This window comes from Lysinibacillus sp. FSL L8-0312 (assembly GCF_038003285.1).
In the GTDB taxonomy this organism is placed as follows: Bacteria; Bacillota; Bacilli; order Bacillales_A; family Planococcaceae; genus Lysinibacillus; species Lysinibacillus fusiformis_D.
Genome location: NZ_JBBOOV010000001.1, coordinates 631402 through 689072 on the forward strand (window position 1 = coordinate 631402; position 57671 = coordinate 689072).

60 protein-coding genes, 2 pseudogenes and 2 riboswitches are annotated in these 57671 nt (G+C 39.1%); of the genes and pseudogenes, 44 read left to right on the forward strand and 18 right to left on the reverse strand.

From position 1 onward, the window contains the following. The first annotated feature begins 180 nt into the window (after window positions 1-180). The 3 genes from MHI22_RS03340 to MHI22_RS03350 are packed head-to-tail and all read left to right on the forward strand — an operon-like array spanning window position 181 to window position 3621. Entirely contained in the window at window positions 181-1497 is a 1317-nt protein-coding gene (locus MHI22_RS03340) for a spore germination protein (RefSeq protein WP_080717066.1), read from the forward strand. Next, a complete protein-coding gene (locus MHI22_RS03345) occupies window positions 1494-2585 on the forward strand; it encodes a GerAB/ArcD/ProY family transporter (RefSeq protein ID WP_058843117.1) in 1092 nt (363 codons plus the stop codon). The genes MHI22_RS03340 and MHI22_RS03345 overlap by 4 nt, the downstream gene beginning before the upstream one ends. Further along, window positions 2563-3621 (forward strand): Ger(x)C family spore germination protein, encoded by a 1059-nt coding sequence (locus tag MHI22_RS03350; protein ID WP_340811043.1) that lies wholly within the window; start codon window positions 2563-2565, stop codon window positions 3619-3621. The genes MHI22_RS03345 and MHI22_RS03350 overlap by 23 nt, the downstream gene beginning before the upstream one ends. A 65-nt stretch (window positions 3622-3686) precedes the next feature. Here MHI22_RS03350 and MHI22_RS03355 read toward each other — a convergent pair whose 3' ends face one another. After that, on the reverse strand, window positions 3687-4340 hold the full coding sequence (locus MHI22_RS03355; RefSeq protein ID WP_036122498.1) for a FusB/FusC family EF-G-binding protein: 654 nt from the start codon (window positions 4338-4340) through the stop codon (window positions 3687-3689). 311 nt (window positions 4341-4651) lie between these two features. Here MHI22_RS03355 and MHI22_RS03360 point away from each other — a divergent pair, with 311 nt between their 5' ends. Next, window positions 4652-5338 carry a class I SAM-dependent methyltransferase gene (locus MHI22_RS03360; protein WP_340811045.1) on the forward strand — a complete coding sequence of 229 codons (687 nt, stop codon included), beginning with the start codon at window positions 4652-4654 and terminating at the stop codon, window positions 5336-5338. On the opposite strand, the gene MHI22_RS03365 is transcribed toward MHI22_RS03360, so the two are convergent. Beyond that, window positions 5328-5573: a hypothetical protein gene (locus tag MHI22_RS03365; protein ID WP_340811047.1), complete on the reverse strand. Its 246-nt coding sequence runs from the start codon at window positions 5571-5573 to the stop codon at window positions 5328-5330. The genes MHI22_RS03360 and MHI22_RS03365 overlap by 11 nt on opposite strands. 390 nt (window positions 5574-5963) lie before the next feature. Between MHI22_RS03365 and MHI22_RS03370 the strand changes: the two genes are divergently transcribed. The 8 genes from MHI22_RS03370 to thrS all read left to right on the forward strand — a co-directional run bounded on the left by MHI22_RS03370 (window position 5964) and on the right by thrS (window position 12141). After that, complete coding sequence (locus MHI22_RS03370; RefSeq protein WP_271913280.1) at window positions 5964-6362, forward strand: MarR family winged helix-turn-helix transcriptional regulator; 399 nt, start codon at window positions 5964-5966, stop codon at window positions 6360-6362. Then, window positions 6362-6709, forward strand: coding sequence for a DUF3147 family protein (locus tag MHI22_RS03375; protein ID WP_036122492.1), 348 nt, complete (start codon window positions 6362-6364; stop codon window positions 6707-6709). Before MHI22_RS03370 ends, MHI22_RS03375 begins: the two co-directional genes overlap by 1 nt. 16 nt (window positions 6710-6725) lie before the next feature. Further along, window positions 6726-7211, forward strand: a complete 486-nt coding sequence (locus MHI22_RS03380; protein ID WP_036122490.1) for a GNAT family N-acetyltransferase — start codon at window positions 6726-6728, stop codon at window positions 7209-7211. Between the two features lie 48 nt (window positions 7212-7259). Beyond that, complete coding sequence (locus tag MHI22_RS03385) at window positions 7260-7724, forward strand: hypothetical protein (protein ID WP_058843179.1); 465 nt, start codon at window positions 7260-7262, stop codon at window positions 7722-7724. Between the two features lie 134 nt (window positions 7725-7858). Further along, window positions 7859-8365: a hypothetical protein gene (locus MHI22_RS03390; protein WP_271913282.1), complete on the forward strand. Its 507-nt coding sequence runs from the start codon at window positions 7859-7861 to the stop codon at window positions 8363-8365. Between the two features lie 121 nt (window positions 8366-8486). Then, window positions 8487-9083 carry a hypothetical protein gene (locus MHI22_RS03395; protein ID WP_340811050.1) on the forward strand — a complete coding sequence of 199 codons (597 nt, stop codon included), beginning with the start codon at window positions 8487-8489 and terminating at the stop codon, window positions 9081-9083. A gap of 12 nt (window positions 9084-9095) precedes the next feature. After that, window positions 9096-9455, forward strand: a complete 360-nt coding sequence (locus MHI22_RS03400) for a hypothetical protein (RefSeq protein ID WP_058843181.1) — start codon at window positions 9096-9098, stop codon at window positions 9453-9455. A gap of 769 nt (window positions 9456-10224) precedes the next feature. Continuing rightward, window positions 10225-12141 carry a threonine--tRNA ligase gene (gene thrS / locus MHI22_RS03405; protein WP_340811051.1) on the forward strand — a complete coding sequence of 639 codons (1917 nt, stop codon included), beginning with the start codon at window positions 10225-10227 and terminating at the stop codon, window positions 12139-12141. A gap of 129 nt (window positions 12142-12270) precedes the next feature. Here thrS and MHI22_RS03410 read toward each other — a convergent pair whose 3' ends face one another. Next, window positions 12271-12741 carry a hypothetical protein gene (locus tag MHI22_RS03410; RefSeq protein ID WP_340811052.1) on the reverse strand — a complete coding sequence of 157 codons (471 nt, stop codon included), beginning with the start codon at window positions 12739-12741 and terminating at the stop codon, window positions 12271-12273. A gap of 174 nt (window positions 12742-12915) precedes the next feature. Next, window positions 12916-13086 (reverse strand): aspartyl-phosphate phosphatase Spo0E family protein, encoded by a 171-nt coding sequence (locus MHI22_RS03415; RefSeq protein ID WP_036122469.1) that lies wholly within the window; start codon window positions 13084-13086, stop codon window positions 12916-12918. Window positions 13087-13988: 902 nt separating this feature from the next. Here MHI22_RS03415 and MHI22_RS03420 point away from each other — a divergent pair. The 3 genes and pseudogenes from MHI22_RS03420 to MHI22_RS03430 all read left to right on the forward strand — a co-directional run bounded on the left by MHI22_RS03420 (window position 13989) and on the right by MHI22_RS03430 (window position 15490). Beyond that, window positions 13989-14576 (forward strand): SMI1/KNR4 family protein, encoded by a 588-nt coding sequence (locus tag MHI22_RS03420; protein WP_089932204.1) that lies wholly within the window; start codon window positions 13989-13991, stop codon window positions 14574-14576. Further along, a pseudogene (locus MHI22_RS03425) lies at window positions 14573-15062 on the forward strand (GNAT family N-acetyltransferase). Before MHI22_RS03420 ends, MHI22_RS03425 begins: the two are co-directional and overlap by 4 nt. Beyond that, a pseudogene (locus MHI22_RS03430) lies at window positions 15059-15490 on the forward strand (GNAT family N-acetyltransferase). The pseudogenes MHI22_RS03425 and MHI22_RS03430 overlap by 4 nt, the downstream one beginning before the upstream one ends. A gap of 14 nt (window positions 15491-15504) precedes the next feature. Here the strand turns inward: MHI22_RS03430 and MHI22_RS03435 are convergent. Then, window positions 15505-15648 carry a hypothetical protein gene (locus MHI22_RS03435; protein ID WP_340811053.1) on the reverse strand — a complete coding sequence of 48 codons (144 nt, stop codon included), beginning with the start codon at window positions 15646-15648 and terminating at the stop codon, window positions 15505-15507. 5 nt (window positions 15649-15653) lie between these two features. Further along, window positions 15654-16241, reverse strand: a complete 588-nt coding sequence (locus MHI22_RS03440; RefSeq protein ID WP_340811054.1) for a class I SAM-dependent methyltransferase — start codon at window positions 16239-16241, stop codon at window positions 15654-15656. Between the two features lie 530 nt (window positions 16242-16771). Here MHI22_RS03440 and ccsB point away from each other — a divergent pair. After that, a complete protein-coding gene (ccsB, locus tag MHI22_RS03445) occupies window positions 16772-17941 on the forward strand; it encodes a c-type cytochrome biogenesis protein CcsB (RefSeq protein ID WP_340811055.1) in 1170 nt (389 codons plus the stop codon). A gap of 382 nt (window positions 17942-18323) precedes the next feature. On the opposite strand, the gene MHI22_RS03450 is transcribed toward ccsB, so the two are convergent. From MHI22_RS03450 to MHI22_RS03460, 3 genes are all read right to left on the reverse strand, one after another. Continuing rightward, window positions 18324-18524 carry a cold-shock protein gene (locus tag MHI22_RS03450; protein WP_036122451.1) on the reverse strand — a complete coding sequence of 67 codons (201 nt, stop codon included), beginning with the start codon at window positions 18522-18524 and terminating at the stop codon, window positions 18324-18326. A 228-nt stretch (window positions 18525-18752) separates the two neighbouring features. Next, complete coding sequence (locus MHI22_RS03455; RefSeq protein WP_036122449.1) at window positions 18753-19379, reverse strand: response regulator transcription factor; 627 nt, start codon at window positions 19377-19379, stop codon at window positions 18753-18755. Next, window positions 19354-21552, reverse strand: coding sequence for an ATP-binding protein (locus MHI22_RS03460; protein ID WP_340811056.1), 2199 nt, complete (start codon window positions 21550-21552; stop codon window positions 19354-19356). The genes MHI22_RS03455 and MHI22_RS03460 overlap by 26 nt, the downstream gene beginning before the upstream one ends. Before the next feature lie 189 nt (window positions 21553-21741). Here MHI22_RS03460 and MHI22_RS03465 point away from each other — a divergent pair, with 189 nt between their 5' ends. The 12 genes from MHI22_RS03465 to MHI22_RS03520 all read left to right on the forward strand — a co-directional run bounded on the left by MHI22_RS03465 (window position 21742) and on the right by MHI22_RS03520 (window position 32368). Then, window positions 21742-22659: a hypothetical protein gene (locus MHI22_RS03465; RefSeq protein ID WP_340811057.1), complete on the forward strand. Its 918-nt coding sequence runs from the start codon at window positions 21742-21744 to the stop codon at window positions 22657-22659. 89 nt (window positions 22660-22748) lie between these two features. Next, window positions 22749-23726, forward strand: a complete 978-nt coding sequence (locus MHI22_RS03470) for a thymidylate synthase (RefSeq protein WP_338654141.1) — start codon at window positions 22749-22751, stop codon at window positions 23724-23726. A gap of 87 nt (window positions 23727-23813) precedes the next feature. Then, complete coding sequence (locus MHI22_RS03475; RefSeq protein ID WP_340811059.1) at window positions 23814-24092, forward strand: hypothetical protein; 279 nt, start codon at window positions 23814-23816, stop codon at window positions 24090-24092. 45 nt (window positions 24093-24137) lie between these two features. Beyond that, window positions 24138-24344, forward strand: coding sequence for a hypothetical protein (locus MHI22_RS03480; protein WP_036122432.1), 207 nt, complete (start codon window positions 24138-24140; stop codon window positions 24342-24344). 107 nt (window positions 24345-24451) lie between these two features. Further along, window positions 24452-24865 carry an Rrf2 family transcriptional regulator gene (locus MHI22_RS03485; RefSeq protein ID WP_340811061.1) on the forward strand — a complete coding sequence of 138 codons (414 nt, stop codon included), beginning with the start codon at window positions 24452-24454 and terminating at the stop codon, window positions 24863-24865. Between the two features lie 70 nt (window positions 24866-24935). Beyond that, on the forward strand, window positions 24936-25565 hold the full coding sequence (locus tag MHI22_RS03490) for an NAD(P)-dependent oxidoreductase (RefSeq protein ID WP_340811062.1): 630 nt from the start codon (window positions 24936-24938) through the stop codon (window positions 25563-25565). Between the two features lie 151 nt (window positions 25566-25716). Continuing rightward, complete coding sequence (gene aspA / locus MHI22_RS03495; protein WP_369802710.1) at window positions 25717-27138, forward strand: aspartate ammonia-lyase; 1422 nt, start codon at window positions 25717-25719, stop codon at window positions 27136-27138. A 174-nt stretch (window positions 27139-27312) separates the two neighbouring features. After that, window positions 27313-28557 (forward strand): methyl-accepting chemotaxis protein, encoded by a 1245-nt coding sequence (locus MHI22_RS03500; RefSeq protein WP_338654151.1) that lies wholly within the window; start codon window positions 27313-27315, stop codon window positions 28555-28557. A gap of 602 nt (window positions 28558-29159) precedes the next feature. Next, the gene (locus tag MHI22_RS03505; protein WP_036122398.1) at window positions 29160-29540 is read left to right on the forward strand and encodes a PH domain-containing protein; all 381 of its coding nucleotides are present in this window, start codon (window positions 29160-29162) and stop codon (window positions 29538-29540) included. A gap of 218 nt (window positions 29541-29758) precedes the next feature. Beyond that, a complete protein-coding gene (locus MHI22_RS03510) occupies window positions 29759-30232 on the forward strand; it encodes an 8-oxo-dGTP diphosphatase (RefSeq protein ID WP_051891649.1) in 474 nt (157 codons plus the stop codon). Between the two features lie 326 nt (window positions 30233-30558). Next, complete coding sequence (locus MHI22_RS03515) at window positions 30559-30912, forward strand: GNAT family N-acetyltransferase (protein ID WP_230593807.1); 354 nt, start codon at window positions 30559-30561, stop codon at window positions 30910-30912. 321 nt (window positions 30913-31233) lie between these two features. Continuing rightward, a riboswitch (cobalamin riboswitch) is annotated at window positions 31234-31417 on the forward strand. 228 nt (window positions 31418-31645) lie between these two features. Then, window positions 31646-32368, forward strand: coding sequence for a hypothetical protein (locus tag MHI22_RS03520; protein ID WP_141904467.1), 723 nt, complete (start codon window positions 31646-31648; stop codon window positions 32366-32368). Between the two features lie 37 nt (window positions 32369-32405). Here the strand turns inward: MHI22_RS03520 and MHI22_RS03525 are convergent, their stop codons facing one another. Further along, window positions 32406-32669 carry a hypothetical protein gene (locus MHI22_RS03525; RefSeq protein ID WP_340811063.1) on the reverse strand — a complete coding sequence of 88 codons (264 nt, stop codon included), beginning with the start codon at window positions 32667-32669 and terminating at the stop codon, window positions 32406-32408. A gap of 76 nt (window positions 32670-32745) precedes the next feature. Continuing rightward, on the reverse strand, window positions 32746-34683 hold the full coding sequence (locus MHI22_RS03530) for a translation factor GTPase family protein (RefSeq protein ID WP_340811064.1): 1938 nt from the start codon (window positions 34681-34683) through the stop codon (window positions 32746-32748). 182 nt (window positions 34684-34865) lie between these two features. Then, a riboswitch (cobalamin riboswitch) is annotated at window positions 34866-35052 on the forward strand. 163 nt (window positions 35053-35215) lie between these two features. On the opposite strand from MHI22_RS03530, the gene MHI22_RS03535 reads away from it, so the two are divergent. From MHI22_RS03535 to MHI22_RS03545, 3 genes are all read left to right on the forward strand, one after another. Further along, window positions 35216-36208, forward strand: a complete 993-nt coding sequence (locus tag MHI22_RS03535; RefSeq protein WP_340811065.1) for an ABC transporter substrate-binding protein — start codon at window positions 35216-35218, stop codon at window positions 36206-36208. 50 nt (window positions 36209-36258) lie between these two features. After that, window positions 36259-36936: a precorrin-3B methylase gene (locus MHI22_RS03540; protein ID WP_340811066.1), complete on the forward strand. Its 678-nt coding sequence runs from the start codon at window positions 36259-36261 to the stop codon at window positions 36934-36936. A gap of 71 nt (window positions 36937-37007) precedes the next feature. After that, window positions 37008-38996, forward strand: a complete 1989-nt coding sequence (locus MHI22_RS03545) for a S9 family peptidase (protein WP_340811067.1) — start codon at window positions 37008-37010, stop codon at window positions 38994-38996. Window positions 38997-39093: 97 nt separating this feature from the next. Here MHI22_RS03545 and MHI22_RS03550 read toward each other — a convergent pair whose 3' ends face one another. Together MHI22_RS03550 and MHI22_RS03555 are read right to left on the reverse strand one after the other, a co-directional pair. Then, on the reverse strand, window positions 39094-40290 hold the full coding sequence (locus MHI22_RS03550; RefSeq protein ID WP_340812694.1) for a class I SAM-dependent rRNA methyltransferase: 1197 nt from the start codon (window positions 40288-40290) through the stop codon (window positions 39094-39096). A 62-nt stretch (window positions 40291-40352) separates the two neighbouring features. Next, on the reverse strand, window positions 40353-41270 hold the full coding sequence (locus tag MHI22_RS03555; RefSeq protein ID WP_340811069.1) for an alpha/beta hydrolase: 918 nt from the start codon (window positions 41268-41270) through the stop codon (window positions 40353-40355). 161 nt (window positions 41271-41431) lie between these two features. On the opposite strand from MHI22_RS03555, the gene MHI22_RS03560 reads away from it, so the two are divergent. Together MHI22_RS03560 and MHI22_RS03565 are read left to right on the forward strand one after the other, a co-directional pair. Continuing rightward, window positions 41432-41908 carry a dihydrofolate reductase gene (locus MHI22_RS03560; RefSeq protein ID WP_036126163.1) on the forward strand — a complete coding sequence of 159 codons (477 nt, stop codon included), beginning with the start codon at window positions 41432-41434 and terminating at the stop codon, window positions 41906-41908. 58 nt (window positions 41909-41966) lie between these two features. After that, the gene (locus MHI22_RS03565; RefSeq protein WP_058843199.1) at window positions 41967-42461 is read left to right on the forward strand and encodes an HIT family protein; all 495 of its coding nucleotides are present in this window, start codon (window positions 41967-41969) and stop codon (window positions 42459-42461) included. Between the two features lie 13 nt (window positions 42462-42474). Here MHI22_RS03565 and trhA read toward each other — a convergent pair whose 3' ends face one another. After that, window positions 42475-43110 (reverse strand): PAQR family membrane homeostasis protein TrhA, encoded by a 636-nt coding sequence (trhA, locus tag MHI22_RS03570; RefSeq protein WP_036126159.1) that lies wholly within the window; start codon window positions 43108-43110, stop codon window positions 42475-42477. Between the two features lie 275 nt (window positions 43111-43385). On the opposite strand from trhA, the gene MHI22_RS03575 reads away from it, so the two are divergent. The 5 genes from MHI22_RS03575 (at window position 43386) to msrB (ending at window position 47146) form a co-directional block, all read left to right on the forward strand. Then, window positions 43386-44228, forward strand: coding sequence for a DegV family protein (locus MHI22_RS03575; RefSeq protein WP_036126157.1), 843 nt, complete (start codon window positions 43386-43388; stop codon window positions 44226-44228). Window positions 44229-44663: 435 nt separating this feature from the next. After that, complete coding sequence (locus tag MHI22_RS03580) at window positions 44664-45593, forward strand: GDSL-type esterase/lipase family protein (protein ID WP_230593921.1); 930 nt, start codon at window positions 44664-44666, stop codon at window positions 45591-45593. Between the two features lie 4 nt (window positions 45594-45597). Beyond that, the gene (locus tag MHI22_RS03585) at window positions 45598-46179 is read left to right on the forward strand and encodes a YpmS family protein (RefSeq protein WP_036126152.1); all 582 of its coding nucleotides are present in this window, start codon (window positions 45598-45600) and stop codon (window positions 46177-46179) included. A gap of 12 nt (window positions 46180-46191) precedes the next feature. Continuing rightward, the gene (msrA, locus tag MHI22_RS03590) at window positions 46192-46725 is read left to right on the forward strand and encodes a peptide-methionine (S)-S-oxide reductase MsrA (protein WP_340811071.1); all 534 of its coding nucleotides are present in this window, start codon (window positions 46192-46194) and stop codon (window positions 46723-46725) included. After that, window positions 46718-47146, forward strand: a complete 429-nt coding sequence (gene msrB / locus MHI22_RS03595) for a peptide-methionine (R)-S-oxide reductase MsrB (protein ID WP_036126147.1) — start codon at window positions 46718-46720, stop codon at window positions 47144-47146. Before msrA ends, msrB begins: the two co-directional genes overlap by 8 nt. A gap of 544 nt (window positions 47147-47690) precedes the next feature. Here the strand turns inward: msrB and MHI22_RS03600 are convergent. Then, the gene (locus tag MHI22_RS03600) at window positions 47691-49532 is read right to left on the reverse strand and encodes a methyl-accepting chemotaxis protein (RefSeq protein ID WP_340811073.1); all 1842 of its coding nucleotides are present in this window, start codon (window positions 49530-49532) and stop codon (window positions 47691-47693) included. 251 nt (window positions 49533-49783) lie between these two features. Here MHI22_RS03600 and MHI22_RS03605 point away from each other — a divergent pair, with 251 nt between their 5' ends. Beyond that, window positions 49784-49996 (forward strand): YozE family protein, encoded by a 213-nt coding sequence (locus tag MHI22_RS03605; RefSeq protein ID WP_036126142.1) that lies wholly within the window; start codon window positions 49784-49786, stop codon window positions 49994-49996. A gap of 213 nt (window positions 49997-50209) precedes the next feature. Further along, the gene (gene deoD, locus MHI22_RS03610) at window positions 50210-50917 is read left to right on the forward strand and encodes a purine-nucleoside phosphorylase (protein ID WP_036126140.1); all 708 of its coding nucleotides are present in this window, start codon (window positions 50210-50212) and stop codon (window positions 50915-50917) included. A 421-nt stretch (window positions 50918-51338) separates the two neighbouring features. On the opposite strand, the gene MHI22_RS03615 is transcribed toward deoD, so the two are convergent. The 3 genes from MHI22_RS03615 to MHI22_RS03625 form a co-directional block, all read right to left on the reverse strand. Next, window positions 51339-51578: a hypothetical protein gene (locus MHI22_RS03615; RefSeq protein WP_089935053.1), complete on the reverse strand. Its 240-nt coding sequence runs from the start codon at window positions 51576-51578 to the stop codon at window positions 51339-51341. Window positions 51579-51889: 311 nt separating this feature from the next. After that, window positions 51890-52093 (reverse strand): hypothetical protein, encoded by a 204-nt coding sequence (locus MHI22_RS03620; protein ID WP_090263019.1) that lies wholly within the window; start codon window positions 52091-52093, stop codon window positions 51890-51892. 430 nt (window positions 52094-52523) lie between these two features. Continuing rightward, window positions 52524-53558: a beta-propeller fold lactonase family protein gene (locus MHI22_RS03625; protein ID WP_445668835.1), complete on the reverse strand. Its 1035-nt coding sequence runs from the start codon at window positions 53556-53558 to the stop codon at window positions 52524-52526. 401 nt (window positions 53559-53959) lie between these two features. Here MHI22_RS03625 and MHI22_RS03630 point away from each other — a divergent pair, with 401 nt between their 5' ends. From MHI22_RS03630 to MHI22_RS03645, 4 genes are all read left to right on the forward strand, one after another. After that, entirely contained in the window at window positions 53960-55558 is a 1599-nt protein-coding gene (locus MHI22_RS03630; RefSeq protein ID WP_340811075.1) for an AraC family transcriptional regulator, read from the forward strand. Between the two features lie 118 nt (window positions 55559-55676). Then, window positions 55677-56645, forward strand: a complete 969-nt coding sequence (locus tag MHI22_RS03635; protein ID WP_340811076.1) for an ABC transporter substrate-binding protein — start codon at window positions 55677-55679, stop codon at window positions 56643-56645. Between the two features lie 108 nt (window positions 56646-56753). Continuing rightward, entirely contained in the window at window positions 56754-57020 is a 267-nt protein-coding gene (locus MHI22_RS03640) for a hypothetical protein (protein WP_340811078.1), read from the forward strand. Window positions 57021-57190: 170 nt separating this feature from the next. Next, window positions 57191-57613 (forward strand): GNAT family N-acetyltransferase, encoded by a 423-nt coding sequence (locus MHI22_RS03645; protein WP_340811080.1) that lies wholly within the window; start codon window positions 57191-57193, stop codon window positions 57611-57613. The last annotated feature ends 58 nt before the right edge of the window (window positions 57614-57671 follow it).

Consider the following 57671-nt stretch of genomic DNA (forward strand, 5'->3'; position numbering starts at 1 on the left):
TCGAAATCCTACCCGTTAGTCTCGCGATGACAACCACTCCTTGAAGAGTGGTTTTTTGTTGTTTCCGACATAATAGTTATAGGCGCTTTCTGTATATTGAATGTAGACATAAGTTTTTGTATAAAAATATCGTTTAACTCTCAAAATAAAAGAAAATTTGATTGATCGTGGGGTACTCTAATGGAGAATATGATGATGGAACTGAGCTCTAAGTTTGCAGATCATGATGATTTTTTCGTGGAGGAAGAGCTAATAGATCAAACAACCATCTATCTTATGGGATTTAAAACATTGATTGATTTTGCCAAGTCCAATCTATACATTCGGCAAATGGCTGCTTCATCTGCCTCAGTAGGGGAGCTTTTTACAAACCTTAGTGATCAACTTGATATGGATATTGAACAAATTGTCAATGCTGTTTTGGAGGGGAAATTGATCGTCTTATCTCAAGGAGGACGCCAAAATGCGATAGTTGATCCTATTTCCATCAATTTAACAAGAAGTATTGAAGAACCGAAAAATGAAAGCCCTATTCAAGCTTCTATGGATGCATTTGTTGAAGATATTCATGTAAATGTTGGACTTATTCGAAAAAGGCTGAAAACGGCAAGGCTCTCTCATTGTACCTTTCAAGTGGGCGAGCTAGAAAAACGTAATTTGTCCATGTTATATATCAATGGAAGAGCATCAAGTGATCTTATTGAAAAAGTCAATCAGCAGTTAAAAGAAATTGATACGGATATTGAATCCATTGATGATTTGAACAAGTATTTTGGTGTTCGGAGAGGGAGTCCTGTTAGTCATTTTTTCCCGACAGAAGTGCCGATACAAGCCATTCATGCATTAAAAAAGAATAGAATTGTCCTTTTCTTAGACAATTACCCTTTCGCCCTAGTTTTTCCACATCTATTGCCAGATATGTTTAGTATTGTGAATGATCGAAACTTCCCGTATGTGCTATCAGTTATGCTTCGCGTTCTTCGGGTCGTAGGCGCTATACTGACACTCATTCTGCCAGCATTGTATGTCGCGTTAGTATCTGTCAATCCTGAGATATTCAAATTTGATCTTGCATTATTTGTGGCAAAAAGCAGAGAAGGGATTCCTGTTCCTGCTTTGCTTGAAACGATCATCATGGTCGTATTAATTGATTTAATATTAGAAGCGATTGTAAGACTGCCGAAAAGTATTGGACCGACCATTTCAATGGTAGGAGGCGTTATATTAGGCCAAGCAATGGTTGAAGCGAAATTAGTCAGTACCTTATTAGTAATTGTCATTACAGCCATTGTTATTTCAAGCTCGGTCGTAGCAGGTATTCAAAATTCGTTATACATTCGTTTATTAAAATATCCTATTTTAATTTTAGCATCTATTTTCGGCATTCTTGGTATATTTACTGGTTTAGCACTTACTGGCATTTATTTGGCGAGTTTAACTTCATTTAATATTCCGTATACGACATTTCGCTTGAAAAGAGAAGGAGATACTAAGTGACCCATAGGTTTCAAATTGGTATAGTTTTTTTTATTATCCATTTAAGCTTTGGTTTTCTGCTTTACCCTGATCTCATCTATTCGTTGACAGATGCGGGGCATTGGTTAGTCATTTTGTGTCAGGGTGTATTGCAATTAATGTTAATTTCACTCTACATTAAAGGTTTGAATTTTTTTCCTAATCAAGATATTATTGATATTTATTTAAAAATGGGACGGTTGGTTGCATTCATCATCCTGCTACCATTTGTCCTGAATTTAACGGTACTTGTTGCGCTTAATATCCGTACCTATACAGAGGTAATTAATTCTTTATTTTTATTACGAACACCGCATTGGCCAATAGCCTTATTGCTTTATTTTATATCGGCTTATACGGCAACAAAAGGCTTAGGGACAATATTGCGATCTTCCGTATTTATTTTTTTTATGATTACTCCTTTCATACTGTTTATCATTGTCTCTTCCATAGTAAATTTTGATTTTCATAATGGATTCCCAATACGAAATTCATCGTTTGAGTTCTTACTAGATATCCATTTTTACTATCTCATTGGATTTTCAGCATTTTTATTTTTAGGATTTATGGTTTCTAAAAAACCATTGGTATTTCGAGATATTTTTATAGCCTGGTTTTCTGTCATCATGGTTTACTTAGCCTTTGTTTATATACCACTTTTTATTTTTGGACAAGAAACAGTTGTTACCATGTCCTTACCCTTTGTAGTAGCGGTGGACTCAGTTGATATTCGTTGGCTAGCTTTTAACCGCCAAACGATGTTCTTTGGTATTTCTTCAATTGGCTTTATGTTAATTTTTAATGCTGTGATGCTTTGGATGATTAGTCAAATTATGCAGAAATTATTCAGCAGGCTTCACGTAAAATCAGCATGGTGGATTATGATCTTTTCACTTATTGGATATACTGCAGGATTATTTATTCCGAATCAAGTTTGGACAAATACATTGATTTTGTTAAATAGAGGGGCTCAAGTTTATTTTATGCTTATGATCCCTGTAACGGTATATATCTATGGCATTGTGATAAAGAGAAAGGTGACGAACGATGAAAGAAAATCATCCTTGTAGCATGCTCATTATATGTATGTTTTTGCTATTACCTTTTCTTGGCGGATGCTGGGATGTAAAAGATATCGATAAAAGATTACTACCTTTGGTTATAGGTATTGCTAAGGAGAATGAGGACTATCATGTGACGCTGCAAATCCCCATTACACAAAAGGAAAATGAAGTATCAAGAATTGTAACAGGCAAAGCTGATACGGTTTTAAAGGTGCTAGGGGAAGTTCGTACAAACTCTGAAGAAGCAGTGGATTACTCCCATATAGAATTAATTGTCATTCAAAGCAACTTGGCGGCCGATCAAGCGGAATTAAGGGAGCTCATAAAATTTTTAATGGATTCGGAAGAAATCCCTTCGAGAGCATTGTTAACCATAACTGATGATAAAATCGACAAAGTCCTTTCCAACATTAACGATAAATTAGGGGTGAATGCGACTTCCATTTACAATTACTTTAACAAAGGGGCAGGGTGGGCACCTGAGATAACAAGCATTCATATTTGGGAAGTATACCGAAGTCTATTTTCTTATACAAAAGATATTACAGTTCCAGTTGTTCGTGCTGGAAATGATACAGTGTTAGTCTATGAAGGCTCTATGGTGTTGAAAAATGGTGAATTAATGGCAAGAATTAATTCAGATGAAAGCCAGCTAAGTAAGCTATTTCAAAACGCGAATGCAAAGGGGAAAATCGAAAGCCTTGATTTAGCGAGTATTATGGTGGTCAACAGTTCCCTTAAAAATAAAGCCTCTTTGAAGAACAATAAACCCGTTGTGGCAAGTCATTTAAAATTAAAAATCGATATTTTAGAGAGAAAAAAAGATGTGTCAAATGACCAAATTATGAAAGAGCTAACAAAGCTTATGGAAAAACGGTTTTATGATATGTTTGAACAAGCCCAAGCAAATGGGGTGGAGATTTTCGGATTTGGACAACTCTTTCGTGATCAGCTCTCCTATCAAGAACTAAGGAACTGGAGAGAAGGCTTCTATCCTCACTTGAAGGTGGATTTCCAGGTGAATGTGAGTGTAGACTCGTAACTATCTTGTGGCATAAGGAAGGGCAGAAATGTTGCTTGCACAACACTTCTGCCCTTAATCAATCGCTATTTTTTCGTAATGCGCTCGAAAAATTCGACGGTTTTATTCATATCTGTAACATGTTCATTGCACGTCTTACTATCCGCACAAATGTAATTGCTATGGGAGGTAAATGTGCCAACGACCTGTCCTTTGATCGAGGTAGTAAACAAGCCAACATCTGCATGGCGATTACAGATGGCGCAAATGCCGCGTACAGTGCTGTTGGCAAATGTGCCTTTAATACCTGCTAACTGTCCATTTTGATCAAGGACAACGTATTTTCGATGTGTGCCAGGGTCATCCCATGCAAGATAACAAATTCGCTGGAAATCGAGTGCTTCTAGATTTGGCAGCTTTAGCTTTTTCTCCTTTTTAAATAAGGTTTTAAGCGTACTGGCTGTCACTGGCTTGAACGGGATGACATATGGCTTTAATTGTTCTAAAAAGGCATCCCCTTGCGCCCGATCTGTTATAGCAAAAAGTTGTTCAATCAGCTTTGTTTCCGTTGCTGATAACTCTAATTTTGTCGTTACCTCTGTATCCACAAGGCCCCGAACGGCTAGGATGACGTTTTTATCGTTCGTTGTCGTAAGAGCATGTAAAATTTTATTTAATTGCTGTTCTAGTAAATGATAATTAGCGACCGTTAAAAACGGCTGAATTGTTTGTTGTTCCATTTGAAATCTCTCCTGTTTAGTAGGCTATTTTATAAACTTTTGGCCTAAAGAGATCATTCAATTTTAGGTTATTTGTATAACTTAATCTAGACCTCTTTGACCTAAAGAAGACGTTCTAGAGCAAGCATTACAAGTGAATGCGTTCATGTCGATTCCTCCTTGAAAGAAAACTACGATTATTATAACATCTTTTGACATTTTGATAAATGCTAAAGCTCTGTTTATTTTCTGAATTGTTTGATAGGTAGGAAATTGGTATAATGGTCTAAATTGGTTGACAGAGGGGGACTTTTTATGAAACAGATGACTGCATGGAAAACAACGCTTACTTGGAGAATTTATCAATTGTAGGAGGCATTATGATACTCAATAAACAAGGCTTTGATTTATGGGCGGACGGATATGATCGAACCGTGCAACTAAGTGAAGAAAATAATCAATATCCATTTGCAGGCTATAAAGCGATTTTAAATAAAATTTTTAATGAAGTAATGGAGGTTCCCGCTTCCACTGTTTTAGATATTGGCTTTGGGACAGGTGTATTAACAGCGAAGCTTTATGAACATGGGCACGCCATCAATGGCCTCGATTTCTCATCCAATATGATCGCCATTGCGAAGGAAAAAATGCCACAGGCCAACTTAATCGAGTGGGACTTAACGAAAGGCTTGCCACCAGCGCTATTACAGCAATCATACGACGCCATTGTTAGTACGTATGTGCTTCATCATTTTACAGATGAGCAGAAGATTACGTATATTACACAATTACTACGGCAGCTAACGCCAACTGGTAAAATATTAATTGGCGATGTTGCCTTTGAAACAAGAGCGCAGCTGGAACAATGCCGTCAAGACAGCAAAGGTTACTGGGATGATGATGAATTTTATTTTGTCCATGAGGAGCTAAAAGCCTCGTTACAGGATATTTGTCAGCTTATATTTTATCCGCTATCGCATTGTGGTGGGGTTTTTGTGATAAAAGCTATTACGAGATAAAATGACAGTTCCTCTCCACATAAAAGGAGCTATCGAATGGATAGCTCCTTTTCCCTGTTAAGCAAACATCGACAAAATATATTTGCCAGATAGAATAGATAGCGAGTGCACTCATGACAGAGATGCCTGGTTTAAACCAGCTAAAGGCTAGCATAGTAAATAACAGCATACCAACCGCTCCAAAAACGGTGTTTTGTAAGACGGTATGAAAGGTATCTTCCTTCCTATTTTTCATTTGCATGCCTATATTAATTATAAGCGTGAGTATTGGCAGGCTGTACAAAAATCAATACTTAGATTGGCTTAGCAGCAGCGCTAACACCATAATGGTGCCACCTACTAAAAAATAGAGAAAGTATAACATAGGATGCTTTCAATTAAATTCAGAAGAAAGTAATGATACTGTGGAAAATGCTTGTGTACAATTACCTCTTCATCCTATTTAGCAAAATATGCAGAAAGATAGGTGGGGACAAAAAATAGAGAGACTATTTCTGAGAAGGCGTGTCTCACTCAATCTATTCAAAAGAAATATCTGAAAATATAAACTTTAATAAGCTATCTTTTAATATATCGCTTTATACGATATAATCGTATAAAGCGATATATCAAAGGGGTTAGCATGATGATTAAAGAGATAAATGACTATTTTACAACGATATTCTATCATCTACATACAACACATGAGGATGTTATTTCCCATCAAAGCGTACGTATTTTACAGATGATTCAAAAGGAAGAGGAAGTCACGGTGCGTGATATTGCAGGATTATTAAATATTTCTCATAATACAGCATCAGAGCATGTGAAAAAGCTAGAGCGGCATGGCTGGGTGACGAAAGAACGAGGGCGTGACGACCAGCGTAAAGTGATACTTCATTTAACAGCAGAAGGTCTACAGGTGCTGAAGAAAAACTCGGAGTTAGATGATGCTAAGCTACAGCAAGCCCTTCATCAGCTAACTGAACAAGAACAGCAAGCCATCCTCCAGGCATTTCGACGTCTAAGTGAGGTGGCAAAATAATGTATACATTTTTTAAAATCCTGAGCTCAGCAGCCATCATTGGTATTGTGACAGAGGTGGCACGAAGGTTTCCTACCTATGGCGGAATTATTGCCGCATTACCATTGGTCAGTATTTTAAGTATTATTTGGCTAACGGTGCAAAGTGAGCCAAGTGAGCATATTCAGCGTTTTACAGTGGGTGTCATCGTTGGTTTACCAGCAACGATGTGTATGCTTTTTGTTATTTATATGGCGATGAAATCCTCGATGCATATTGTACTCGCCATTGGTCTCGGTGTGCTGTCATGGGCTGTGTTCCTAAGCATACAAAAGGCCATTGCAGGTGTTTTTCATATTTCAATGTAAAAGGGGGGAATTTTATATGACAATTATGGCTATTCATCAAGTGCCAAAACAAGAGGTAAACCAATTTTTTCAGGAGCATTGGGGTTCGACCGAGATGGTCATTTCCAGTGGTATCTATAACTGTAGTGAATTAGACGGCTTTGTTTTTGTAAATGAGCAACAAGCAATGATTGGTTTGATCACCTACATTATACGAGAAAGGGACTGTGAAATCATTTCATTAGATAGTACAGTCGAGGGCAAAGGCATTGGGACAGCTCTTGTGAAAGCCGTCGAACAGACAGCGGTGGAACAAAACTGTGCAAGCATTTCTTTAATTACCACAAATGATAATTTGCATGCCTTAAAGTTCTATCAAAAACGAGGGTATTGTTTAATAGAAATACTGCGTAATGCAGTTGAAAAAGCGAGGGTCTATAAGCCTTCTATCCCATTAATCGGCGATGACGGTATTCCGATACGAGATGAAATACGTTTACAAAAACAACTTGACTTCCAATAAGTCAGGTTGTTTTTTGTTATACTGTGGATGAGGAAAGAGAGGGAAAGCATGAAAAAAATACTATTTATTTTAGTACTGAGTGTGCTTGTGGTCGGAGCTGTTTTTATGATTTATCTCAAAAGTAATCCACCACTCGCCATCGAAAGCTATACAAGTAAGCAGGGGAATGAGGCAGTCAAAATCATTGCACTTGAGAATAAGGGCTTGCGTGATATCAAGCTAACACAGCTACTTGTCAATGACCGGCTTCCTGAGAGTACAGAGCTTGTCATTAGTAAGTCAGAACCATTCGAGGCGGAAACTAAGCTAGAGGGAAATGAGCATCTATCCTTTCATAAGTTATCACAGCGTACGATTTTACCTCGGCAATACATAGATCCACAAGCCATTGGCAAGGAGCCTCAGCATTATGCGGTTCAAGTCCAAGCTCCTGATATCAGGAAAATAACGATTCAATATGAATATTTAAAAATACCCTTTACGCTAACTGCTGAGCTACAAGCAAACAAATAACCAATTGCAGAGCAAATTTTGTCTTATCCTTTATGCCTGTGTCAATTTCTAAGATTGTTTGATGAAAAGCACCTATTCCTCCTAAATCATGGTAATCTTATAGTAACAGCAATTGTGATACTAGGAGGGACCTAATGGCATTTATCATTTGTGGTATAGTACTATTTATCTGTGTTATCACTGTGGTTTTAGTGTTTAGGAAAAAGTTTTCAAAAAATGATATTATGCTTGACGTGACAGCCACCTGTGAAGGGAGAAATGAAGACAAACAAGCAATTATGAAAATATATTTTACGTATTCCATTGGTCGTCTTGTCACAAGGAAACGAGATATCATAGGTAGTATTGAGTGGTCTGAAGGGTGGATGCCTGTCAGCTATAACTTAAAAGAGCATGGTGTTTATCGTGAGGAAAAACTTCTCTATGCAACGAACGAGCAGTCTTATTCTACCTTTGAAATCAATGCGATGAATGCTATTGATGAACAAGGTCGAGGAGAGGGCTATGTTGTCCTTGTACTGGAAAAGCCGAATCCTTCTCATATGTCCAGAGCAGGTGTTGTACTAGCTGTCACTGCCAATATGGTTACCTATCAATTAGCAGACTCGACCAGCTGGCACAATGATGTGGTAGTCCATTAGCTATCCAATTTATTGGATAGCTTTTTTGGTGCTTAAAAGTAAATTTAGGCCGTTTATGGAACCAAATGGTGGGAATATCGTATAGAAAGAGGAAGGACTTGTAGGGTGAAGGAGGATATGGATGTCCAAATGTTCAAGCAATAGCTATGACTTAAAGCTAGTCGCAATCGATGAGCAAATATGTGCACTTTTACAGCAACGTAAAGAGGTATGCAGTCATACCCCAGGTTTTCCCTCAGATGAAATCATTTCGGAATGGGCACAGCAATATGGTTTCGATCACACTTTTTTAGCTATGTTCTTTCACTTAATGAGAAGAGAAAAATACTATAATCCAAAAGTAGAACCAACAGGCTTCCGTCACTATATCCCTGTGTTACAAACGGTAGAAAAGGGAGGGCGATTGTATACGCTTTCTTCTATTCGTCAATATGAAAATGCCAGTATTGTGCAGTTATTAGTTGATTGGGATGAGCAGCAAGAACCAGAGCAAACGATTCAACAAAAATTAGAGCGAAAACATCTTGGTCTATTCATTGATGAGCCCTATGAATGCCAAATTAGAGGTACAAGAGGCTCGAATGGGCATGAAAGCAGTACATTTATTGTGACACCACCCTTGCCAGAAGATATCCAAGGATTTGATTTTGTTTTTACACAATACGAAGATGTTTTTGAAGAAAAACCTACAGGATGGACTGTCACCATACATGGTTAGGAGGAATGTTCAATGAAAAAATGGCTTTTTCCATTGGTCATCGTAGTCATTCTAGTAGCGGCCTGTCAAAGCCCTGAGCAAGAGGTGCACTATATTGCCAAAAGTGAGCATTGGAAAGCGATCTATCACAGTAATGGTGATGAGGGTTTACGCTTATTTTATCTAGGGAATCATGATGATCTGGGACCCTTAGAAATCACGATTGAGGGGACAAAAGAATCCCAAAGTTTAAGCGATGTTCAGTTAAATAAAGATGGCTATTATTCCTTCACAAAGAAAGAAAGTGAGAAAATTTTTAAACGAGAGACAAAGCCAATGGTTCATGTGCAATGGCAATCTGATAGCGAGACTTTAGAAGTGAAAAATCATTAGGAGATAATAAAAATATGCGAATTGAACAACGCGAGGATGTAGTCATCATAAATGGATTGGAGATTAGTGGATCTATTCAAAAAAACAAAAAATGCACCACATGTCAAAGTCAGATTATTTATGATGACACGTTCGATAGTTATTTTTGTGCAAGCTGTAATGAGTGGCTTGAGGAGGCATGTGAAGATCCGCATTGCACCTACTGCGTCCAACGACCAGACTCCCCATTGTCAGACAATCGCTAAATTTTTTTATTTTCATGTTTGACAAAAAATCCATGATTCGTTATAGTAATTAACAATTTCATACAAAAATGAAATAAGCAATGATAAGGATAAGAGATTCGATTAACCATTTTCAGAGAGGGAAGTACTGGCTGCAAGCTTCCTAATGTTGTGATCCCATCTTACTACCTTGGAGCTGTGCTTGGAAACTTGCACCGTCTTTTGCTACGTTACAGCAAAGTCAATGAGCCACTAGCACATAAACTAGTGGGAATTTGGGTGGAACCACGGGTAATAAACACATACTCGTCCCTTCTTAGGGGCGGTTATGTGTTTTTTTATTTTGATTCAGCAAATATTTTTTGTATCGAAAGCATAGCGGCAGATATAGAAGACCCTTTCCGAAGGGGAACGGAATCAAGATAAAAAGCCTCTGGCGGATGTCCTAGATTTTGAAGAGTAGCTTTTCGAGCTTGCTTGAAAAAAATCAGGACACAATTACCCTGAGGCGTAAATGATTTTATAACAAAAAAGGAGTAGAGAACATGTCAAATCAAGATATTCACATTCAATTTCCAGATGGTCAACAGCAAACTTTTACAAAAGGCGTGACACTAACCGATATTGCGCAAGCTATTCGTCCTGAGCTTCGCAAAAAGGCAGTAGCAGGAAGTGTTAATGGAACCATCGTTGATTTGACGCACCCGATTACAGCAGATGCTCAAATTTCATTGTACGATGCAAGCTCGAAGGAAGGGATCGAGGTTATTCGCCATTCAACAGCTCATCTATTAGCTCAGGCGATTAAACGACTTTACCCCCATGCCCAATTTGGGGTAGGACCAGTGATTGAAAATGGTTTTTATTATGATATAGAGATTGCAGATACGCTAACACCGAGTGATTTGCAGCAAATTGAGAAAAAGATGAAACAAATTGTGCAGGAAAATGTCCCGATTCACAGGCGCGAAGTGTCACGACAAGAAGCCAAACAATTATTTGTGCATGATGCGTTAAAGCTAGAACTGTTGGAGGCAATACCTGCGAATGAGACAGTAACGATTTATGAGCAAGGAGAGTTTTACGATTTATGTCGCGGCCCTCATGTTCCAGCCACAGGTAAGTTGCAGCACTTTAAATTAATGCAAGTGTCAGGTGCGTATTGGCGTGGCGATAGCAACAATCAAATGCTCCAGCGTATTTATGGAGTAGCTTTTGCCACAAAAGAAGAATTGCACAATCATTTTGTATTTTTGGAGGAAGCGGAAAAACGGAATCATCGCAAGCTAGGCAAAGAACTATCGTTATTTATGTTTTCAGAGGAAGCACCTGGCATGCCTTTTTATTTAGCAAACGGTCAAATTTTACGCAATGAGCTGGAATCGTATTTGCGCAATCTACAAGCGAAGTATGACTATAGAGAAGTACGGACTCCACTGATGATGAACCAACGTCTCTGGGAGCAGTCGGGACATTGGGACCACTATAAGGATAATATGTATTTTACACAGGTCGATGATCAGAGCTTTGCCTTAAAGCCCATGAACTGCCCTGGTCATATGCTGATTTTTAAAAATTCCTTACACTCTTATAGAGATTTACCCATTCGTATGGCGGAATTTGGGCAAGTGCACCGACATGAATTTAGTGGAGCCTTGAATGGTCTATTACGTGTACGTTCATTTTGTCAGGATGATGCCCATATTTTCGTAACACCACAGCAAATTGAAGATGAAATTGCCTTGGCATTAAACATTATTGATGAAGTGTACAACGTCTTTGGCTTCGAGTATACGATTGAATTATCGACACGACCAGATGATTATATGGGTGATTTGGCTTTGTGGGATCAAGCGGAGGGGGCACTGGAAAATGTCCTCAAGAATTTAGGTATTGCCTATACGATTAATGAGGGCGATGGGGCATTCTATGGACCGAAGATTGACATCCATATTAAGGATGCCATCCAGCGCAGTCATCAGTGTGCAACGGTTCAGCTTGATTTCCAGCTACCGGAGAAATTTGATTTAACGTATATTAATGAAAATAATGAAAAAGTAAGACCTGTTGTTATTCATCGGGCAGTGTTTGGCTCGATTGACCGCTTCTTAGGTATTTTAATTGAACATTTCAGCGGAGCATTTCCGACTTGGCTTGCACCACAGCAAGTACTAGTGATTGGTGTAGCAGACGTGCATCAAGCTTATGCTAAGCAAGTAGTAGAAGCTTTACAACAGGAACAAATTCGTGTGCAATTAGATGATCGTCAAGAAAAGCTCGGTAAAAAGATACGCGAAGCCCAATTGCAAAAAATACCGTATATTATTGTTATTGGTGATCGAGAGGTTGCCAATCAAAGTGTAGCTGTACGTAGACATGGTCAGCAAGATTCCACTGACAAAACACTACAGCAGTTACGAGATGAAATAAAGACAGCCATCCAACAAAAAAGTTTATCTTAATAGTCAGCTATAGAAAAGAAAGCTTGCTTTGAATGAAGAACATTCGAAGCAAGCTTTTCAATTATTAAAATTATTTATTTCTATTTTTTGAAATGACTACTAGAATCTACATGATGTGCATACAATGAATTAAAGGTGCTTGGTACTTTCTTGAAAATGCGAATGTCCCAGTAAAATTTCCTGGGTTTCAGCGTCGATGACAAGAAATTTGCGATAGGTCTCATCGGTATTGTGCTGAAAGGATGCTAAAAAATAAACTTGTCGATTGGGATGAATAAAAGTATGTTGAGAGAGGTCTATTGTTTCCTGTTTACCATCTGTTTGTAAATAAAAGCTCTGTGTCGCATTTGCTACATCTTTAAAAGCCATCTTTTGACGAATATTCAATGAAGCATTGGTATATTCCTCATAAATTGCACGATTAAGCCGCTGATAAAATTCGTCCTCATCACGAAACGATTGAAATTGGTTGTTTGGATATTGATATAGTGTGTTTATTTCAGTTGGTGTGCAAAGTGTGGGTGTTGTATGGTCTACTGAATGTTGAGGTGGCAATATTATTTTGGAAACAACCATAAAAGTTAAGAAAAATACGTGCATCGTTCAACCTCCAAATGTTTTCTTATCAAAAACATCGCCTAGTTTTTCTTACTCTATACATAAAAACGCTGGCTAGAGGGAATGCATGTATCATCCTGGATAAAACCAGCCAAAGAAAGTTGGTCTGGCTTTATCACTATCTATTCTTTCTTCTATATATATGCCTCGTTATGATTAGGAAGCTTGTGCTTGTTTTAAATATCTATTAAGTAGGACATCCAATTCTTGACTGTAATCTACTACGGTAGGGTGGGTGAAACCAAGATCCTTTGCTTTTTTATACATAATTCTACGTTTGATCTCAATTTCCGCCTTCAAGAATTGTTTAAGTAATAAGTTTACCAAGATATTTTCCTCCTAATTTTTTTATCCATATTCTTGAAATACATTTTTTATGACCTCGATTCAACTTTCTCATTGTATATCACTTATATTAAAAAAAATGTCATATTGTGTATCATTTCTCAAATTCGTAATTTAGTCATAGATAAGAACCTTCATCCTATTTGATTTTAAAGAAAAAATTTATCTATAATAGATAAAATATACTAATAATTCCTCCCTTTATTGAATTGAATATGAGACTTAAAACCCTATCAGCGGAAAATGGTGGGGTTTTTAGCTTGCTGTAATTTAGAAAGTATTAAGAGAAAAAATGAGAAACTTTAAACCTTTTATACTATGCAAAAAGTTGCTGTTAGAGATCGAATTTTCCGATAATTCAGCGTGTTATTCATATCTTGTCACATTTTAGCAAATTCCCTTTGATGTTGTTTAGAAATGTGGACATTTCATTTTGTATGGTGAAATGTTGAGAATTTTTGAAATTAATGGAATAATAAATGAGAGGCTTGAGGTGATGAGGAGTATGGTGAAAAACACGTTTATATCGTATTTTTTCAAGTTTACTAGCCGTATGTAAAAGAGAGTTGCCTTCACAGGAACCGATCATTGTGTATGGCATTCAGACGATATAGCTGTGTAGCGGATGTATCCTTGGACAATAGGGAGCGCTATGATGCGTTTCTAAATGATGGGAGAGTAAACCTTTTCACCAGAGGAAATATTGCTAATAATGTTCGAGTTTGTGGAAGAACCTCGTGTTGGTAACTTCCCGTCTACTGCGTTTTTGCACTCATCGGCACAATGCCTTCTTCATGAATACTTACATAATAGCAGGTAGCGTTTAGAGAATGGTAAATGTTTATGCTAAAATATGTCATAGATTACGAGAGAGAGGGATTACCATGCGTACCACTTATTTTAAAAATTTATTACAGCACTTACCTGAAGAAGAACAACAACAATTGCAACAGGCAAATGGTGCAACTGATGCACATATTGAATCATTGCTAGAGATATTTCCACTTTGCCCGCAATCATTGCTGGAGCTATTACGGGATGTCAATGGTACTTATTATTGTCGGCATGGCCAAGAAACAATCTGTGCCCTTGTGCTTGGCTCTGATTTAGGGGATTATCCGTATTATTTAAAGTCAGTGGAGCAAATCGTGGCAGACTATCATGACAAGCGTGAAACGATTTATGAACGTTATCAAGATTTTTTAGATTATGTCGAAGTGAATGACAAGATTAATATGCATGTGCCGATAAATGAACGTTTATGCTTTGCTGATTGCATGAATAATGGTGGAACCTCTAGCCTGTATATTGATTTTTCGCCAAAGGAAGGTGGACAAGTTGGGCAAGTGGTCCGTTATGTGCATGACCCTGATAGTTTTGAGGTAATTGCCACTTCCTTTGATGATTATTTACAGCAACTTGTAGAGGGAGGTTATGAATTCACTGCTATTTACGAGGAGGAATTCGAATGACCATGCTGCTCATGTTCCATGAGGACAAAGCACAAACTTTAGTAGAACAATACACCCTAACAGAAGAACAGCTACGTTATACAAATTCCCCAAAAGATAGCATTGAACTTGCGAAGCAGGATAATAGTCGACATGCCATTTTAGCGCTGGTCAGTAACAAGCTAGTCACTTTTTTTGTCTTACATGAAAAAGAAGGAGTGAAGCCTTATTCCTCCAATGAACAGGCGTTGTTAATTCGCTCCTTTTCTACGGATTATTATGAGCAGGGCAAAGGCTATGCTAAGAGGGCACTCCAATTATTACCTGATTTTGTTCGCAAGCATTTTCCACATATCAATGAGCTAGTACTAGGTGTAAATGTGCCAAATATAGCAGCTCAGAAACTTTATAAGAGGTGCGGTTTTGTGGATGAAGGCAGACAGGCAAAGGGGATTCGAGAGGAGCTAAAAGTAATGAGCTATTATTATGAAGGAGACTCAAAATTGAGCCATATAAAAGAGGCAAGAATGGAGCATTTACAAGCACTTTGCACAATCGATCAAAAAGTGATTGGAGATGCATCCAGAACGTAAGAAATTCAGCAAGCAATCGAAGAGAAACGCTGTCTGCTATATCAATCCACCGATAATATTGCGGGGTTTCTGCTATTTACCAATGACTTTTTTGGCTATAGCTTTATTTCCTTAGTCATTGTTAAGCCGTCAGAGCGCAGAAAAGGCGTCGCGTCTGCCTTAATGAAGGCTTATATGCAAATGGCTAAAACGTCAAAAGTTTTCTCCTCTACAAATCAGTCCAATAAGCGGATGCAACAACTTTTTCACAATTTAGGCTTTGTCAAAAGTGGTGTTATCGACAACTTGGATGAGGGAGACCCAGAAATTATTTATATGAAACAAGCCTCACCACAAGCATAGGGTGAGGCTTTTGTTTATTTTTTGACTTTAATAAATAAAAAGGATGGTCTGCGTAGCTCCTTTTCAATAGAAGGAAGCTGTTGAATGGCCTCTTTGCTTGGGATAGGTTCAACGATTTTGTCAATGGATAACCCGTGCGTAATTAAGGTATTCATCATCGTTGCTATCGTGCGATGATATTTGACAACGCCATCCACAACCATGTTTGCTGACGTAAGCCCTCTTCATGGTAATGATCCACTGCGTAATGCAAACGGTTATGGCTTTCGTCATAAATCCAATTATCTTCCATAGTGTGACGAGCCGTAGCAATAGGATGCTCCACAGAGAAAATAAATACCCCATTTGGCCGAAGCATTTGCGCAATTTGACTAATTACCTTATCGAAATCTTGGACATAATGAAGAGAAAGGGAGCTGGTTATACAATCAAAGCTATTTGAAGGCGCTTCATAATCCTCTATGGCTTGCAGCTGATAGTCAATGTGTGGATGAGCATGCTTCTGTTTGGCAATAGCTAACATATTGCTCGAAACGTCTAAGGCTGTCACATGCTTAGCGTGATGCTCCAGACAATATTGTGCGAATTCACCCATACCACAGCCAATATCAAGTATTTGTAAATTCGTTAATGGTGGTAGTAAGGACTTCATAGTGGGTTGCTCCAAAAGACCATTATAGTTATACGTTTTTTCTCGTAAAGCCTTGTATTGGTTGAAAAAAATAGGATTATCATAGATATTTTGTTTCATTAATAACATCCATTTTGTGAAACATAACGTTATGTCAAGTGTGCGCATTACAATTGTCTCATGTGGCAATAAAAAGATATAGACTTTTATTACAATTTTTTGTAAGATGTAGATAGAGGCATATCATTTTTTGATAACAGTTAATTCCCATCTATTTACAAATTAGATGGTTTATTTTTTTAGAGAGCACTAATGAAAATTAATTGATGTCCATCCTAACTAAGTCGAGCAGTTTCTCCAAGTTTCCTACATCGTTTTTTTCTTCACTATCACTATTCTTTGCAGCAACCGAGTCACTACTTCTGTTTATAGTATCCACCAATGTCCATTTGCGAATGGGAGTGAAGTCCAGCATATGACAGGCTGATTTCATACCTTCTATGGATAGATTTGTTTTCCTTTAATGTCATAAAAATGTAACAATTCAAAAAAATAAATTGATTTAAAGGGAAAAGATGACACTTCTTGCAATCTATAACGTTCTTAATAGTTGGAAGCAAATTCCGAAATAGAACGTTGGAGGGATTCGATTGAATCAAGAAAGCTTATTATCCATTAGTAGCAATGCCTTATTTATTGCCTTTATTCTCTTGCTTATAGCAATTGTGCCATTAGGGCTTGCTGTCAAATCAAAGAGGAAAATGTTCGGCAGGCTAGGTCTGCTGCTCACTTATGTAGCCTTTGCCTTACAGCTTGTGTACTTTGTTGTGAGGTGGGTGGCGGTGGACCACGCACCCGTGAGTAATATGTATGAATTTATGACATTCTTTGGCATTATGCTCACAGGAAGTTATTTGATTATCCATTTTTTATATAAGCAGCTCGTCGTCGGCTTATTTACCATTCCTGTGTCATTAATCATCCTTGGCTATGGAAGCGTTTTCGCAAAGGAGGTCTCACCGCTTGTGCCATCCCTACAAAGTCACTGGTTAACGATTCATGTGATGACGGTAGCTTTTTCCAGTGCCATTTTATCGGTATCCTTTGCCACAGGTTTGATTTATTTACTAAGAACGTTGGATGTTTCTAAAAAATCCATCAGTACATATAGTTTAGAATTTGTCTTGTATTGTTTAGTTGTCGTGATTGGCTTTATTGGTGTATCAACGGTTTTCAGCGTTGCCGCAGAAGAGGTGCAAGTTCAATTTGACAATTCACAAGGACAGCCAGAAAAAGCCACTTACTCCATGATGCCCTTGATTGTTAACAAGGGTGCGGTCACAAAAAATGGTGAAGGAATAGGCATAGTAGAAATAACGAATAAAATAGATGCCAAGAAATTAAATTCAATTGTCTGGGCATTTATCGTCGGCACGATTTTATATGGTGTGATTCGATTGATTACAAGAAAATCGATCAGTGCCGTATTAAAACCATGGACAAGCCGCGTACAGCCACAATTAATGGACGAAATATCCTATCGCGCTGTCGTCATCGGCTTCCCATTATTTGCATTAGGTGGTCTTTTATTCGCCATGATCTGGGCCCAAATTGCCTGGAGTCGCTATTGGGGCTGGGACCCTAAAGAGGTTTGGGCATTGATTACATTTTTATTCTACGCAGCCTTTCTTCATTTCCGCCTATCCAAAGGCTGGGAAGGGGAGAAAACGGCTTGGTTAGCCATTATCGGCTTCGGCATTATTGTGTTCAACCAAGTGTTTGTCAATTTAGTGATTGCCGGCTTACATTCTTATGCGTAGGCAGGGGTGAGCTGAGCCTTTCATGTGATTTTATGGAGGGGTTTTGGGTGACATGATTCTCGTTGTGGGAATGAAATGATCCTAGTTATGAGGGAATCGCTCTAAAGAGTGTATCAAGTACTCAAAGCCACTCCAAAGTGTATGAAAAGCGCTTAGAAAACCCGCTCCATGGAACAGTGCTTATTTTATAAACTGGTGGTTTCATCGTTGGGCATTGTCGTTTTGTTTAGGGCACTGCCGGAGATACGGTGCTGTTTGCTAGGCAGTTTCTAATTGCCCATCAGGGAGAAATGTCTGTACCTTTGCAATCATAAGACAAACAAAAAAGAGACATCCGAAAATGGATGTCTCTTTTTATACGCACGTCTATGTTAAGTGAAGATTATAGTTTCACTACATTCGTTGCTTGAGGTCCGCGGCTGCCTTCTTCTACTCCGAATTCAACTTTTTGGCCCTCTTCTAAAGTTTTGAAGCCATCTGTTTGAATCGCTGAGAAATGTACGAATACATCATTGCCACCTTCAACTGCGATGAAGCCAAAACCTTTTTCTGCGTTAAACCATTTTACTGTACCTTGTGTCATGTAAACACCCTCCCAAAAAAATTCAACAATCAATTGCTTCCATCACATATAAAAACGTTTTCAAAAGCTCTTATACCAGTTGAATCTGCGTTTTTAATCATCGCAATGAAGTAATGTAATTATTAACTATATTATAGTACAGAATTGTTTGTATATCCAGTAAATTCCGTTTTTAGTAAGAAAAAATTTACATTTGTCATCTATTAGTAATATAACGATAGCGTCTCACTAATCTATCCATGCTTTTTCTTTGGCAACAATCACAGCCTCTGCGCGTGATTCTACACTTAGTTTCACAAATAGCTTTGATAAATAATTTTCTACAGTGCGCTGGGTGACGCCGATAGCAGAGGCGATGGCTTTATTCGTACAGCCTTGGGCTACGAGCTGTAAAATTTCCTGTTCTTTGTCGCTCAGTAATACCTCCTGTTGAACATTAGGTAGGTTGGCTCGTTGCTGGACAAAGTCTAAGAAATCAGCTGCCAGTAATATTTCGCCTCTTAGCGCTGCCTGAATCGTTTGGATGACCTGCTCTTTTGTCGCCAATTTTGATAATAGACCATCAATCTTTTTTTCAATTAACAGCTCATAGTAATCAGAAAGCTCGTAGCCTGTATAAAGAATAATAAGTGCCTCAGGTTGCTTTTTCCTAATCATTTCTGATAGTTGAATGCCATTAATAGGCTTCATATTAATATCGATAAGAAATAATTGAAAACTTTCCGTCTCCATTCTTGGTAAAACGGCGGCACTATCCTGCTCCGTTTTGATTTGAACATTGGCTAAATCCTGTAGCAATGTTTTCGTACCATCTAAAACGACAGGATGGTCATCTATAATAAGTATGTTCATCATATGAATCACCGTCCTCTTGTATTTGTATAAAAATATGCATGCCTTCCTTGTGGCTCGATTGGATGGTGATGTCACCATTAAAAGCACGGACACGTTCACGAATGCCATTAATGCCCATTGAAGCAGAGGACTGAATTAAATCGTCAATGTCACAGCCAATTCCATTATCATCATATTGAAGGATAAAGCCCCGAGGCATCGCCTGTAATTTTAGTGAAACCTCGGTTGCTTCGGCATGCTTGATTGCATTATTGAAAAGCTCCTGAACGAGGCGATAAACCACAAGGTGGAGCGTGACATCCTGGAAGTGCACCCGGTCAATTTGAGCGTCTAATAAAAAGTCAGCACGTATTTTTACCTTTTGAATCAGTTTTTTTAAGGCCATTTGTAAGCCAAAGGTATCCAGGAGTGGGGGACTTAAGTTCTCGCAATATTCCCGTAAGTCCTTTGTTGCATTTAATAGCTGTTCCCGAATAGCTAGTACGGTCTCCTTTTGAATAGTAGGAGAGCTAGCAAGAACATCGAGTTCTCTGGCTAAATGCAGTTGCTCCTGCAAAATGGTATCGTGTAATTCTTGTGCTAAAATACTCTTTTCCTTCTCAATAATATTCCATAGCAATTTATCGAGCCAAGGAAGCGGCGTATCACTGGTGTTTTTCATATGCTGAATTTCGCGTACTAAATCTTCAATTTGCTGTAAATTATTAATAAACATCGATACATACAGTGCCAGCAATTCTAACCAAAGAAGCTCTTCCTTTTGAAGGGCATGCCGTATTTCTAGTAAAATTTTTTCATCCCCAGCATCGTGCAACAACAATTGGGTATAGTTGCTACCAAACTTTGGAGAAGGGGTTTCTTCTGTTATCGTACAGATATGGAAGGCAGTTGTGCCTAGCTTCTCGGTAATTTCATATTTAAAACGATCCAATAACTCTTGTTGGTTTTTGGCTTTGCCCATACGTTGCACTGCTGCATATAGATTATGTACATAATTTCCAGTAGAAGAAAAGATAATTTTTCTATACTTAAAATCGATGCGTTCTTTAATATAGAAGCTAGCAATGATCACCATGAAAATTAGTAAAAATATACTTGTGACATGGACGATGGATAATTGACCTAAGAATAAGAGGGCAATCCCCGCAGTCGATAACAGAGCGCTGAAAAAGGCCAGTGTGGAATAATAGCGCAAACGTGATAATTGGTATTCAATATCAAATAATCGTTCGTTTACCTGAATGAACAGAAACGAGAACGGTATAAATAATAGAAATAACGCAGCAATTTCGGCATGTAGTAATGGCCTATGCCCTAAAATTTCAGGTGTGACGAAAAATAATAAAAAGGGTAAAAATGGTACAATAAAAGCAATGGCAATCAAGCGAATTTTCGCCAATTTCGTGCGTAAATAACTCGTTAATAAAATATAAATAGCATAAAGCACAAGAACCGCAAATAAGCTTAAGTTCAAGATAGGCATTATTTCACGTAAAGCTGGCACGTAGCTTTCAATAAGAGAACAGCCAGGAATGATAAACGGTAGAACATAAAGCCATTTGCTGTGAGGATAGGTCCATCTGATTTGTAAGTAACGGAAAAAATGCTGTAAAAAATGGATGAAGAGCACTAAACATAGCACAATGCTAATGCCAATGGTAATCATTCCAATCAGATTGCCTCTTGCCGAAGCGCCAGTGCTTATATAGCCCATGGAGCAGGTTAATAAAAATAAGACCAATAAAAATGTCGAGATGTTATCTTGATTGCGTCGCCAGACATAAAGTGCAACGCTGAAAGCTAAAAGAAAATAAAAGATCGGAAAGAGAATTTGCAAATATAATTCTTCTGGCATATCACTGTGCTTCACAGCAATGCTTTCAATGGTCCCATCAGACTTTTGAATCGTTAAAGTATTGGCACTTCGAATGATGGCATATAACTGAACAAAGCGATTCTCCATGGCTGGTTGTCCATCAATGGCCACAACGATATCGCCTTTTTCAATATTTTTTTGCGCAGCCCAGTGAGGATAGTAGCTATCTATAATGACTGGTTGACCGTTTGTCGTATCGAGAGTGAGGCTAATAAAGGGTGTTTTGATAGTAACGCCTAATACATAAATGCCAAGTATTAAATATGTAAGAAAAATAAAATATGTCCATTTTTTCATTGGGAAACCTCAAATTTGTGTATGATAATAATCTCCTATATATTATCGCTAATTATTGATAAATTTGGAATACCGAAATAACGTGTTTCGGAAAACCACTATTGCCTTTTCGGAATAACGAAATAGTGTTTTCGGACATGGCTATGATACGGTGAATTTAATTATTGTGACGAACAGGGGGTCTATTGCGTGAAAAAAGGCATTTGTCCATTTATTCTTTTTTTCCTCATCGCTATGATTACCATTCCATTGACCACGAAGGCCAAAATGGTGAATCAAGATAAAGTCGAGGTAGAAATCGGTCTCATTGGTAGTGATCATCATTTTGTCTATAAGATTCCGAAGCATTTACATAAGGATATGCCCTATACAGACATGAAAAACGGTATTCAAGCTTCCTTAGCTAGTCATTGGAACATTGAAGAGGCCCGTTACGAAGCCAATAAGTCGGATGTTGCCTATACCTTTTATATTCAGGATTTATTTCAAGAAAAGCGAGATGGCCAGCTAAAAGTAGCAATCCCATATCGTAATTTAGTAGGAATGTTTGGGGAGCAAGATCCCATTCAATTGCGTATTTTAGCGAGTAAATTATCGAGTTGGACTGTCAATACAAAGGACTGGACAGCGTTTGGCTTTATGGAGCCTTTTACTGTTTTAAGTGAGCGTGAATATGTTTATGAGGGAGCAGTTAATGATTTATTAAACCAGAGGGTTGGTCATTTTGATGGCACGATACAAAAAAGTCAATTGCTATTATACAGCATCATTTATTTTTGCTTTATGGCGGTCCAACTGCTTGCTTGCATGATTTTGTCTAGGCGTTTAAAAAGAAAAATCATCGAAAATCCAGACAATATGCACCAGTTCCGTAAACTTAATTATCTGTATCAATTGTTACCGATTTTGATTATAGTTGCCCAAATCGTATTCCTCGTGTTATCGGGCTTGATTACAGCATTCGGGCTTTACTTTAGCCCTGGCATTGATTTATTAGTCATCGTTGGACCGATTTTATTGAATATTATCTTACTGCCTACTTTTTTCGTCACAACCGAGAGTGAAATTTCACGGGAGCTCAATAACAATTCCTACCATTCGGGCTGATGACAGCTTTATTCAACATTTGACATACGAAAATCCGCTATGTAATGGTATAATGGTCAACAGCAAAAGTGAGGAGTTGTTGAACAAAAATGATGCATCCAGAAATGGCGTACTTAAATTTACTACAACATATATTAGAAAATGGCACGAAAAAAGAAGATCGGACAGGGACAGGTACATACAGTGTCTTTGGTTATCAAATGCGCTTTGATTTAAGCAAAGGTTTCCCACTTTTAACGACAAAGCGTGTCCCTTTTAAGCTGGTAGCGAGTGAATTATTGTGGTTCATTAAAGGGGATACGAATATCCGTTATTTATTGCAACATAATAATCATATATGGGATGAATGGGCATTTAAAAAATGGGTGGAATCAGATGCCTATACAGGACCTGATATGACCGATTTTGGCCGCCGCTGTTTAGTGGATGAGTCGTTTAATGCCTTGTATCAAAAAGAGCTGGCTTCATTTTGTGAGCGTGTCTTAACGGATGACGACTTTGCGCAGCAATACGGCGATCTCGGCAATGTCTATGGCAAGCAATGGCGTCATTGGACTACATCTGATGGCGAGAGCCTTGACCAGCTACAGGATGTTATTGATCAAATTAAGCATAATCCTGACTCACGGCGTATGATTGTGAATGCGTGGAATCCTGAGGATGTTATTAATGCGGGGGCAAAGGGCAGTAAAGCGGCATTACCGCCATGTCATGTGATGTTCCAGTTCTATGTGGCGAATGGTAAATTAAGCTGTCAATTAATGCAACGAAGCTTAGATACATTATTAGGCTGTCCGTTCAATATTGCTTCTTACGCTTTATTAACGCATTTAATTGCACATGAGTGTGGACTAGAGGTTGGCGAATTTATTCACAGCATTGGGGATGCTCATATTTATGCGAATCATGTGGAACAAGTGAAAGAACAGTTATCACGGGAGCCAAAGGACCTACCGACATTGCACATCAATCCAACTAAAACATCGATCTTTGATATAGAGCTTGAGGATTTATCCATTGAAGGATATGATCCGCATCCAGCTATTAAAGCACCGATTGCCGTATAATCCTAGCAGCAGCCGTCTTGGTTGCTGTTTTTTTCGAACGAAGCACTAGGTCTAACGATTTGTTTTACTAAATAGGTAAGCAGTTGGATGACTGGACGAATAGTAGTTGATTATAGTAATTATGGGATTACTAGCATTATTTGGAGCAAGTCAGTCCATTATCGTGTAGAGGTGAAAGTTGTGAAAAATACAATAGTACTTCAAGCAGATGAATGTGAGCGGCAGCCGAGTCATCAACGGCAAAAACAGGGTGCTACACAACAGGTGTGTTCTTGTAACACGAAGAAATTATCACAGCAGCAAATTCACGAAATGATGCAAATCATCGAAGAAATTCGTTTGAAAGGCTATAAAGAAACACTATAAATGTAAGCGCCTTCTAAGCTATAATGGCTGTGGAGGTGTTTTTTTATGAATGTAATTTTTGTCGATTCATTTTCTGGAGAAGAGTTATTACATACGGTGTCACATGATGTGGCAGGTATATTGGCTGCAACTCAGGGAGAAAGTGTGACATTTCCAGTCGGTCATTTCAAATATGAATTTCATAACTTAGATTTTTATGATGACAATGGACAAATACGTCAGGAATTAGTGATATATGTGAAGAAAATATAAACGGCGTATTTGATGTAACAAAACGGAGAAAATAAATACAGGTGACAAAAAGGGCTTGCTTTTTTTTGCACCTGTAACTATAATGGTTACAACAGGTGGTGATACATATGGTGAACAGTCGATTTTCGGTGGCGATCCATATTCTTTCTCTCATTGCTACAACATCTGATAAAAGCATACTCACGTCCGACTATATGGCTGGGAGCGTGAATACTAATCCCGTTGTTGTAAGACGTATGATTGGCGTTCTAAAAAAGGCTGGCTTACTGTCATCACATTCTGGCATGGCTGGCTATGAGCTATTAGTCGAGCCAAAGGATTTAACACTTTTAGCTATTTATCAGGCGATTAATGGGCCAGAGCAGCTTTTTGCGATTCATGATGAGCCAAACCCAGCGTGTGCAGTAGGGCGGAAAATCCAACATACATTGGAAGGTGTCTATACATCTGTTTGGCAGGCAATGGAGGAGCAATTACAAGCACAGACGCTACAGGATGTGCTGGATCAACTTCGTGCTTAGACGGAGATGGTCTTTTTGTATCTAACCTGTAACTAAAATAGTTACAACTAAATTTGAGGAGGAATAAATAATGAAAATTGCCGTAATTGGTGCAACAGGGAAAGCAGGACAAAAAATAGTAGAGGAAGCGTTACGACGAGGTCATGACGTAACAGCTATCGTTCGTTCAGCAGCTAAAGTGACAGCCGCTATTCCAGTGCTTGAAAAAGATGTCTTGGATGTAACAGCAGAAGATGTGAAGGGCTTTGATGTCGTTGTGAATGCATTTGGTGCGCCAGCAGGACAAGAACAGTTACATGTAAAAGTGGGTCGTCATTTGATTTCGATTTTCAAAGGGATTGCTACAAAATTAGTTGTTGTAGGTGGTGCAGGTAGTTTATTTGTGGACCCAGAGAAAAAAGTGCGTGTGATGGAAACACCAGATTTCCCAGCAATGTACTTAGCGACAGCGCAAAATCAAGGACAAAATCTAGAGGATTTACAACAATCCTCTATTACGTGGACATTTATCAGTCCATCAGCATTTTTTGATCCAGAAGGACCACGTACAGGTCACTACACAGCAGGTGTTGACCATTTATTAGTCAATGACGCGGATGAAAGCTATGTCAGCTATGCTGATTATGCGGTTGCTGTCGTAGATGAATTAGAAAATCCACAGCATGTAAATAGCCGTTTTACAGTGACATCGAATAAATAATAAAGGCAACCGAGCGTAGGAAATGCGCTCGGTTTTTAGCGATTTCTTTGCTTTTTTGAAGGATTTTTTTCGTTTACAGAAAAATGACTGTTTACAATACGACTTTTATTAGCTACTATCAAGTGTGAGTATTACATAAAAGGAGACGACAATGATGTCAACACAACGTATAGAAAAAGATTTTTTAGGTGAGCGCGTATTACCAGCAGAGGCTTATTACGGAATTCAAACATTACGTGCAACGGAAAACTTCCCAATTACAGGCTACACAATTCACTCTTCACTTATTAAGGCGATGGGGATTGTGAAGAAAGCAGCGGCTTTAAGTAATATGGAAGTACACCTATTATCAAAAGAAATTGGTGAGGCAATTGTCGAAGCAGCACAAGAAGTAATTGATGGCAAATGGGATGCAGAATTTCTTGTAGACCCAATCCAAGGTGGAGCAGGTACATCCATCAATATGAATGCTAATGAAGTCATCGCCAACCGTGCCCTAGAAATTTTAGGGAAAGAAAAAGGTGACTATCACACAGTAAGCCCAAACAGTCATGTTAATATGTCCCAATCAACAAATGATGCGTTCCCAACAGCTATTCATATCGCTGTTTTAAATTTAATAGATGAATTATTAGTAACGATGGATTATATGCAATCGGTTTTCCATCAAAAAGCAGAGCAATTTGCACATGTCATTAAAATGGGTCGTACGCATTTACAGGATGCCGTGCCAATTCGCTTAGGACAAGAGTTTGAAGCTTATTGCCGCGTGATTAACCGTGATATCGTACGCATTCGTCAAACACGTCCAAATTTATATGACGTGAACATGGGTGCAACGGCTGTTGGAACAGGTTTAAATGCCTTCCCAGATTACATTAAATCCGTTGATGAGCATCTTGCTGAAATTTCTGGTTTACCATTAAAAGGTGCGACACATTTAGTGGATGCAACACAAAATACAGATGCTTATACAGAAGTATCAGGCGCTTTAAAAATCTGTATGATTAATATGTCTAAAATCGCTAATGACTTACGTTTAATGGCTTCAGGTCCTCGTGCAGGCTTAGGAGAAATCCTTTTACCAGCTCGTCAACCAGGATCTTCGATTATGCCAGGTAAAGTCAACCCAGTTATGCCAGAGGTACTGAACCAAGTTGCCTTCCAAGTGATTGGTAATGACCATACGATTTCACTAGCATCTGAAGCTGGACAATTAGAATTAAACGTAATGGAGCCTGTTTTAGTGTTTAACTTAATTCAGTCCATTAGCATTATGAATAATGTTTTCCGTGCGTTTACGGAAAATTGCTTAAAAGACATCGAAGCAAATGAAGAACGCATGAAAGAATATGTAGAGAAAAGTGTAGGGGTACTAACGGCTGTCAACCCACATATTGGCTATGAAGTAGCAGCACGTCTTGCGCGTGAAGCAATTCTAACAGGTCGTTCTATTCGTGAGCTTTGCATTGAAGAAGGTGTCTTAACAAACGAACAATTAGACTTAATATTAGATCCATATGAAATGACACACCCAGGTATTGCTGGCTCTAGTATCATGAATTTAAAATAATTCCAACATCAAGACTGTAGACATGCTTTACGAGCTGTCTATAGTCTTTTTTTATGCAGTCATCAATAGGCTTGTGTCTTTGTTCTTATAAAAGAGAGCGTATCCTTATGATTTTTAGGATTTTTCAACTATAATAATGGTATGGAAGACATATTTTAGTTGGGGGAATTTGGAATGAGTTTACGAAAAAAGAGTTTACTTGGCTTTGCAGTTTTAAATGTCTTAATGATTATTATTCTCTTTATTGATTTAGCCAATGTAACGACATTAGAATGGCTTTCGACTGTATTAACCATCGTAGGAATAGCCATTACATTAGCTTACACCGTATATGTTCATTACAAAGTGATACAGCCTATCAAACAATTAACAGAGGCTGCACAGGGTATTACGGCAGGCCAATTAGATACAGTTGTCATCGAGGTTCGTGACAAGAGTGAGATTTCTCAGCTAGCGCAATCCTTTTTAGAGATGCAGGAACAATTACGCACAATGACACAAAAAATTGCGCACAGCTCTACAGATTTATCAGCAAGCATCGAAGAATTATCCGCAAGTACGAATGAAATTACGGTAGCTGTGGAAGAAGTCGATCAACAAATGGAGAAAACGTCAGAGGGCTTGAAGCAAGCGGCACAATCTGCCAATGATAGTGCTAATGCTATGCAAGAAACTGTCGATGGAATCGGACGAATTACGGTAGCCACTCAGGATGTGTTTGATCATGCAAAAGATGCCAATGAGATTGCAGGAAATGGAGCGAATATTTTACATGTGGCGAAGGAACAAATGAAATTTATTTCTTCTTCAACCGAAAAAACGAGCGGACTCATGCAGCAATTATCCAATAAAATGACAGATATTAAATCGATGACTGAGATGATTACAGCTATTACGGACCAAACGAATTTATTGGCATTGAATGCCGCCATTGAAGCAGCTCGAGCTGGAGAACATGGGAAAGGCTTTGCAGTTGTGGCAGAGGAAGTGCGTCAATTAGCAGAGCAATCCAAGCATTCTGCTGCACAAATCGTGGACTTAGTAGTGGGCATTGAAACTGACACGAAACAGGTAGCATCCTCAGTGGAGGAGGATTTAAAAAATGTTCAGCAGGGTGTCTATGTCATTGATGAAGCAACAAAATCCTTTGGCACGATTTCACAGCATGTTAGTCAAATGACGAGCCAGCTTGAGGATATTTCAACAACAGCTGAACAGCTTTCTAGCAGTGCCAATGAAGTAGCTTCCTCTGTGACAACGATTGCTAATGGTATGGGTAAGCTATCGCATTATACAGAGGCTGTTTTACATTCAATGGATGAGCAAACAGCCTCAATGCAAGCTGTCAATCATGTGACACAGGATTTAAGCGTACAAGCTGATAATTTACAAAAGCTAACAAATCAATTTCAGGTTTAAGCAAGAAAAACATATTTTCAAGGTTTTTTAGCCCTGAATAGTTATCTAAGAACAAGATGATTTTGCCTCCACAGATAGCTATGCACAAAGGTGGTTTCAGGCGATAGATAAGTAATTTGAAATGCACTTCCTGTCATTAGAATGGGAAGTGTTTTTTATTGGCGGACCAACGTAATTAATTTCTTAGTGAAATCCTTAGAGATCACGTAGATTGTATGCGTAACCTTAACCTACATTCAGCTACTGATTTGTCCTTTTTCACCTTACCAAAGGTGATAGCCATATTTGTTTCTAGCCGTATCCTCTATTTACACCATATTGACAACACCTTCATTTTGGCAGCTGTTGCCATCGCTTCTTGGAATAATTTGAGTGATTCTTCATTCCCATACTCTTTAAAAAAATCGGTATTTACCTTACCAAAAGAGATGCTAACCTTAATCAGCTTCCTCTCTTCATCACAGCCTAAACAAATGCTAGTAGAGAGCCTATGATTACGTGCAATGCTTCGCCTCTATAGACTCAATAAAACCATTATTTCCTGTCGTAGCGCTATCTTCTTTGTAATACATTAAATAAATGACAATGAAAGGGGCCAGGAGATGGGCTTATTTGATGGATTAATCGGCAATGCGAGCGAGGTGAATTTAGAAAAATTACAGGAGGAGGTCCGTGATTTATTGATTCCAAACGAAACAATCAAAAATGCCTATAAAATTATAAGAGACACGTTTATTTTTACGAATAAACGATTAATCCTTATCGATAAGCAAGGGGTGACTGGCAAGAAAACCGAATATCATTCCATCCCCTATAAAAATATCGTTCATTTTTCAGTAGAAACAGCCGGGACATTTGATTTAGATGCAGAGCTCAAAATATGGGTGTCAGGCAGTTCGTTACCGATTCAAAAAAACTTCAACAAGGCGACGAATATTTACAAAGTGCAAAGTGTTTTAGCGCAGTATGTTTTGGGGACGTAATGTATGGTACTAAAAGCCCGCATTTATGCGAGGCTTTTTTGTTGTGCAAAGAAAGGATGATAAAGATGAGGAAATTACCTTGTGAAGGGTGTAAGGGATTCCAGTTCCGATTACGAAACAGGCACATAATGTAGAGAAGGTGTTAAGAGATAATGAAGTTGTTTAACTAAGAAGGACACATATATGGTAATATTTATTTAAAAAAGATGGAGTGAATTATGAGTAATTCTATTAATTATAAAATATGGACGGTGTGTATGATTCAAAGTGAAGAGAAGGTTTTACTTCTGGATAGACAGCACGACCATTTCAAAGGTTTTATTCCACCGGGTGGTAAAGTTGAATTTCCTGAAAGTATTGTAGAAAGTGCTATCAGAGAAGTAAAAGAAGAAACGGGGTTAGAAGTTAGAAACCTTATTTATAAAGGGCTTTATGAATATGTTAATCCAGTCGCAAAAGATAGATATATGATATTTAATTACATAACAAAGGATTTCGAGGGTGAACTCTTGAAAGATGCTCCAGAGGGGAAAGCGGTTTGGGTAGATATAGAGAACGCATATAAACTTCCTATGCAGCCATCGATACGGAGAAGATTTCCTTTATTTTTTCAAGATGGAACATTTGAGATTCAAGTTGAATGGAACCACGAAGAAAATAAAGAAGGGAAAGTTACTATACGTCACACCTAAAACTTGTTATTGGACTGACAGGGGGCAATCGTTCAATAGAGCAGTCGCTTTTCAATAACATCGAGGTCAGTTCAATACATATATATGTGAAGAATAAATAATGGGGCTTAAATTTACCCACTTTGTTAAATAGTTTAACTTTCAATATCTAAATGGTAGAGAGGGATTAAGAATAGCTAGAGAAAATTCTAAAATAAAAGGTGCTTGACCGTCCTTTTGTTTATTTAACGAACGGTGCATATTGTTGAAGAAGAAATTTTATAATAGTGATTTATTAAAGAATAGGGAAGTGGCAGTAACCATGAACTACATAATCAGATTAGCGAATGAAAACGACTTATCGGGTTTATGATAGTAGAAATAATAAAGATCTATTCACGAATTATTTAAAGCAATTTGCAAAAAAGGAATTATATTTGGTAATTGCTGAACAAGACGCACTTATATTAGGTTTTGGAGTTCTTAAATTAAAAGGTACTTTGCTTCCTAAATTAAGTGACCTATATGTAAAAGAGGATTATCGTGGTAATGGTATAGGTTCAGACTTAATGAGGTATAGAGAAAATATTGCAAAGAGTTTAGGACATTCTGAAATATTTGTGAGTGTTGACCCGATAGAAAATTCCAACATGATAAAGTTAATTAGCAAACACGGTTACGAACCTATCTCTTACCTATAATAAAACCTACACAAGAATTGATTTCAAGAAGTTGTTGAAATAACGGGGCTAGTTGAACAAGATTTAAACAACTTTAAAGAGCCTTCTTATAATATAATTTTTGTATTTTTTGATTAGAAATAACTTTATTATCATTTTACAGAAAGCAATTAAAGTGATGCTCAGTGTGACATGAGGAAAACCTAGTATTCTATGCATCCATTTTACATGGAATTATTTTGAAATAATTAGTATTTTTTAGCATAAATTGACTTTGGACATACAATACTTTACAATGATTAGCTAAGGAATAGAGAATTTTCGCAAATTTCCTTACCAACTGAATAGCGTGTAGTAATAGGTGTAAATTGCGTGCAATTTGCTTAAAAGGGAAGTCGGTGCAAATCCGACACTGTCCCGCAACTGTAAATGTGAGCGACTTTTCAGCAACCACTGTCAAATGATGGGAAGGAGAAAAGTGGCAATGACCATGAGTCAGGATACCTGCCTGTTACGAGTACACACCAGTAACCTACGAGGAATAGGAGGTGGCATGTTGACAAAACAGAATGCTCTGTTCGTCACGGTACGTCAAACGCCCAAAGTAAATGAAGGGGTTCGCAATCGGGCTCATTTACACATACTTAGGGTTTGTTTGGCATTGGGTGATGAACGAAGATAAGCGAAGGATTTCCTCAAAAATGGTAGGAAGTCCTTTTTGTTTTGACATTATGTACGCAAAGGGGATGCATGTATGACTTCTTTAGATATGAACATTTGTAAGCAGCCACGCACAGAAGTTGCCAAGAAAGCGAAAACAAGAATGGCGGTCGAATCATTGATTGACCAATTATTAGCAACGAAGCTGATCCGCAATGATCGCTTCTTTGAGCAAATTTTATATAATAAAGAAATTATTTGGATACAAAATGGGGATGTGGACGGGCATCTTTTTGCGAAGGCAGCGGTAACCGATCAACTGAAAACGAAGACCAATAGCTTTATGATGTATATGCCGACTAACCCGATTGTCTATGAGGTTAACGGGGAGCCATACCATTTAATTACACGCATTGATTCCACACGTGCCAAGCCCAACCTTGACCGCCTGTCACTGGAGCCAAAGCCTGTTTTAAGTGCAGCGCGTGTCAATGATGTATTATGCTCGATTGTGATGCGTTTTTATGAAACATATATCCATGATTTAGCGCCTCAACATGATAAGTTAATAGCCTTTGTGCAGCAGGAATATGCCCAATTTATTGAAGCGGTTCAGGCATTAAATGATTACCATTTCAACTGGCATCCACGCGGCAACGGTCACGAGCTATTGCTGCAATTAATTGATCAACTGCAAATTTTAAAAAGTTATCCTGGTAAAGTGCTAGTTGATTTCACAAACACGCATGACTACGTGATTGTCGAGCCTGCATACCTTGTGCACAGTCCTACAAAGAAAGCAGTAGGTGCATTATAAACTCAAGCCCTCCATCAAACGGAGGGCTTGTTTTTATTTATTTGAAGGGAGGGGGTAAATACTCTCGTTCGAGCAGCGAATACTCGCGGAAGGAGATGAAATACTCTCGTTCGAGCAGCGAATACTCGCGGAAGGAGATGAAATACTCTCGTTCGAGCAGCGAATACTCGCGGAAGCAGATGAAATACTCTCGCTCAAGCAGCGAATACTCGCGGAAGGAGATGAAATACTCTCGTTCGAGCGGGGAATACTCGCGGAAGCAGATGAAATACTCTCGCTCCAGCAAGGAATACTCGCGCAAACAGGGTAAATATTCTCGCTCAAAGCAAGTAAACACCCGCGCAAGCAAACGGCTTCGCGCGGGCAGGATTACCTACTTACAGACAATGCATGGCTGCTTGTGCCTCGTGCCAAGGAACAGAATATCCTTTGCCCTTCGCACAAAAGATGCTGGAGGAGCTGTATTCTGGGTCGGCATTTTTATCGTAGCCAATGTGCGAAATAATTTCCTCGGCATTATGACACACATCATAGCCATCAAATTGGAGTGTGAGTGCGCCCTTACCATTGGTATAGGCCGCAAAGGTTGTGCTATAGCTCATTAGGGTGGCGACGGGCGCTCGTCCCGTTAGCACAACATCTGTTTCGGATAAGATGGGGTCATCGAATGTGCCAGCAGCTTGCTGTATGTCGCTCATCATGCGGCCGATAAAGTCGTTCGAAGCCTTCATTTTAAAGCGATAATAAGGTTCAAGCAGGATGTTCTGTGCTTGCTCAAGTCCTTGACGTAGCGCACGGAAACTAGCTTCTCGGAAATCGCCGCCCGATGTATGTTCATTATGTCCGCGACCTGTTAGCAGTGTAAAATGAACATCTGTCAGAGGGAAGCCTGTGAGTAAGCCATGGTGATCACGCTCAAACAGGTGCTTTTCAACAAGGCGTTGGTTGCCTACCGATAAATGATCCACATGGCAGGCATTGCTAAATGTATTACCTACTCCTCGAGGATTGGGCTCCATTAGTAAATGAACTTCTGCATAATGCTTGAGGGGCTCAAAATGACCATAGCCTGTCACCGTCGTCACAATGGTTTCCATATATAAAATTTGGGGCTCGCCAAAGGAGACCGTTAATGAAAAACGCTTCATTAACACTTCTATCAGTACCTCCAACTGAATAACGCCCATAATGTGCACATGGATTTCCTGGAACTTTTCCTGCCAAACCACACGTAAGGAAGGCTCTTCTGCTTCTAGTAAACGGAAAATTTGTAACACTTCCTTGATATGCTGATGGCCCTCATATTGAACCTTTGCCTGTAGCGTTGGGACAAGCTCATAGGGCTGTGACAGCATAGTAGTGCCGATGCGGTCTCCAATATTGGCCTGACTAAGTCCTTTAACAGCAAAAATCTCTCCCGCTTCAACCTGTTGGACGGTATCAAAGCGACTGCCATTATAGAGGCGAATTTCAGTCACTTTTTCTGTCACTTCTTCAAACGAAAATTCATCCCGAACATGTAAAACGCCCTTGACAGCCTTCATAAATGTTAAACGCTGGTGGCCGTCATGACGAATTTTAAAAACCTCTCCCTCAAACGGTGCATTCACTTCAAAATGGGTGTCTGTTAATAGAGGGAGCTGGGCAAGCAATTCCTTGATGCCCTCATCCTTTAGGGCAGACCCTGTAAAGCAGGGGAAGGCACATTCCTTTTGAATCATGGTCTGTAGCTGAGTAAGACATTGCTCATGCTCCAATGACTCATTCAAAAAGGCATCGAGCAGCTCTTCATTACGCTCAGCCAACCATTCCATGATGCCGCTTGAAACATAATCAGTACGAAGCGGTTCATCGACGAACAGCACCTGCTGGGAACAATCCTTGCGGAGCTGTGTCATAACGGCCTCCACATTGGCTCCTTCGCGATCAATTTTATTGATAAAGAAGAATGTTGGGACATGGTATTTGCGTAAAAGCTGCCACACGGTTTCCGTATGACCCTGTACGCCCTCGACCGCACTAATGATAACAATGGCATAATCCATCACACGAATGGCGCGCTCCATCTCAGGGGAGAAGTCGACATGCCCTGGTGTATCAATCAACGTGTATGTATCGTCGCCTATGTTCATGCGACCTTGCTCGGCAAAAATGGTAATACCACGCTTGCGCTCTAGCTCATGATGATCGAGAAAGGTATCCTGATGATCCACTCGACCACGAGCTTGAATGCTTTGTGTATGAAAAAGTACTTGCTCAGAGAAGGTTGTTTTACCTGCATCCACATGCGCAAGTACACCAATTGTTTTGTACATAACCTATCCTCGTTTCTATCTATAGCTATCTTTTCATTGTAACAGAATACTAGCCTATATATTTCTTGTAAAATAGTTCGTATTTTTGTCGAAATAGTGCTAATATAATGATGATTATATATTTAGCAATATACTACTGATTGAGCTACAAATTTTCTTCTGCTAGTCTATCAATAGTATTAACCATTATAGAACGTATTGGTGCAAATGGCATTTGTCATTTGCTTAAAAGGGAAATCGGTGCAATTCCGATGCTGTCCCGCAACTGTAAATGGGGAGTCTGTACAGCATGCCACTGTAGTTTAACTATGGGAAGGCGTATAGATGATGAACCTAAGCCAGGATACCTGCCAGTATGTGTTTTTTGACTAAGAACCACGAGGATGGGGATAGTGATAAAGGTAATGTACCGTTTTTTCACTATGCTACTCTCTTGGCGACAAGAGGGTTTTTTTATGCCCTTCCCACGAATCCTGGTAGCAAAGAAGTCTTTGATTTCTTTCTATAGATGAACAACAAAGGAGAAAAGGACATGAAGAAATGGGAAAGTTTATGGCTGGTGATGGTCATTGCCTTGGTCGCTGTTTTAGGGGCTTGTAATGCAAAGGACAAACCTGAATCAGCAGCGCAAGATGAGAAGGTTGAGCCATCTGAGGCAGCAACGGAAGTAACCATTGACAATAATGAAACAACTCAAACATATAAGGAAGCACCTACAAAAGCGATTAGTTTAAATCAGCATGTGACAGAGATTATGCTAGCGCTAGGCTTAGAGGATTCCATGGTAGGCACAGCTTACTTAGATGATAAAATCTACGAGCCCCTACAAGAAGCATACGATAAAGTGCCTGTGCTTTCTGATCAATACCCAACGAAGGAGCAAGTAATTGATGCCGAGGCTGATTTCTTATATGCAGGCTGGAAGAGTGGCTTTGGTGAAAAGGGTGTTGGAACACCGGAAGAGCTTGAGGAGTTAGGCATTCATACGTATTTACATACGGCTTCCAATATGACAAAGCCAACACTAGAGGATATTTTCACTGATATTCGTAATATCGCAAAAATTTTCCGTATTGAGGATCGTGGAGAAGCCTTAATTGAGCAAATGACGCAAGATGTGGAGGCAATTCAAGCTAAATTACCAAAAGATAGTGAGAAATTACGTGTTCTCGTATTTGATAGCGGTGAAAAGGATGTCTTTACAGCTGGTCAAAACTTTATGAATGAACTAGTGTCAATCGCTGGTGGTCAAAATATTTTTGGTGATGTGGAATCAGGCTGGACAACCGTGTCGAAGGAAGATGCGGTAGACCGTAATCCCGAGGTAGTTGTCGTGATCGATTATGGTGAAACAACGGCCGAACAAAAGATTCAATTCTTAAAAAATGATCCAGCATTAAAGGAGATGGAAGCTGTTAAAAATGATCGCTTTGTCATCCTGCCACTGTCAGCTGCGTCTGAAGGCGTTCGTGCGGCACAGGCTATTGAAATTTTAGCGAAGGGCTTCTATCCTGATAACTTTTAAAATTCCGAGCTAGCATTGTGCTAGCTCCTTTTTCATAAGGAGCGATATCAATGAATGCATTTCAGAAAAACGTACCAGATCAAACATTTGAAACACTTAATCGTCATGGCGAATATACACGCTTAGCTGTCAGCCCGGGTATTATTAATAAGCATTATACGCCTGCACAATTTCAAAAAATAGCAGAGATTGCTGGCGAAAAGGGGGCGATTAAGTATTCGGCCTCCTATAGTATTTTAGTGTCCATTCCAACGAGTGCCGTGACAGAGGCTATGCAAGCCTTACGAGAAGTGGGTCTTTATGTTGCACCATCAGGACCCATCATCGCGATGAAGGCCTGTGATTTTTGTGATGGTGAAAAGATGGAGGCTGCTCCGATAACCGAACAGCTTTATCATGCTTTAGAGGGGATCGAGGTACCTGCAAGAGTACGTGTTAACATCAATGGCTGTGCGTCAGCCTGCTACAATGCAGTCTATGATGATATTGGACTCGTTTATCAGCAGGAGAGCTTTGATGTTTACTTAGGTGCTGTACCGATGGGGGCAAAGGCGCAGGCGGGCACGTTATTTGCGAAAAAGGTAGGTGTCGAGCACATTGAAGATTTTTTGCTACAAATGATGAACCTTTATAAGGAACATGCTCGTCCGAATGAACCCTTTTTTAAATTTTATCACAGAACAAAATCAACCGAATATTGGGAATTAGTAAAAAAATCAATTAACTAGCAGGAATATTACTTAGGGTGTCGAAGTATTGTAGTAGAGTACAGAAAATGACAATACAAAGGAGCAAGAACATGACATCGAAACAAGGGATTCAACCAGAAGATCTTTACCACTTGAAATCAGTAGCCGATCCACAGCTCTCACCTGACGGGACTGAGGTAGTTTATGTTGAGACACGTATTGATGAGAAGAAAAAAGATTATGTCTCGAATTTGTTTTACATAAACCTGAAGAACAAAACACCACAGCAATGGACATTTGGGGAGGATAGAATAAGTTCTCCTATATGGTCACCTGATGGTAGTCAAGTTGCGTTTTTATCCACTAGAACAGGCAAGTCGCAAATTTATGTTCTTTCAAAAGCAGGCGGAGAGGCAAAGCAGGTGACATATTGTAAAAATGGTGTGACATCACCTGTGTGGTCACCATGCGGCAAGAAAATGGCCTTTTCTATCAAGCTAGGTAAAGATGAAACGATTTTGGATAAGGTAACGGATGAAAAGAAAGAAGAAAAAGAACTAAAGCCTCTAGAAATAGACAAGATGAAACATAAATCGGATGCTGCAGGTTTTTTGGATATGGAGCAGTTTAGTCAAATTGCGATCGTCTATTTAGAATCGGGCGAGTTAGAGCAAGTGACGAAAGGAAACAATCATGTCCATCTTGGTACATGGTCACCTGATGGTCAATATATGACGTACTTAGCTGATGTAGCAGAGGATACAGATTTTTCATTTAAGAGTGATATCTATTTATTAGATGTAGAAACAAAGCAAGCGCGTCCGTTAACAGAGGGAACAGGTATGTATTACCAAACGTCATGGTCTCCAAACAGTCGCTTCATCTCTTTCATAGGTAGTGAAAGAGAATTTGAAAATGCTACACAAGCAAAGCTATGGCTCTATGATTTGCAACAAAATCTGCTGACATGTGTAACAAGTGAATTTGACGCCCCTATTGGGGATTTTGCAATCGGCGATTTTCTTCAAGGTGTGGTGTCACCACGTGTTCAATGGTTGAATGATAATCATAGCTTCTACTTCCAAGTAACAGATCACGGTAATGCTGCGATTTATTTCGGAAATATAGATGGTGAAATCTATCCAGCTATTCACGATGATCAATATGTCTATGGTTTTTCACTTGATGCACAACATGATCAAGCAGTCGTAGCCATTAGTACAACGACGAATCCTGGCGATTTATTTTTCGTCAACCTAAAAACGGGTGAAAAAGAACAGCTGACGTCCATCAATGAAGAATTTTTAAAGACGAGAGCATTAGCTGTTCCAGAAGCCATTGAATTTGAGGGAGCAGAGGGCTGGAAGGTAAATGGTTGGATCATGAAGCCAGTTGGTTATGAGGAAGGGAAAAAATATCCTCTAGTGCTTGAAATTCATGGCGGGCCACATGCGATGTATGCCAATACTTATTTTAATGAGTTCCAAATTCTAGCTGCACAAGGATTTGCGGTGCTATATACGAACCCACGTGGCAGTCATGGCTATGGTCAAACGTTTGTTGATGCAGTGCGTGGTGATTATGGTGGCAATGATTATGAGGATCTAATGGCGGCTGTGGACTATGTGCTGGAGCACTATGATTTTATTGATGCAGACCGTCTCGGGGTGACAGGTGGGAGCTATGGCGGCTTTATGACCAACTGGATTGTTGGCCAGACGAATCGCTTTAAAGCAGCTGTGACGCAGCGCTCTATTTCGAACTGGATTAGCTTTTACGGTGTCAGTGATATTGGGTATTACTTTACAGATTGGCAAATTCTTGCGGGACTTGACGATATCGAAAAGCTTTGGCATCATTCACCGCTGAAATATGTCAATAATATCGAAACACCATTGCTCATTTTACACGCTGAAAAAGACTATCGCTGTCCAATTGAGCAGGCGGAGCAATTATTTATCGCCTTAAAGCATCGTAAAAAAGAAACAAAATTCGTGCGCTTCCCTGAGTCCAATCATGAACTGTCAAGGAGCGGAAAACCAACTTTAAGAATCAATCGACTTGAATATATTCGCGATTGGTTTGTGAACTATCTATAAGTAGTATTCAGAGGTGACTTAAGAAATGAATTTCTTAGGTCACTTTTTTATATAAAAAGACAGAATCATAAAGAAATGATTCTGTCTTGAATTCCTGTTAGTCCATTTTTTGAATAAAGACGACTTTCAAATAATTAAATTCAGGGTATTCACGTGAAACACGGAAATCCTTTGGTAAACCGTATTCCTCTACAATTTTATAGCGTGTACGAGTTTCTTTAAATGCTTGGTCAATAAAGCCTTTAAACTTTTTCATCCCAAAGCTAGCATTATTTGTGGAAGCGACAATGATGCCATTTTTAGCGGTAATAGCAATGGCATCCTTCAGTAATTTAGGGTAGTCCTTTGCTGTTGAAAATGTCATTTGCTTCGTACGGGCAAAGCTAGGTGGGTCTAATACAACAAGATCAAATTGTAAGGCGTGACGCTGCGCATATTTAAAATAATGGAAAACGTCCATTACTTTAATATCCTGTGCTTCATAATCAATTTGATTCACACTGAATTGCTCAATGGTTTTGGCAAGACTGCGTTTAGCTACATCCACACTTGTTGTTTTCATGGCGCCTCCTAGAGCAGCTGCCACTGAAAATGCTCCTGTATAGGAGAATGTATTAAGCATGTTTGTATGGTTTGCATAACGCTCACGAATAGCCAAACGTACCTCGCGTTGATCTAGGAAAATCCCCGTCATCGCTCCGTCGTTTAAATGAACTGCGTATGTCATACCATTTTCCTTCACCATGATTGGAAATTCACCAGGCGTGCCCGTCACAAAATCATCCTGTTCAATATACTGCCCTTTGCTATCAAAGCGTTTTTTCTCATAAATAGCTTGGTAGTTCACCGTCTCAGCAAGCGCCTCATACACGACATCTTTCAAGGAGTAAATGCCCTCACTATACCAGCTCACCATGTAGTAGCCATTAAAAAAGTCAATCGTGAGACCGCCGATGCCATCTCCTTCACCATTAAATACACGAAAGGCTGTTGTGTTTTCATTGTTGAAAAATGCTGCACGATTGTCGAAGGCTTTTTTGAATTTTTTCATGAAAAAAGTCTTATCGATGGTTTCGTTCACATCAGTTGTTAGCACCCAGCCAATCCCTTTATTTTGAATACCGTAGTATCCTGTACCAATAAAACGATTATGGTGATCCATGAGCTTGAGAAGCGTACCTTGCTCAGCAGGTAGGCGTCTTGCATCGACCGCATCCTTTGAAATAAGTGGATAGCCTTTTTTTAATTGCTCAGAATAGGGCAGTTGTATTTGTAATGTCATTGTTTGTGTCATCATGTCATCCTTTAAAAAACGTTTTGCTCTATTATCGCACTGTTTGAGCTGGATAGCCAAACTTATTTCAAGAATTCCACAATTTTTGCCACCGTTTCGTTTGTGGCATCTTCAAAATAATTCATTTTACTGAAATAACTATGAATTAAACCTGGCATTGTGACATGTTCTACTGCAACGCCACCAGCTTTTAGTTTTTCTGCATAGCTTAGTCCTTCATCATAGAGAACATCGGCCTCAGCAGCTATGATGATTGTTTTAGGCATGTTACGAACATTCTCTAGCTGAAGAGGGGACACGAGCGGGTTTGTAAAGTTTGCTTCATCTGTATAATGCTGAGAGAACCACTGCATGCCCTGTGCATCTAAGCCGTAGTTTTCACCAAAAAGCTGATAGGATTCCGTTGTAAAGTCGACATTTGTCACGGGATAGATTAGTGCTTGAGCTTGTAACGCTGGACCACCCAATGTAGTAGTTAAGTAAGCAACAACGGTAGCTAAATTTCCACCTGCACTGTCCCCAGCAACAGTTAAGCGATTGACATCTCCACCAAAGGCTTTGATATGCTCAGCCACCCATACTAAGCTATCGTAGGCATCGTATAAGGGAGTTGGGAAGGGGTATTCTGGTGCTAAACGATAGTCTACTGATACGACAATCGCCTGTGCTTGGTCTGCTAATAGCTGACAGCCTGCATCGACAGACTCTAAATTGCCGTAAACCCAGCCACCACCATGGTAATAAACAATGACAGGTAATGTTTTGTCAAGGACAGGCGTATAGAAACGAAGTGTAATGTCAGCTCCATCTCGCACCGTAATATTGTAATCTTTGATGGATGCTAGCTTTGGTCTGTGTGGTGATTGCCAAAGCGTAGCTGTGCGCATTGCTCTTGCTTCCTGTGGGGTAACTTGGTAATAAGGTGTGCCCGTATGCTGGGCTTCAATATAATGAACAGCTTCTTTTCTTAAAGTAGTCATCTTCATCATTCCTTTATCGTGACGTTGGATATCTCTATTATAAACTATTCATATAATTTTACTAGGATTTAATTTTATAAAAAGAAAATTCATTCATAAATGAGGTGAAATACGCTCATTATGTTTATAATAAAAAAGATGAAAGTATTTGGAGGGACAGTATGATTTCTTTAATTGTGGCACATGATGACAACCATGTCATTGGTTATAACAACGGGATGCCTTGGCATTTACCAGGAGATTTGCAGTATTTTAAAGAGAAAACAATGGGTAAGCCGATGATAATGGGACGTAAAACATTCGAATCCATTGGTCGTCCACTTCCAGGGCGTCGCAACATTGTCATTACGCGCGATGAGAACTACCAAGCGGATGGTATTGAAATCGTGACAAGCTTAGAGGAAGCATTAGCACAAGCTGGAGATGTACCTGAAATCATGATTATTGGTGGTGAGCAAATTTTCCGTTTAGTAATGGAGAAGGCAGATCGTTTATATATTACAAAAATTAATCATGCCTTCCAAGGAGATACCTATTTCCCAAGCTATGAGCAGGATTTTATTGAAATATCATCAGAAAAGCCTGAAACAGCACCAGAAGGCTATACATTCCAATATCAAATTTTTGAACGTAAATAGTGGTGAGACAAGCGCGGTTTTAGTAGACCGTGCTTATTCTGTGTTTAGGGGAGATTCGATGGGAAAAATAACATTATTGAGTGGAGAAATGGCTCATGTTGATTGTTTGAGCTGTGCAATCACAAGTGGACAAATTGAACCCAATGGAGGTGTTGTCGTTGAAACGGATTATTTTCACGCTCACCAGGATGTAGCGTACCCCATAAAGGGATTAGTCATTTTAGCTTCAAAACGTCATATTCATGGCTTTGATGAATTAAAAGAACATGAAAAAATGGACTATATTAACCTCTTAACAACAATCAGAAAGGCTCAAAGGGAAGTATTAGGTATAGAATATGTTTATTACTTTTACAATGAAGATACGACACACCACTTCCATACTTGGATGGTGCCTCGCTATGAGTGGATGAATGGATTTGGGCGTTCTGTTGAATCCCTGAGGCCAATTTTACTGCATGCTAGGCATAAATTGAATGATGAAGAGAATGACAAAGAGGTAAAGGAAGCCATTGCGCTTTTACGAGAATCCATAAAAAAACGCTCCTTATGAAGGGAGCCTTTTTTTATAAATAGAAATAGACACAAGCATACATAGAAGCACAGCCCGCCAGTACAAAAAGGTGCCAAATCGCATGGTTGTAGGGTAGGGAGCGCCATGCATAAAACATTGCTCCAATGGTATAGAATAGCCCACCTGCTAGCAGCAAAGCAAAGCCATAAAAACCTAAGTAGAGATAAACGGGCTTAATGGCGAAAATAATTAACCAGCCCATACCAATATAAAAAATCAAGGAAAGTACTTCGAAACGATTAATAAAGAAACATTTAAACAGCACACCGAGTACAGCGAGTGACCAAATAATACATAATAATGTCAAGCCTAGTGTGCCACCAACAGCAATTAATAAAAACGGCGTATAGGTGCCGGCAATTAAAATATAAATGGACGAGTGGTCCAAAATAGCAAAAAAGTGTTTATATTTTCCTGGCATACTGTGTAGCAATGTAGACATTAAAAACAAAATGATGACAGACGCACCAAAAATGCTAAAGGTTGTAATATGTAGTGCATTTCCTGTTTGGACGGCTGCTAACAATAAGACAACCAGTGCCGGAATACTAACAACGAAACCAATACCGTGTGTAATGGCATTCCATAGCTCTTCTTTCCATGATTTATAGTCAAATGAATCCACCATTTGAAACACTCCTTTCGTTCATGTATTTACTATACCCCAATAATTTATTCTTGAACATTTACATTTGTCATATATTTCATATCAAAAATGTCATAAGGCTGTCATATTCTTTGAGGGGCATTGATAGACAAGAGGTGGGCGAAAACGCTATAGTATCCAAGGTAGCGTTTACATGCAAGTTAGGACAGGGCATTACCTAATGACAAATGTCATGTTTACATAATGATTCATTAGTCTATATAATAAATTTTAATGAAGTAAAAGGATGTGTCGAAGTGGGACGAATTCATATAATAACGGACTCAACTTGTGATTTAACAAAAGAAGAAGTAGCACAACATGGCATACATATCGTGCCTTTAACGATTCAAATTGATGGTCAAACATATACAGATGGTGTGGATTTAGAGCCACAGTCTTTTTTAGGCTTAATGAAAAATGCGAAAAATTTACCGAAAAGTTCACAGCCAGCTCCAGGGAAATTTAAAGAATTATATGATGAGCTTGGAAAAGATGGGGATCGAATTATCTCCATCCATATGACAGGTGGTATGAGCGGAACAGTGGAATCGGCACGCCAAGCGGCACAAATGACAGACGCTGATGTAACAGTCATCGACTCACGCTTTATAGCGATTGGTCTCGCTATTCAACTACGTGAAGCCATCCGCATGCGTGATGAGGGCGCAACCGTAGAGGAAATTGTGGCACGTCTGGACAAAGTACGTGACAATACCTACCTATATGTTATTGTAGATACGCTTGAAAACCTAATTAAAGGTGGTCGAATTGGTAAAGGAAAGGGCTTTATCGGTTCACTTCTAAACATCAAAGTCATTGCCAACCTTGAAGGCGGCGTTTACAACCCTGTATCAAAAGTACGTAGCCATAAGCAGGTAGTCAATTACTTATTTAAACAATTTCAAGAAGACACAGCTGGAAAAACAGTCAAGGCAGTGGGCATTTCCCATGCAGATGGCCTATTAACGATGGGCAATCCATTAAAAGCCTTAATCGAAGAGACGGGTTTTAACGATGTAGAAATTGCATTCACATCCCCAATCATCTCGACACACACAGGCCCAGGAGCCATCGGTTTTATTTATTTTGCAGAATAATAGTGAGGAGCTACTACATAAGTAATTGTAGTGGCTTTTTTTCATGCTTAGATCATATTGGACACATTCGAGAGATGAGCGTTTTGTACGACTGCACTCTAAATAAGAGCGCTTTACCGCTAAAGAAGAGTAGCTTCGCATTTGCCTCAAGGCTGAGCGGCTTCGAATGAGGCATGAGCGCATTTGCCTCAAAGCTGAACGACTTCGAATCAGATGAGAGTACTGCCATCAAAGGTGAGCGACTTTACTCGAAATAAAAAAACTTCACCACCAATCATGAACAAACACTAGCTTATTCTTCTCACAAAGCCACATTACCCAGTGAAGAAACTTGGCAGGAGCACAAAATTATGGAGAACTAAGGGTTAGTCACTTTTCATTGCGGCATGAACTATTCTATAATAGAAGTAATAGAAAGGGATGGAAGGTGGTCAAATGGACATTTGGCGATTTATGTTGTCGTGTTTGACCGTCTTAGTACTAAGTGGTTGTGCAATATCAATCGATGAACCGAATCCGCAAGCAGAACCTGACGGTGAGCAAGCAGGGACGGAGCAAGATATGACGCAGGATGAGCAACAAACAGAGGATGAGGAAAAACCCTCTAAGAATATGTTGACACAAATATTTGAACATTTTTTTGAGCCATCAGCAGAGGATTTATCGCAAATTGATGAAGAACAAGCAAAGCAACTACATTACTTGGCACTTGGAGATTCATTAACAGATGGTGTCGGTGATGAGTATAGTCAAGACGGTTATGTTGGAAGATTAGCAGATTCATTGCTCGCATGGCCCTCGATTTCAGATGTAGATGTAGATAATCGAGGCAAACGAGGTAGACGCAGTGATCAACTACTAAAATTAGTGAAAAAAGGGCATTATGATGAAGAGTTGCAAGAAGCACAGCTTATTTCCTTAACAATGGGTGGCAATGATGTCATGAAGGTCGTCAAGCAGGATTTATTTAACTTGAAGCGGGACGCTTTTGATAAGGAGCTGCGAGCATATAAAGAACGTTACAGCAAAATCGTAGAAGGCATTCGTGCAAAAAATCCGACAGTGCCCATACTACTCATTGGTTTTTATAATCCATTTTCAATTGTAACCAATGAGGCGAATGAATTTGATACAATTATCACAGAATGGAATAATGTGATTGAAGAAGTAGCAAGCAAGGATTCCAATGCTTGCTATGTATCAGTAGAAGATTTATTTGATTCAAATGAAGAGCTCGTCTATCATACAGATTTTTTCCACCCGAACGCAAAGGGATATGAAAAAATGACAGAGCGTATATTAGCAGCAATGGAGCAGTGTGGTATGGAAAAAAAGATTAACAAGGCAATAGGCTTCGAGGAGTGACAAAATGAATAAATGGAAAGTCGCGTTTTTCGCCTTAGCAGGCACAGTGCTTTTTGCAATCCTCCTCGTCGTTTTTTTAGCAACTAGACCAGTGGATGGCGTCAACGTTGCGAAGAGTTCAGCAGGTGAAAGTGAAAGCAAAGGGAATGTACTCGTTGTGCAAACAACAACAAAGGAATTAGAATCGATATCGAAAAAGTATTTAAAGGATGCAGCGAAGGGCTCACCTTTACCGCTTGATTTTACAATTGGTAATGATATTCAATTACGAAGCACCCTAACGGCATTTTATACGGAAGTGCCGATTTCCATGAATTTTGAACCGATTGTAGATGACAAAGGCAATATTATTTTAAAGCAGACGAGAATGAATGTTGGACTACTGAAAATTCCACCAGAAACGACTATGAAAATTATGCGCGATTCGGTGGAATTTCCTTCATGGATTACGGTGCATCCGAATGAAGCGGAAATTTATATCGATTTATCCCGCATCAACATCGCTTCAGGATCACGTGTCCGTGCCAAAGAATTAGACTTACCAAATGATAAAATTCTATTGGAAATTATTGTTCCTGGTGAATAAGGAGTGAAAACAATGGCAAAGCAATACGCAACCTTTGCAGGGGGCTGTTTTTGGTGCATGGTCAAGCCCTTTGACGAAACACCTGGCATTGTCTCAGTGCTATCAGGCTATACAGGTGGACATGTTGTCAATCCTACCTATGAACAGGTATGCTCTGAAACGACAGGTCATGTAGAAGCTGTACAAATCGTTTTTGATGATGAATTATATAGCTACGAGCAATTACTAGCGATTTTTTGGACATTGATTGATCCAACTGATGCAGGAGGTCAATTTTTTGACCGTGGAGAGTCTTACACAACGGCCATTTTCTATCATAATGAGGAACAACGTGAGTTAGCAGAACGCTCGAAGGCAGATTTAGCAGCGTCTGGGAAATTTGATAAACCAATCATGGTAAAAATCCTGCCAGCCAGCACCTTTTATCCGGCTGAGGATTATCACCAGCATTATTATAAGAAAAATCCAATGCACTATGAGCGCTATTCGATTGGATCTGGTCGCAGAGCGTTCCAGGAGCATCACTGGGGGAATAAACATGAGTAAAGAACAACGTTTAAAAGAATTAACAGATATGCAATATTACGTCACACAGGAAAATGGCACTGAGCCCCCATTCCGCAATGAATACGATGATCATTTTGCAGAAGGCATCTATGTGGATATTGTTTCTGGGAAACCATTATTCAGCTCACTCGATAAATACAACTCTGGCTGTGGGTGGCCAGCCTTTACCAAGCCGATTGAAAAAGAGCAAGTAACCGAGCTTTTCGATACATCCCACGGCATGCGTCGTGTGGAGGTGCGCAGTAAAGAAGCGGATTCCCATCTAGGACATGTCTTCCCAGACGGTCCAAGTGAGCAAGGAGGCTTGCGCTACTGCATTAACTCAGCAGCGCTCCGATTCGTCCCCAAAGAAGATTTAGAAAAAGAAGGCTATGGCGAGTATCAATCGTTATTTAAATAATCCAATCCTAGCAAGGTAGCTCTTGCTAGGATTTTTTTGTTTTAATCTTAAGGTGATGAATTTCCTGATGAGGAGGAACTTGCAAAGTGGAAGGGAGACTTTGTAGAGTGAAGGATAAAACGCTCAGATTGGTGGATAGAACCAGCAAAGTGGAGGATGGCTCAGCAAATTGAAGGATAAAACGCTCAGATCGGTGGATAGAACCAGCAAAGTAGAGGATAGAACCCATAAATCGATGGATAGAAGCAATAAAGTGGAGGATAGAACTCATAGATCGATGGATAGAAGCAACAAAATGAAGGATAGCCCAGCAAAATTAGAGGAGAATCAGTAGAGTGAAGGATAAAATACTCAGATCGGTGGATAGAACCAGCAAAGTAGAGGATAAAACTCATAGATCGATGGATAGAACCAGCAAAACGAAGGATAGCCCACCATTTCAACAGAGAATCCTTTATTTGAATGATCGAATCTTCAAATTGAAAGGATAGCCCCTCAAAATGCAGGAGGAACCAGCAAAATGCTGGATCCTCCTTCGAGTGGCTTATACTTTAAATTCGCTCACTAGGTTACGTAAGCTATCTGCTTGTTGGGCGAGCTCGGTGGCTGCTGCGTTGATTTCCTGCATGGATGCGGAGCCCTGTGTTGCGGCTGCCGCTGAGGTTACCGTGTTGGCTGCTGATTGCTCGGCATAGGCATTGACATGCACGAAGTCACTTGCTACGGCATTGCTAGAGTCAAGTGTAGTCGCAATTTTATCTACCATAGCTGCGATAATCGTCGTTGTTTCCTCTGTATGCGTTAAAATATTGGCTAAGGATTGGTTCGTTTCATTTGTTACTTCCACGCCTCGGATAACAGTTGTCACTCCTTCATGATTTTGGGCAATGATTGACGTAACTTCCTGCTGGATGGACGTCACAATCGTTGTTACTTCTTTCGCTGCGCTTTGTGATTGCTCTGCAAGCTTGCGAACTTCATCTGCTACAACTGCGAAGCCTCGTCCATGTTCGCCAGCGCGTGCCGCTTCAATGGCCGCGTTTAATGCGAGAAGATTTGTTTGCTCAGAAATGGCTGTGATGGTGCCGATAATCGATGTGATGTCGGCAGATTTACGACCTAATGCTTCGACCGTGGACGTTGTGGAAGCCATCGTTTCTTCAATGGATTGCATAACAAGCGAGGATTGTTCCACAGAGCGGCTGCCTTCATCGGCTGCTTGCTGCATAGCGACAGAGGCACGATGGACGGCACTTGCTTGTTCATTTAATTGATGGACGGCATGCTCTAAGTCGCTCATCTTTTGCTGGGCACTATTCATACTTGAAATCGTATTGTCACTATCACTGGCAATAGCAGCTGTGGCATCAGCAATATCCTGAATCGTTCGTGCATTTTCATCAGCTAACGACATCAGCTCCTGGCTACTGCTTGATACATGATCCGCTAATTCACTGACACGGCGAATTAAATTAGAAATTGACTCGATTAATGTATTCGTCGAGGCCGCAATGATTGAAAATTCATCACGATTACGTACTTTTACACGTCTTGTCAAATCGCCTCCTGCCTGTGCAATATCAAGGATGGAGTCATTAATAGCCTGTGTATTTCGTTTAAGTGATTTAAAGAGCATATAACCAAAAATGATGATTGCTAAAAAGCCAACAATTGACACGATAAAGAACGTAGTAATGGAAAGATTGACCTGTTGATTAAGCTTGTCTAATTTGGTTTTATTCGACTCGTCCATGACCACATTAATAGATTCAATATTGTTATCGATATGCGTTTTCATCGTTTCCCCAGTAGCACCCATCATGAGCTTACGGGCTTGTTCAAGTCCGAGTTCGTCGCGCATCGTCATGACTTTGTCTGAATAATCTAGGTAATTTTTATAATATTGCTCGATGGCCTGCATATGACTTAGCTCTACTTGTCGTTCTTGAAATTGTTCTTTTAAGGCAGACAGCTTTTTGTTAATAGTATCAATTTTCATATGATAAGAAGTAGAATAAATACCATTCCCTGTAATTAAATAGGATTGTTCTAAATTTGTTAGTCTAGCAATTTCATATGCAAGCTGATTGACAGTTAACTGCTCTTGGACGTTTTTCTTAGTAAAGTCTTCCATTTGCTGCTGCAAATTTTGTATATTGACATAAGACAATATACCCATGATGCCGTTAATCACAATAAGCAGTGCAAACATAATAAGCACTTTGCCCCGAATTAAATGGTAAAAACGTTGTCGTTTTACTTTAATAGGAGGGGGATTGTTCCCGGGTTCCTCTTTTGTAGCAGCTTGCCTTTTCCTCAAAAAGCTAAGCATAAAGAGAGACGGGCGTTTTTTCGCTGTATTACGAGTTTTTTGAGTTTTTTTCATCGCCATCACCTTCCTATTTTTTTCAATAATCGATTTCAATTTTATCTTATTTTACTAGATATTTCTATTATTATTTCTAAAAATTTAAATTTTTCAGATAAAATACACCGTGACTAAAGTCAGTATTGTCCGAGAAAATAGTTCTAAAAGCATGAATAGGTAAAATATCTTAGTGGTGGGAATTATGACGAAAGCTATTTTTTTTGATACACTAGCGAAAAGCCATTGTTTTAAAAAGGGGAAATTGTTTCATGAAAAAAAGTTTTTATTTGTATGTATTAACATTCCGAGGAGGTGATTGGTCAGACCCTAAAGTTCGCTTTGCAGAGGAAATGTTTCAGGAGCATAATTTTCCAAAACAGAGCACAGACTTTCATGAGCTGTCCGACTATATTGAATCCTACGCTACGGAAAACTTAACAATCGAAACATTCGATACTTTATGGGCGCTTTATGAGGAATAAGCTTGCTTGTATGAAAAGATCGATGATGCTTCGGCGAATTGGCGTCCAGATTTTTCGGGCAAAAGAGTAGAAGTTAACCTAAGCGCTTTATGTTCTGAACTGCGTCGCTGAATCAAGATAAATATTTTTAGTTGCTAGACGTCTAGCATTGCGTAAATGACAGAAACACAGTATTATTTATAGTGATAACTGACAGAAAAGAGGGATTGTAGTATGAGTATTCATATTAATGCAAAAAAAGGTGAAATCGCTGACACAATTTTACTTCCAGGAGATCCATTGCGTGCAAAATACATTGCAGAAACATTTTTAGAAGATGTAATTTGCTACAATGAAGTACGTAATATGTTTGGTTATACAGGTACGTATAAAGGTAAACGTATTTCTGTACAAGGAACAGGTATGGGTGTGCCATCTATTTCTATCTATGCAACAGAATTAATGCAAGAATATGATGTGCAAAAATTAATTCGTGTAGGTACTTGTGGTGCAATTCAAAAGGATGTTAAAGTGCGTGACGTCATTTTAGCGCAAGGCGCAACATCAGACACACGTATGAACCAAATCATTTGGGGTGGTGCTATCGACTTCGCACCAATCGCTGACTTTGACTTATTATTAAAAGCTTACAACGCAGGTAAAGAGGCTGGTCTTAACTTACAAGTAGGGAATATCTTCACAGCAGATTTATTCTACTCAGACGAGCACCAAAACGAAAAACTAGCACAATATGGTGTGCTAGCTGTAGAAATGGAATCAGCAGCCCTTTACACATTAGCTGCCAAATTCGGCCGTAAAGCACTTGCAGTTCTAACAGTAAGTGATCATATTATCACAGGCGAAGTAACAACTTCTGAAGAACGTCAAACAACGTTCAATGACATGATCGTGGTAGCGTTAGACGCAGCGATTCAAGACTAAGCTTACCAAGGGTTTATTGAATTGGACTAAATTTCAAAGGATTAACCTTTAAAGACTTATATGAATGGCCTATTAGGTGACTGAGTAAATCAGAGCCTAATGGGCTTTTTAAATCGAAGTGATTTGAGGAAGCATTACATAAGGACTTGTCTGTAACGACTGCTATTTTAATTTTTGGATAGGTTGAAAGTCACTTCTGATTACACTTTCATTTTTATCGCTTTAATAATTAGTAAAATTCCTAAAATACATAAACTCCCAGATAAAGCATGAAGGATTATATTCCATCCTTCACTAACATTCTGGAAATATTTGATAGATAAAGCTACACCATATAAGCATAATAATATACCCCAAATTCCTCTAAACAATTTCATATAATTCCTTCATCCTTCTTTAATTTTTAATAATGGCTATTACTTTAATTACTCTTATTTTGATTCGTACTAAAAATACTGATAAACGATACTACGCACAGCAGGAACAGTAAAAATAATCTTAACCAATCCATGGAATGCCAAAATTCTCCACCACTAACAACAGAAGGACTTGTACCATACTCATCAACATAAATACCTAAATTCCAAAATAATTTAAGCGAAATAAGTAATGAGAAAAAACTTAGTAAAAATACAGCGATTGATAAAATCGGTTTCTTCATTTTAAATCCCCTTTTGAATAAAATTATTAACTAAATACCACCTAATTTTACCATAAATAACCGTTGTATCAATAAGCTGGTGTGCTTCTTCTTTTTCAAGTGCCACAGAACAGCATTGAGCGAATCGAGATACATTAAGATGGATAATTAGTTACGTAATTTGCTCTCTGCTGTTACATTAAAACCTTGCATTAATGGCTTTATTGGATTGACACAGCAAGCGGTTTATGGACTGATATGTGAGAAAGCCTGTGCGAGCATAACAAAAGGACTTGCCATTAGCAAGTCCTGTTTAAATAATAGAAAACTCATTATTGTAGACCAAATTCTTCTTTCATGCCTAATGTACCGTTATAAAAAATTAATTGAGCAGAACCGCCACTAACTCCTTCATACCAATAGGTCTCTGTTGTAGCATTGGGTGTAGTCATATCTCCTCCAAATTCACCTATACCTAAAATGGATTCTACTTCCTCGAGAGACATTCCCTTCACAGTTGCCTTAACTGCGTTCACGATAAGATTTTGTGCTATTTCCACCCAAAATTGATTTGCTTCATCCAGTGCAGACTCTAAATAAAACTCGGATTCAAGTTCAGCAACAGCAACTTCTTCTTTATTAACAGCCTCTATTTTTTTAAAAACCTATACCCTCTAATTTTATTGATAAATGATTTTAGTCATTCTGCTTATTTGCTAAATAAACATTTTGTCTATTATAGATGGTAACATAGAGGAACGTAAAATAGTATATAAATGGTAAAAACGAATGAGACTTACTACTATTCCAAAACTAGATGAGCATTCAACGTTTTAGCATTCGCTCATTACATCATGATATAGGCAACCAATTCTAGACGACCATCTTAATCAAATGGTCGTCTAGAGTTGGTTGCTTTTTCTTTAATATGACTTGCTACTTATTGTTCGTCAAGGGTGTCAAAAGCTAGTTGCAGATGTTTCCCGTTTTTATACCAGTAGGACCGTTAAATCCAGGGATTGTAGCAATGACCATATTGGTCGCTATATAGATAACAGACACTGTATTGTCCACTTGGTTCGTGACATAGGCAAATGTTCCATCAGGCAAAATCGTCACTTGGTCAGGAGATGATCCTACAGGAATTGTAGCAATCACTGTATTAGTAGCTATATTGATAACCGAAACCGTATTGCTACCTTTATTGACAACGTAAATAAGTGTTCCATCTGGTGTAATGGCTGTTCCTACAGGTCCTGTTCCCACAGGGATTGTAGCAACTACTGTATTGGTTACAGCATTAATGACGGATACGGTGTTGCTATTTTCATTTGTCACGTAAGCAAACTGTCCACTCAATGTGAAAACAATGGATCTTGGGCGAATGCCGACAGGGATTGTAGCGACCACCGTATTCGTAGCTGTATTGATAACAGATACTGAATTTGAATTTTCGTTTGCAATATAAGCAAACGCGCCATTTGGAGTAAAAGCAATGCCTTGAGGCTGGAGCCCTACTGGGATAGTTGCGGTTACAGTATTAGTGGCTGTATTGATGACAGATACCGTGTTAGATCCATGATTGGATACATAAGCAAGTGTTCCATTCGGTGAAATGGCGACACCTAAAGGATTAACCCCTACTGGGATGGTAGCGATTGGTGTGTTTGTGGCAGTACTAAAGACCGTAACATTATCCGAGAAGAGCGCTGGAACATAACCAAATGCTCCGTTTGGTGTAATCGCTACTTCGAGAGGAGCAGATCCTACGGGTATGTTTGCGACTATCGTATTTGTCGCCGTATCAATTACAGATACTCTATTATCAGGCGATACTAGCTGACCAGCGTCTGTCACATATACGAGATAGTTACAACTTGGTGGTATCGGTAAAAATGGTGGTTTACATTTACAACGACAACAAGGACAGCAACAACGACAATGACAATTTGGATTTGATTTTAGCTTGAATTTTTTTAAAGATTGATGTTTTTTCTCCACACGAACACCCTTCCTAACATATAGTGATACTATATGCGTACAGAATTGGGCTTATTGTACGTTCACCTAATTCAAATACTTCTGAAAAATGTGGTGGTTGTATAGGATGGTTTGATGAAAGTGATAAAGATAAACTTCCAAAATCAGCATTTTGCCTATTAGGTGAAGGAATTTCTTTCAGTATATTGGGCTTGTATTTCCTTCTAACAGTATGCCCATCAATGCTTTCACCTTATTATTAATAACGGGTTTTGTTGAAAAATTCCAAATATCGAGAATATACCATATATAAGCAAAGCTGATTGATTTTAAAAGCCTTTTGGATTTTTTATGGTAGATTATAGTTTAGTTGTTTTAAAATAATATTCAACACTATATATGACAGGGGAGGGTCTAGGAAAATGCTAACATATGAGCTTCTGGATTTAAGACTTCTAGCGGACGAGGGAACACTGAGTCCCGCTACGCTGACAGGGTTATTTCCAATGATTATCATTCCTACACAACCGATAGTTATTCGAACAGAGCAACGTACTTGTCGTATAGGAAAAGGGCAATTCGTCTTGCTTTTGTACCCAGAGAAGGACAGCCATATCGTCCCGAGCACTAGCGAAGGATTTGCGCCAGTTTACAGCATCTCATTTAATAGTTATCAATTGGCTAAACGTGAGAAAGAAGCGTTATTATATGTGATTGATACAGCCCATTTGCCTGCGCATGGGCAGGTCATGGAATTTCCTCGATATGCGGTAGGGCTGCTGAAAAATTTGATAGGGCAGTTTTCTCAAACGCAGAAACTAAATGCTGCCCCTAAGCTCCATTTGCTTCTGCACGAGTTCCTCGATACGATTTTTGAAAGAAAGAGTATTGATAACAGTTTTGTGACGAACGATCAAGCTATTCAGCAGGCTGTTACATATATCAAACAACATTTTGAAGCACCGCTAACACGTTCTTTTATGGCCAACATGACAGGCTTTAACGAAAGCTATTTCTCCTCGCTGTTTAAGAAGGAAACAGGGTGGAGCTTTGCTGAGTATGTGAATCAGATTCGGATTGACCAAGCGAAGCTTATGCTACTTGGAACAAATGACAAATTGCAGGATATTGCGTTGAAAACAGGATTTGCAGACGGCTCGTATTTGGGAAAAACTTTCACCAAGTATGTTCATCTTTCACCTAGTAGCTTTCGCAAGAGGAAGCAGAGCAACCGTATCGTTAGTATACAATTTCTTGGGGCATTACTCGCATTGGGAATTCAGCCCCTCGCTACAACACGAGAGCTGCTTCAATCATCCCAGCTATTGCACAGACGATTGCCGAACATAGTAGAGATAGAATCTTTTGACCAAATAGAAGTGATACATCAACTAGCCCCGGAGTTAATCGTGGCACCAACCTATTTTTATAACTACCCTGAAGTAATGAAAGCACTCGAACAAATTGCTCCTGTTCTGACGATTCCATGGGGACAGTTAGACAAGCTTGAAGAGGTGCGACTGCTTGGGACACTCCTTGGGCGAACACAAGAGGCTGAAGATTGGATTGCGCAGCTACAGCAGTCCGCCATAGAGGCAAGAAAAGTCATCACACCATTTCTTCAGTCAGGCTCAACAGCAGGTATCTTTGAATTAAGTCACGATAACTTATGGCTGATCCCTTATCTATCGGTGCGCTCCGCCTACACTTTATACCAGCTATTAGGACTACGAGCTCCTCAGGCCATTCAACAGGAGGTACTTCAACCTGGTAAACATCTGAAAGTTAAAGAGCAGGATTTGCCCCTGTATGCGGCCAATCATATGTTTTTGATCGTACCAACTGATGATACAGAATCTTTCCGCACCAAACTGATGCAGCGTTCCGTGTGGCAACAGTTAGTGTATGAACAAGGTTGCCAATTACACTTACTTAAGCTTAATGAATTTTGGTTTGATGATGGTCTGTCTTTGGAGATTCAACTTGATGTAATAGTAAAATTGTTCACTAATCAAAGTTAAATCCAACAATTTTCCCTATGTAACATCCAATTTATAGGCGTTGTCCTTGTATAAGACTGCCTCTATAATGAATATATCATCGCGAATGATAATCATTATCAAACAAGGAGGTACAATCTTGTACTTACATAAGGTGTTAAAATCAATAGTATTTCTTGCTTTACTCGCTATACTGACGGCTTGTGGCAATGCCAATGACAGCGCCGATTCCAATACTAATAAGGACATTTCCAAAACAGCTGAAACAACAGAAGCAGCTACAAAAATAATCAAAACACAACGTGGTGATATTGAAATACCACGTCAAGCAAAGCGGATTGTAACAGACGGCTATTTACCAGAATTACTTGTCTTAGGTATCAAGCCAATCGGCTCTACCCAATGGGATTTGGAGAACAAAGCAATTCAAGATCAGATTGATGGCATTGAAACAACTGGGGAAAGATCATTGGAGACAATCGTTCAGCTGAAACCGGATTTAATCATCACTTGGGTGGGTGATGAAAAGATTCTTCAGCAGTATGAGAAAATCGCACCTACGCTTGCGCTCCCTTATAGCTCTTCAGGTGATATTTATGAAATAATGCGTCTTTTGGGCGATGCTTTGGACAAAAAAGATGAAGCCGAGCAATGGATTAAGCATTTAGATAAGACCGCAGAGGAAGCACGAGCACAGCTTGCGAACATTATTAAACCCGACGATACTTTTGCACTTATGGGCGTTTTTGTAGTAGATAAAGGCTTTTATATTTATGGTGACGGAGGCTATAGGGGTGGTGAAGCCATCTACAAACATCTTCAATTAAAGCCACCAGCGAAACAACAGAAGGAAATGATTGGGAAAGAGTCCTATCGACAAGTTTCGTACGAAGTCATTCCTGAATATGCTGGCGATTATATTTTCATCGATCAGGGAGATTTAATCTCAGAAGTATGGGGTGAGAGTGAGGGACTTTGGAAGTCACTAGACGCCGTGAAAAATGACCGAGTGTTCAAGCTGGACCCAGATTTATTCTGGGGCAATGATCCAATATCATTAGAGCTGCAAATCAAAGAAGTAGTAAAAATGTTAACTAATAAACAATGAGAATGACATAAATCATTAAAGGCCGCTCGTGATGAGTGGTCTTTATTGTTGTTAGATAAAAAATAAATATACATTTATTTGTAAAAAAAAATGAAGCTTTACGGTACAATGAAAAGAGGCTTACTAATAGCAACTCTTTTGGCAGTAAGTGCAATCTTTATTTATTGTAATAAATTATTTTATCCTCCTTTGCCAATCGACTCCCTCACATCAAAGGAAGCCATACAAAAATTAAATACATTTCCCTTTGATTTAGTGGCGCTCTCCAATGATAAAAATGTAACTTGGTACATCCCAGCAAAAATAAGAATGACAAACAATAGGTCCATCATGCACCTTCTTTCTATTTTTACGATCATTGTAACAGGAATTTAGTAGTTAGATGGAGGTGCTTTAATGGAGAGAGACGGTTGGTCAGGAGCTGAATTCATTAGATAAGCAATGGTTTCGTATAGATAAAATAGGTGACTATTAAAATGGTAGAACATGATAGTAATTGACACATTATTCAATGACTACTGATAGGAATAGAGAGGTAGCGTTTTATGAAACAAATTCAATCAAGCAATATCCAACCCGAAGTGAAAGTACTATTATCCTATGCCACTTCAGACAAGAAAGTAGATAGAGAGTACCAATTATATATGGAAAGTCCAGAAAGAGAGTTATATGGCTATAGCATCGAGCAAGACATGATGGGGTGTATCGGAATCGCAAAGAGGGATGGAAATCACTGTGAAATTAAACATCTTGCTGTATCACCAACGAATCGTGGAAAAGGGATTGGACGTGAGATGATTCGATATTTGAAAGAACACTATTCATTTTCTACGATTTATGCAGAAACGGACGAAGAAGCAGTCCATTTTTATAAAAATATTGGGTTTCACATTACAAGCTTAGGTGAAAAATACCCAGGTGTGGAGCGTTTTTCCTGCCTTTACAACTGCACTACTAATAGTCTGTAACGGCTATTTTTATGTCAGAGCGTAGTCAATTGCAATGTTAGGTTTCAAAAGAAAGGAG

Coding starts and splice junctions, on each gene's coding strand:
- MHI22_RS03615 (WP_089935053.1), bottom strand. CDS start 51,578: ATGAAGAAACCGATTTTATCAATCGCTGTATTTTTACTAAGTTTTTTC.
- MHI22_RS03400 (WP_058843181.1), top strand. CDS start 9,096: ATGAAAAAATGGCTTTTTCCATTGGTCATCGTAGTCATTCTAGTAGCG.
- MHI22_RS03365 (WP_340811047.1), bottom strand. CDS start 5,573: ATGAAAAATAGGAAGGAAGATACCTTTCATACCGTCTTACAAAACACC.
- MHI22_RS03350 (WP_340811043.1), top strand. CDS start 2,563: ATGAAAGAAAATCATCCTTGTAGCATGCTCATTATATGTATGTTTTTG.
- MHI22_RS03450 (WP_036122451.1), bottom strand. CDS start 18,524: ATGACACAAGGTACAGTAAAATGGTTTAACGCAGAAAAAGGTTTTGGC.
- MHI22_RS03540 (WP_340811066.1), top strand. CDS start 36,259: ATGAATGCATTTCAGAAAAACGTACCAGATCAAACATTTGAAACACTT.
- MHI22_RS03510 (WP_051891649.1), top strand. CDS start 29,759: ATGAGTAATTCTATTAATTATAAAATATGGACGGTGTGTATGATTCAA.
- MHI22_RS03485 (WP_340811061.1), top strand. CDS start 24,452: ATGGTGAACAGTCGATTTTCGGTGGCGATCCATATTCTTTCTCTCATT.
- msrB (WP_036126147.1), top strand. CDS start 46,718: ATGAGTAAAGAACAACGTTTAAAAGAATTAACAGATATGCAATATTAC.
- MHI22_RS03455 (WP_036122449.1), bottom strand. CDS start 19,379: ATGATGAACATACTTATTATAGATGACCATCCTGTCGTTTTAGATGGT.
- MHI22_RS03410 (WP_340811052.1), bottom strand. CDS start 12,741: ATGCACGTATTTTTCTTAACTTTTATGGTTGTTTCCAAAATAATATTG.
- MHI22_RS03555 (WP_340811069.1), bottom strand. CDS start 41,270: ATGACTACTTTAAGAAAAGAAGCTGTTCATTATATTGAAGCCCAGCAT.
- trhA (WP_036126159.1), bottom strand. CDS start 43,110: ATGGTGGATTCATTTGACTATAAATCATGGAAAGAAGAGCTATGGAAT.
- MHI22_RS03355 (WP_036122498.1), bottom strand. CDS start 4,340: ATGGAACAACAAACAATTCAGCCGTTTTTAACGGTCGCTAATTATCAT.
- MHI22_RS03420 (WP_089932204.1), top strand. CDS start 13,989: ATGCGTACCACTTATTTTAAAAATTTATTACAGCACTTACCTGAAGAA.
- MHI22_RS03645 (WP_340811080.1), top strand. CDS start 57,191: ATGAAACAAATTCAATCAAGCAATATCCAACCCGAAGTGAAAGTACTA.
- MHI22_RS03395 (WP_340811050.1), top strand. CDS start 8,487: ATGTCCAAATGTTCAAGCAATAGCTATGACTTAAAGCTAGTCGCAATC.
- MHI22_RS03565 (WP_058843199.1), top strand. CDS start 41,967: ATGGGAAAAATAACATTATTGAGTGGAGAAATGGCTCATGTTGATTGT.
- MHI22_RS03515 (WP_230593807.1), top strand. CDS start 30,559: ATGAAAACGACTTATCGGGTTTATGATAGTAGAAATAATAAAGATCTA.
- MHI22_RS03585 (WP_036126152.1), top strand. CDS start 45,598: ATGAATAAATGGAAAGTCGCGTTTTTCGCCTTAGCAGGCACAGTGCTT.
- MHI22_RS03480 (WP_036122432.1), top strand. CDS start 24,138: ATGAATGTAATTTTTGTCGATTCATTTTCTGGAGAAGAGTTATTACAT.
- MHI22_RS03505 (WP_036122398.1), top strand. CDS start 29,160: ATGGGCTTATTTGATGGATTAATCGGCAATGCGAGCGAGGTGAATTTA.
- MHI22_RS03375 (WP_036122492.1), top strand. CDS start 6,362: ATGTATACATTTTTTAAAATCCTGAGCTCAGCAGCCATCATTGGTATT.
- deoD (WP_036126140.1), top strand. CDS start 50,210: ATGAGTATTCATATTAATGCAAAAAAAGGTGAAATCGCTGACACAATT.
- MHI22_RS03460 (WP_340811056.1), bottom strand. CDS start 21,552: ATGAAAAAATGGACATATTTTATTTTTCTTACATATTTAATACTTGGC.
- MHI22_RS03605 (WP_036126142.1), top strand. CDS start 49,784: ATGAAAAAAAGTTTTTATTTGTATGTATTAACATTCCGAGGAGGTGAT.
- MHI22_RS03580 (WP_230593921.1), top strand. CDS start 44,664: ATGGACATTTGGCGATTTATGTTGTCGTGTTTGACCGTCTTAGTACTA.
- MHI22_RS03500 (WP_338654151.1), top strand. CDS start 27,313: ATGAGTTTACGAAAAAAGAGTTTACTTGGCTTTGCAGTTTTAAATGTC.
- MHI22_RS03470 (WP_338654141.1), top strand. CDS start 22,749: ATGATGCATCCAGAAATGGCGTACTTAAATTTACTACAACATATATTA.
- MHI22_RS03560 (WP_036126163.1), top strand. CDS start 41,432: ATGATTTCTTTAATTGTGGCACATGATGACAACCATGTCATTGGTTAT.
- MHI22_RS03630 (WP_340811075.1), top strand. CDS start 53,960: ATGCTAACATATGAGCTTCTGGATTTAAGACTTCTAGCGGACGAGGGA.
- MHI22_RS03390 (WP_271913282.1), top strand. CDS start 7,859: ATGGCATTTATCATTTGTGGTATAGTACTATTTATCTGTGTTATCACT.
- MHI22_RS03475 (WP_340811059.1), top strand. CDS start 23,814: ATGACTGGACGAATAGTAGTTGATTATAGTAATTATGGGATTACTAGC.
- MHI22_RS03545 (WP_340811067.1), top strand. CDS start 37,008: ATGACATCGAAACAAGGGATTCAACCAGAAGATCTTTACCACTTGAAA.
- MHI22_RS03550 (WP_340812694.1), bottom strand. CDS start 40,290: ATGACACAAACAATGACATTACAAATACAACTGCCCTATTCTGAGCAA.
- MHI22_RS03435 (WP_340811053.1), bottom strand. CDS start 15,648: ATGATGAATACCTTAATTACGCACGGGTTATCCATTGACAAAATCGTT.
- aspA (WP_369802710.1), top strand. CDS start 25,717: ATGATGTCAACACAACGTATAGAAAAAGATTTTTTAGGTGAGCGCGTA.
- MHI22_RS03340 (WP_080717066.1), top strand. CDS start 181: ATGGAGAATATGATGATGGAACTGAGCTCTAAGTTTGCAGATCATGAT.
- MHI22_RS03440 (WP_340811054.1), bottom strand. CDS start 16,241: ATGAAACAAAATATCTATGATAATCCTATTTTTTTCAACCAATACAAG.
- MHI22_RS03370 (WP_271913280.1), top strand. CDS start 5,964: ATGATTAAAGAGATAAATGACTATTTTACAACGATATTCTATCATCTA.
- MHI22_RS03600 (WP_340811073.1), bottom strand. CDS start 49,532: ATGAAAAAAACTCAAAAAACTCGTAATACAGCGAAAAAACGCCCGTCT.
- msrA (WP_340811071.1), top strand. CDS start 46,192: ATGGCAAAGCAATACGCAACCTTTGCAGGGGGCTGTTTTTGGTGCATG.
- MHI22_RS03535 (WP_340811065.1), top strand. CDS start 35,216: ATGAAGAAATGGGAAAGTTTATGGCTGGTGATGGTCATTGCCTTGGTC.
- thrS (WP_340811051.1), top strand. CDS start 10,225: ATGTCAAATCAAGATATTCACATTCAATTTCCAGATGGTCAACAGCAA.
- MHI22_RS03380 (WP_036122490.1), top strand. CDS start 6,726: ATGACAATTATGGCTATTCATCAAGTGCCAAAACAAGAGGTAAACCAA.
- MHI22_RS03360 (WP_340811045.1), top strand. CDS start 4,652: ATGGAAAACAACGCTTACTTGGAGAATTTATCAATTGTAGGAGGCATT.
- MHI22_RS03640 (WP_340811078.1), top strand. CDS start 56,754: ATGAAAAGAGGCTTACTAATAGCAACTCTTTTGGCAGTAAGTGCAATC.
- MHI22_RS03385 (WP_058843179.1), top strand. CDS start 7,260: ATGAAAAAAATACTATTTATTTTAGTACTGAGTGTGCTTGTGGTCGGA.
- MHI22_RS03490 (WP_340811062.1), top strand. CDS start 24,936: ATGAAAATTGCCGTAATTGGTGCAACAGGGAAAGCAGGACAAAAAATA.
- MHI22_RS03520 (WP_141904467.1), top strand. CDS start 31,646: ATGACTTCTTTAGATATGAACATTTGTAAGCAGCCACGCACAGAAGTT.
- MHI22_RS03530 (WP_340811064.1), bottom strand. CDS start 34,683: ATGTACAAAACAATTGGTGTACTTGCGCATGTGGATGCAGGTAAAACA.